Origin of the sequence: Pseudomonas sp. 18175 (genome assembly GCF_050432925.1) — a bacterium.
GTDB lineage: Bacteria > Pseudomonadota > Gammaproteobacteria > Pseudomonadales > Pseudomonadaceae > Aquipseudomonas.
The window spans coordinates 1-57,671 of the sequence record NZ_JBKFTO010000017.1 but is presented as its reverse complement, the minus strand read 5'-3'; the positions used below and the strand labels follow the sequence as shown (position 1 = coordinate 57,671).

40 protein-coding genes and 2 pseudogenes (1 of these 42 running past the window's edge) are annotated in these 57,671 nt (G+C 60.7%); 17 read left to right on the top strand and 25 right to left on the bottom strand.

All coding sequences use genetic code 11. The features are described from left to right. The 9 genes from xylB to ACLD1Y_RS21745 all read right to left on the bottom strand — a co-directional run. A protein-coding gene (gene xylB, locus ACLD1Y_RS21785; protein ID WP_429479875.1) for a xylulokinase crosses the window boundary here: on the bottom strand, positions 1-176 show its 5' end (the start). It extends 1,306 nt beyond the left edge of the window; the window shows 176 of its 1,482 coding nt (coding positions 1-176); it begins with the start codon at positions 174-176; its stop codon lies beyond the left edge, outside the window. A 142-nt stretch (positions 177-318) separates the two neighbouring features. After that, on the bottom strand, positions 319-1,794 hold the full coding sequence (locus ACLD1Y_RS21780; protein ID WP_429479874.1) for a mannitol dehydrogenase family protein: 1,476 nt from the start codon (positions 1,792-1,794) through the stop codon (positions 319-321). 16 nt (positions 1,795-1,810) lie between these two features. Beyond that, the gene (locus ACLD1Y_RS21775; RefSeq protein WP_429479873.1) at positions 1,811-2,914 is read right to left on the bottom strand and encodes an ABC transporter ATP-binding protein; all 1,104 of its coding nucleotides are present in this window, start codon (positions 2,912-2,914) and stop codon (positions 1,811-1,813) included. 22 nt (positions 2,915-2,936) lie between these two features. Then, complete coding sequence (locus ACLD1Y_RS21770; protein ID WP_429479872.1) at positions 2,937-3,767, bottom strand: carbohydrate ABC transporter permease; 831 nt, start codon at positions 3,765-3,767, stop codon at positions 2,937-2,939. Positions 3,768-3,777: 10 nt separating this feature from the next. Continuing rightward, positions 3,778-4,668: a carbohydrate ABC transporter permease gene (locus ACLD1Y_RS21765; protein WP_429479871.1), complete on the bottom strand. Its 891-nt coding sequence runs from the start codon at positions 4,666-4,668 to the stop codon at positions 3,778-3,780. A gap of 153 nt (positions 4,669-4,821) precedes the next feature. Beyond that, positions 4,822-6,105 carry an ABC transporter substrate-binding protein gene (locus ACLD1Y_RS21760; RefSeq protein WP_429479941.1) on the bottom strand — a complete coding sequence of 428 codons (1,284 nt, stop codon included), beginning with the start codon at positions 6,103-6,105 and terminating at the stop codon, positions 4,822-4,824. Positions 6,106-6,498: 393 nt separating this feature from the next. Next, positions 6,499-11,874 (bottom strand): hypothetical protein, encoded by a 5,376-nt coding sequence (locus ACLD1Y_RS21755; RefSeq protein WP_429479870.1) that lies wholly within the window; start codon positions 11,872-11,874, stop codon positions 6,499-6,501. Between the two features lie 166 nt (positions 11,875-12,040). After that, a complete protein-coding gene (locus ACLD1Y_RS21750) occupies positions 12,041-12,946 on the bottom strand; it encodes a helix-turn-helix domain-containing protein (RefSeq protein ID WP_429479869.1) in 906 nt (301 codons plus the stop codon). A gap of 73 nt (positions 12,947-13,019) precedes the next feature. Beyond that, positions 13,020-14,309 carry a glycosyltransferase gene (locus ACLD1Y_RS21745; protein ID WP_429479868.1) on the bottom strand — a complete coding sequence of 430 codons (1,290 nt, stop codon included), beginning with the start codon at positions 14,307-14,309 and terminating at the stop codon, positions 13,020-13,022. A 158-nt stretch (positions 14,310-14,467) separates the two neighbouring features. Between ACLD1Y_RS21745 and tpx the strand changes: the two genes are divergently transcribed. The 8 genes and pseudogenes from tpx to ACLD1Y_RS21705 all read left to right on the top strand — a co-directional run. Beyond that, the gene (tpx, locus tag ACLD1Y_RS21740; protein ID WP_429479867.1) at positions 14,468-14,968 is read left to right on the top strand and encodes a thiol peroxidase; all 501 of its coding nucleotides are present in this window, start codon (positions 14,468-14,470) and stop codon (positions 14,966-14,968) included. Positions 14,969-15,200: 232 nt separating this feature from the next. After that, positions 15,201-16,505: an MdtA/MuxA family multidrug efflux RND transporter periplasmic adaptor subunit gene (locus ACLD1Y_RS21735; protein ID WP_429479866.1), complete on the top strand. Its 1,305-nt coding sequence runs from the start codon at positions 15,201-15,203 to the stop codon at positions 16,503-16,505. Then, positions 16,502-19,603 (top strand): MdtB/MuxB family multidrug efflux RND transporter permease subunit, encoded by a 3,102-nt coding sequence (locus ACLD1Y_RS21730; protein ID WP_429479865.1) that lies wholly within the window; start codon positions 16,502-16,504, stop codon positions 19,601-19,603. The genes ACLD1Y_RS21735 and ACLD1Y_RS21730 overlap by 4 nt, the downstream gene beginning before the upstream one ends. Beyond that, the gene (locus ACLD1Y_RS21725) at positions 19,600-22,707 is read left to right on the top strand and encodes an efflux RND transporter permease subunit (protein WP_429479864.1); all 3,108 of its coding nucleotides are present in this window, start codon (positions 19,600-19,602) and stop codon (positions 22,705-22,707) included. The genes ACLD1Y_RS21730 and ACLD1Y_RS21725 overlap by 4 nt, the downstream gene beginning before the upstream one ends. Then, positions 22,704-24,155: an efflux transporter outer membrane subunit gene (locus ACLD1Y_RS21720; RefSeq protein WP_429479863.1), complete on the top strand. Its 1,452-nt coding sequence runs from the start codon at positions 22,704-22,706 to the stop codon at positions 24,153-24,155. Before ACLD1Y_RS21725 ends, ACLD1Y_RS21720 begins: the two co-directional genes overlap by 4 nt. Before the next feature lie 299 nt (positions 24,156-24,454). Beyond that, positions 24,455-26,551, top strand: a complete 2,097-nt coding sequence (locus ACLD1Y_RS21715) for a putative bifunctional diguanylate cyclase/phosphodiesterase (RefSeq protein ID WP_429479862.1) — start codon at positions 24,455-24,457, stop codon at positions 26,549-26,551. Positions 26,552-26,605: 54 nt separating this feature from the next. Further along, positions 26,606-27,313 (top strand): annotated as a pseudogene (locus ACLD1Y_RS21710) (SDR family oxidoreductase); the annotation flags it as partial. Next, positions 27,311-27,520, top strand: a pseudogene (locus tag ACLD1Y_RS21705) (PLP-dependent aminotransferase family protein); the annotation flags it as partial. The pseudogenes ACLD1Y_RS21710 and ACLD1Y_RS21705, both read left to right, overlap by 3 nt. Positions 27,521-27,634: 114 nt before the next feature. Here the strand turns inward: ACLD1Y_RS21705 and mapR are convergent. The 3 genes from mapR to ACLD1Y_RS21690 all read right to left on the bottom strand — a co-directional run bounded on the left by mapR (position 27,635) and on the right by ACLD1Y_RS21690 (position 31,056). Beyond that, positions 27,635-29,044 carry a GntR family transcriptional regulator MpaR gene (mapR, locus tag ACLD1Y_RS21700; protein WP_429479861.1) on the bottom strand — a complete coding sequence of 470 codons (1,410 nt, stop codon included), beginning with the start codon at positions 29,042-29,044 and terminating at the stop codon, positions 27,635-27,637. 178 nt (positions 29,045-29,222) lie between these two features. Then, entirely contained in the window at positions 29,223-30,632 is a 1,410-nt protein-coding gene (gene ccoG, locus ACLD1Y_RS21695; protein WP_429479860.1) for a cytochrome c oxidase accessory protein CcoG, read from the bottom strand. Positions 30,633-30,816: 184 nt separating this feature from the next. Continuing rightward, positions 30,817-31,056: a DUF3203 family protein gene (locus tag ACLD1Y_RS21690; protein WP_429479859.1), complete on the bottom strand. Its 240-nt coding sequence runs from the start codon at positions 31,054-31,056 to the stop codon at positions 30,817-30,819. Between the two features lie 119 nt (positions 31,057-31,175). Here ACLD1Y_RS21690 and ACLD1Y_RS21685 point away from each other — a divergent pair, with 119 nt between their 5' ends. Next, complete coding sequence (locus ACLD1Y_RS21685) at positions 31,176-31,670, top strand: MgtC/SapB family protein (protein ID WP_429479858.1); 495 nt, start codon at positions 31,176-31,178, stop codon at positions 31,668-31,670. 7 nt (positions 31,671-31,677) lie between these two features. Here ACLD1Y_RS21685 and ACLD1Y_RS21680 read toward each other — a convergent pair whose 3' ends face one another. Continuing rightward, positions 31,678-32,682 (bottom strand): M10 family metallopeptidase C-terminal domain-containing protein, encoded by a 1,005-nt coding sequence (locus ACLD1Y_RS21680; RefSeq protein ID WP_429479857.1) that lies wholly within the window; start codon positions 32,680-32,682, stop codon positions 31,678-31,680. A gap of 136 nt (positions 32,683-32,818) precedes the next feature. Beyond that, complete coding sequence (locus ACLD1Y_RS21675; RefSeq protein WP_429479856.1) at positions 32,819-33,004, bottom strand: hypothetical protein; 186 nt, start codon at positions 33,002-33,004, stop codon at positions 32,819-32,821. A 203-nt stretch (positions 33,005-33,207) separates the two neighbouring features. On the opposite strand from ACLD1Y_RS21675, the gene ACLD1Y_RS21670 reads away from it, so the two are divergent. The 4 genes from ACLD1Y_RS21670 to ACLD1Y_RS21655 all read left to right on the top strand — a co-directional run bounded on the left by ACLD1Y_RS21670 (position 33,208) and on the right by ACLD1Y_RS21655 (position 42,154). After that, complete coding sequence (locus tag ACLD1Y_RS21670; protein ID WP_429479855.1) at positions 33,208-35,196, top strand: alpha-1,4-glucan--maltose-1-phosphate maltosyltransferase; 1,989 nt, start codon at positions 33,208-33,210, stop codon at positions 35,194-35,196. 158 nt (positions 35,197-35,354) lie between these two features. Then, positions 35,355-38,702 (top strand): maltose alpha-D-glucosyltransferase, encoded by a 3,348-nt coding sequence (treS, locus tag ACLD1Y_RS21665; RefSeq protein ID WP_429479854.1) that lies wholly within the window; start codon positions 35,355-35,357, stop codon positions 38,700-38,702. Next, a complete protein-coding gene (gene glgB / locus ACLD1Y_RS21660) occupies positions 38,699-40,936 on the top strand; it encodes a 1,4-alpha-glucan branching protein GlgB (RefSeq protein ID WP_429479853.1) in 2,238 nt (745 codons plus the stop codon). Before treS ends, glgB begins: the two co-directional genes overlap by 4 nt. 51 nt (positions 40,937-40,987) lie before the next feature. Further along, on the top strand, positions 40,988-42,154 hold the full coding sequence (locus ACLD1Y_RS21655; protein ID WP_429479852.1) for a GGDEF domain-containing protein: 1,167 nt from the start codon (positions 40,988-40,990) through the stop codon (positions 42,152-42,154). 3 nt (positions 42,155-42,157) lie between these two features. Here ACLD1Y_RS21655 and ACLD1Y_RS21650 read toward each other — a convergent pair whose 3' ends face one another. The 3 genes from ACLD1Y_RS21650 to ACLD1Y_RS21640 form a co-directional block, all read right to left on the bottom strand. After that, entirely contained in the window at positions 42,158-44,344 is a 2,187-nt protein-coding gene (locus ACLD1Y_RS21650) for a GAF domain-containing protein (RefSeq protein WP_429479851.1), read from the bottom strand. 150 nt (positions 44,345-44,494) lie between these two features. Beyond that, positions 44,495-45,346, bottom strand: coding sequence for a CAP domain-containing protein (locus ACLD1Y_RS21645; RefSeq protein WP_429479850.1), 852 nt, complete (start codon positions 45,344-45,346; stop codon positions 44,495-44,497). Positions 45,347-45,427: 81 nt separating this feature from the next. Then, complete coding sequence (locus ACLD1Y_RS21640; protein ID WP_429479849.1) at positions 45,428-46,642, bottom strand: MFS transporter; 1,215 nt, start codon at positions 46,640-46,642, stop codon at positions 45,428-45,430. A 113-nt stretch (positions 46,643-46,755) separates the two neighbouring features. Here ACLD1Y_RS21640 and ACLD1Y_RS21635 point away from each other — a divergent pair, with 113 nt between their 5' ends. Next, entirely contained in the window at positions 46,756-47,664 is a 909-nt protein-coding gene (locus ACLD1Y_RS21635) for a LysR family transcriptional regulator (RefSeq protein ID WP_429479848.1), read from the top strand. Positions 47,665-47,685: 21 nt separating this feature from the next. Next, on the top strand, positions 47,686-48,363 hold the full coding sequence (locus ACLD1Y_RS21630; protein WP_429479847.1) for a GNAT family N-acetyltransferase: 678 nt from the start codon (positions 47,686-47,688) through the stop codon (positions 48,361-48,363). 92 nt (positions 48,364-48,455) lie between these two features. On the opposite strand, the gene ACLD1Y_RS21625 is transcribed toward ACLD1Y_RS21630, so the two are convergent. From ACLD1Y_RS21625 to ACLD1Y_RS21610, 4 genes are all read right to left on the bottom strand, one after another. Beyond that, complete coding sequence (locus ACLD1Y_RS21625) at positions 48,456-48,845, bottom strand: hypothetical protein (RefSeq protein WP_429479846.1); 390 nt, start codon at positions 48,843-48,845, stop codon at positions 48,456-48,458. Between the two features lie 127 nt (positions 48,846-48,972). Beyond that, positions 48,973-50,229 (bottom strand): 3-phosphoshikimate 1-carboxyvinyltransferase, encoded by a 1,257-nt coding sequence (aroA, locus tag ACLD1Y_RS21620; protein WP_429479845.1) that lies wholly within the window; start codon positions 50,227-50,229, stop codon positions 48,973-48,975. A 91-nt stretch (positions 50,230-50,320) separates the two neighbouring features. Beyond that, the gene (locus tag ACLD1Y_RS21615) at positions 50,321-50,875 is read right to left on the bottom strand and encodes a UPF0149 family protein (protein ID WP_429479844.1); all 555 of its coding nucleotides are present in this window, start codon (positions 50,873-50,875) and stop codon (positions 50,321-50,323) included. Positions 50,876-50,949: 74 nt separating this feature from the next. Further along, positions 50,950-52,206 carry a chloride channel protein gene (locus tag ACLD1Y_RS21610; RefSeq protein ID WP_429479843.1) on the bottom strand — a complete coding sequence of 419 codons (1,257 nt, stop codon included), beginning with the start codon at positions 52,204-52,206 and terminating at the stop codon, positions 50,950-50,952. Positions 52,207-52,398: 192 nt separating this feature from the next. Here ACLD1Y_RS21610 and ACLD1Y_RS21605 point away from each other — a divergent pair, with 192 nt between their 5' ends. Both ACLD1Y_RS21605 and nudC read left to right on the top strand, forming a co-directional pair. Next, positions 52,399-53,211 carry a crotonase/enoyl-CoA hydratase family protein gene (locus ACLD1Y_RS21605; protein WP_429479842.1) on the top strand — a complete coding sequence of 271 codons (813 nt, stop codon included), beginning with the start codon at positions 52,399-52,401 and terminating at the stop codon, positions 53,209-53,211. A 5-nt stretch (positions 53,212-53,216) separates the two neighbouring features. After that, complete coding sequence (nudC, locus tag ACLD1Y_RS21600) at positions 53,217-54,050, top strand: NAD(+) diphosphatase (protein WP_429479841.1); 834 nt, start codon at positions 53,217-53,219, stop codon at positions 54,048-54,050. On the opposite strand, the gene ACLD1Y_RS21595 is transcribed toward nudC, so the two are convergent. From ACLD1Y_RS21595 to ACLD1Y_RS21580, 4 genes are all read right to left on the bottom strand, one after another. Further along, positions 54,018-54,797, bottom strand: a complete 780-nt coding sequence (locus ACLD1Y_RS21595; RefSeq protein WP_185709114.1) for a TSUP family transporter — start codon at positions 54,795-54,797, stop codon at positions 54,018-54,020. The two genes, nudC and ACLD1Y_RS21595, sit on opposite strands and share 33 nt — an antisense overlap. Before the next feature lie 174 nt (positions 54,798-54,971). Continuing rightward, positions 54,972-55,691: a phosphatidylcholine synthase gene (gene pcsA, locus ACLD1Y_RS21590; RefSeq protein WP_429479840.1), complete on the bottom strand. Its 720-nt coding sequence runs from the start codon at positions 55,689-55,691 to the stop codon at positions 54,972-54,974. A 149-nt stretch (positions 55,692-55,840) separates the two neighbouring features. Beyond that, a complete protein-coding gene (locus ACLD1Y_RS21585; protein ID WP_429479839.1) occupies positions 55,841-56,755 on the bottom strand; it encodes a class I SAM-dependent methyltransferase in 915 nt (304 codons plus the stop codon). Positions 56,756-57,074: 319 nt separating this feature from the next. Further along, positions 57,075-57,563 carry a DUF1289 domain-containing protein gene (locus ACLD1Y_RS21580; RefSeq protein WP_429479838.1) on the bottom strand — a complete coding sequence of 163 codons (489 nt, stop codon included), beginning with the start codon at positions 57,561-57,563 and terminating at the stop codon, positions 57,075-57,077. Positions 57,564-57,671: the final 108 nt, after the last annotated feature.

Genomic DNA, 57,671 nt, shown 5'->3' with positions numbered 1-57,671 from the left:
GTGAACGCGTCGAGCCATTGCTGGGTGTCTTGCTCGCGCCGGCCGTTGGCGCCGCTGATCAGGGTGTGGGCGGCGGCGCCCAGGCCCAGCACCTTGCCGCTGGTGGCGTCGAGGACGATGGCCTTGGTGCCTTGGGTGCCGCAGTCGATGCCGAGGAACAGGTTTTGCTGGGTCATGGTGGCGTGCTCAGCAGTACTATTTTTATGGATTGGTAACCCGATCAAAATGTGGGAGCGGGCTTGCTCGCGAAGGCGGTGGGTCAGTGAAGTAAGTATCAACTGAAACACCGCATTCGCGAGCAAGCCCGCTCCCACATTTCTAATTCGGTTTCTTCAGGAGTTGCTTAAGTGTTGCAGTCACGCCATTGTCGCGCAAACTGGCATAACCCTTCTCAAACGCTGCCACAAACTCAGGCGAATTGGGAATAGCCGTGCCAAAAATCTCCTCCACGCCCAGCAACCGCTTGCTGATCAAGGCATCATCACTCACCAGCTCCTGGCAAAATTCTGCCCGCGGGTCCGGGATCATGTAGCTCACGCCGTTCTCGTCCACACCCTTCAAATACAACGCCCACGCCGCTACCACCAGGGCTGCCCGCTCAGTCTCGCGCCCATCGGCGATCAAGCGGTTGAGAGTCGGCACGGTGAACTTGGGAAACTTCGACGACCCATCGGAACACACCCGTTCCAACTGGTCGGCAATCGCCTGGTTGGAGAAGCGGTCCACCAGCGTCTGCTTGTACTGCGTGAGGTCGATGCCCGGCACCGGCGCCAGGTTCGGCGTGACGTCCAGGTCCATATAGGCCCGCATATACGCGACAAATACCGGGTCGTTCATGGTCTCGTGCACAAACCGATAACCCTTGAGGAACCCCAGGTAAGTCAGGGCCAGGTGGCTGCCGTTAAGCAGGCCGATCTTCATCTCTTCATAGGGGGTGACGTCATCGGTGAACTGCACACCGACCTGCTCCCAGGCCGGGCGGCCGTTGACGAACTTGTCTTCCAGCACCCACTGCACAAAGGGTTCGCACACCACCGGCCAGGCATCGTCGATGCCGTGCTCATCGTGCAGTTGCAGGCGGTGGGCGGTGCTGGTCATCGGCGTGATACGGTCGACCATGGCGTTGGGGAAGCTCACATTGGCCTTGATCCAGTCATGCAGCTCGGCGTTGTGCAGGGCGGCGAACGCCAGCAGGGCCTTGCGCGTGACGGCGCCGTTGTGCGGCAGGTTATCGCAGGACATCACCGTGAACGCCGGAACGCCAGCGGCGCGGCGCTGGGTGAGCGCGGCGCAGATAAAACCGAACACGGTCTTGGGTGCCTTGGGGTGCGCCAGGTCGTGTTGGATCTGCGGCAGGTGGGCCATAAACTCACCGTTGCTGTCATCGATGCAGTAGCCGCCTTCGGTGATGGTCAGCGAGACAATGCGGATCTGGGGGCTGGCGAGCTTGTCGATCAAGGCCTGGGCGCCGTCTTCGGCCAGCAGCATGTCGCTGAAGGCGCCGATCACGCGCACTTCGGTGTCGTCGGTGTCGCCCAGTTCATACAGGGTGAACAGGTAGTCCTGGCCGGCCAGGTCATCGCGGGCCTTGCGGTCCTCGTTACGCAGGCCGACGCCGCAGATGCTCCAGTCCAAGCCCACGCCGGTGTTCATCAGTGCATCGGTGTAATACGCCTGGTGCGCACGGTGGAAACCACCGACGCCGATATGGGCGATGCCCTGCGAGGTAGAGGTATACGTCGGCAGTTGTACTTCGGGCGCCAACTGAGTGAGGTTCTGTTTATTCAGTTTCATCACAACTCTCGCAAAATCAGGCGGCAGCGCGCAGTGGACGGGCCACGGCAACGCCGTCGGTATCGAACAGATGGCAGTGCGCCGGGTCCAGGTGCAATTGCAGCGTCTCGCCATATTGGCTGGCCATGTCGCCACGAATCCGCATGGTCAAAGGCTCGCCGTTGGCGGTAATGACGTGACAGAATGTGTCGCTGCCCAGGCGCTCGCCGACGTCGGCGGTGACGGTCAGGGTGGTCTGGCCGGGGCTGGCGATTTCCAGGTGTTCCGGGCGAATGCCCAGGGTCACCGCGCTGCCCACGCTTAACGTTGCACCGCTCAACGGCAGGCTGATCAAGGTGCCGGCATCCAGTTGCACTTCACAGCTTTGGCTGTCAACGCGTGTGACCTTGCCCTTGAGGAAGCCCATCTTCGGCGTCCCGAGGAAACCCGCCACAAACAGGTTGGCCGGCTGGTGGTACAGCTCCAGGGGCGAGCCGACCTGTTCGATGCGCCCGCTGTTCAACACCACCACTTTGTCGGCCAGGGTCATGGCTTCAACTTGGTCGTGGGTCACGTAGATCATGGTGGCTTGCAGCTCTTTGTGCAGGCGCGCCAGCTCAAGGCGCATCTGCACGCGCAGGGCGGCGTCGAGGTTGGACAGCGGTTCGTCGAACAGGAAGATTTTCGGGTTGCGCACAATCGCCCGGCCAATGGCCACGCGCTGACGCTGGCCGCCGGAAAGCTGCTTGGGCTTGCGTTCCAGCAACGGGCCCAATTCGAGGATGCGCGCGGCTTCGTCGACTTTGCTCTGCACCAGCTTCTTGTCCACGCCCGCCAAATCCAGGGCAAACGACATGTTCTTGCGCACACTCATGTGCGGGTACAGGGCGTAGGTCTGGAACACCATCGCCAGGTCGCGCTTGGCCGGGGTCACTTCGGTGATGTCGCGGCCATCCAGTTCAATGGTGCCTTCGCTCACTTCTTCAAGGCCGGCGATCAGGCGCAGCAGGGTGGATTTACCGCAGCCCGACGGGCCGACGAACACCACGAATTCCTTGTCGTTCACTTCAAGGTCGATGCCCTTGATGATCGAGAAACCTTCGAAGCCTTTTTGCAGATTCTTGATTTTCAGGTTGGCCATGATGGGCCTCCGCTTGGAATTATTATTTAACGGCGCCGAAGGACAAACCGCGCACCAGCTGTTTCTGGCTGATCCAGCCAAAAATCAGGATCGGCGCGCAGGCCAGTGTCGACACGGCGGACAACTTGGCCCAGAACAACCCTTCGGGGCTGGAGTAGGAGGCGATCAACGCAGTCAGTGGCGCGGCGCTCGATGAGGTCAGGTTCAACGACCAGAACGCTTCGTTCCAGCACAGGATCAGCGACAGCAGCACGGTAGAAGCCAAACCACCTTTGGCAATCGGCAGCAGCACGCGGACCATTTCCTGCCACAGGGTGGCGCCATCCAGGCGGGCGGCTTCGAGGATGTCCTTGGGGATGTCCTTGAAGTAGGTGTAAACCATCCATACCACGATCGGCAGGTTGATCAGGGTGTAGATAATGATCAGCGCGATACGCGTATCCAGCAGGCCAAAGCTCTTGGCCAGCAGGTAGATCGGCATCAGCACGCCCACCGGTGGCAGCATCTTGGTGGACAGCATCCACAGCAGCGTGCCCTTGGTGCGCTGGGTTTCGTAGAACGCCATGGAGTAGGCGGCCGGCACCGAGATCAGCAGGCACAGGGCGGTGGCGCTGAAGGAAATCACCACCGAGTTCCAGGCGTAGGCAAAGTAATTGCTGCGTTCGTTGATGTGCAGGTAGTTCTCCAGCGTCGGCGTGAAGATGAACTGCGGCGGCGTGGCGAACGCGTCGATTTCGGTCTTGAAGCTGGTCAGCACCATCCAGAAGATCGGGAAGAAGATCAAGATCGCGATGGCCCAAGCCAAGGTGCCGAGCAACAGGCTTTGCAGGCGGCGGGTTTGTTGAAGCGTCATGGCGCGGCCCTCAAGGCTTGTCAGTCAGGTTTTTGCCGATCATCCGCACCAGGATGATCGCCGCGATATTGGCGATGACCACGGCAATCAAGCCGCCAGCCGAGGCCATACCCACGTCAAACTGCACCAGCGCCTGGTTGTAGATCAGGTACGCCAAGTTGGTCGACGCGTAGCCGGGGCCACCGTTGGTGGTGGTGAAGATTTCGGCGAACACCGACAGCAAAAAGATCGTCTCGATCATCACCACCACGGCAATCGGGCGGGCCAAATGGGGCAGGGTGAGGTGCCAGAAAATCGCGATGGCGCCGGCACCGTCCAGGCGCGCGGCTTCCTTTTGTTCCTGGTCGAGGGACTGCATGGCAGTCATCAACAGCAAAATGGCGAAGGGCAGCCATTGCCACGAGACAATGATGATGATCGACAGCAACGGGTAGTGCGCCAGCCAGTCCACGGGCTCGGCGCCGAAAAACTTCCATACGGCGGCGAGGATCCCCGACACTGGGTGGAAAATCAGGTTCTTCCAGATCAGCGCACCCACCGTGGGCATGATGAAGAACGGCGAGATCAACAACACCCGCACCAGGCCGCGACCGAAGAACTCACTGGCTTCGAGCAAGGCGCTGATCAACACGCCGAATACCACACTGATCAGCAGCACGCTGCCCACCAGCAACAGCGTGTTGGTGGCGCCGGGCAAGAAGCCCGAGTCGGTGATGAAGTAGGTGAAGTTCTCCAGCCCCACGAATTGGTTTTCGCCGGGGTAGAGCAGGTTGTAGCGGATCAAGGAGAAGTACAGCGTCATGCCCAGCGGCACGATCATCCACAGCAGCAGCAAGGCCACCGAGGGGCTGACAAGGAACCAGCCGGGGTTGGCCAGGCGGTTTTTGGGTGGTGTATTCATGGTATTCAAGGCCAGTACAGAGCAAGAATCGGAGTGCGGTCAGTGTGGGAGGGGGCTTGCCCCCGATAGCGGTGGGTCAGCTACACATTTGGTGGCTGACAGGCCCTCATCGGGAGCAAGCCCCCTCCCACATTTGACTGTGGTGAACCAGGGTTACTTGGGATAACCGGCCCGCTTCATTTCCCGCTCGGTGCTGGTCTGCGCGGCGGTCAAGGCTTGATCCACCGTCTGTTGACCGGTCAATGCGGCCGAGAACAGCTTGCCCACCGAGGTCCCAATCGCCTGGAACTCAGGAATGGTCACCAACTGAATGCCGACATACGGCACCGACTTGAGCGTCGGCTTGGTCGGGTCCGCCACTTTGAGCGATTCCAGCGTCACCTTGGCAAACGGTGCGGCCTTCATGTACTCGTCGCTATAGGTGGATTTGCGCGTGCCTGGCGGGACGTTGGCCACGCCGTCGGTCTTGGCCACCAGCGCGCCATATTCCTTGGACGTTGCCCAACTGGTGAACACCTTGGCGGCGTCCTTGGCCTTGGAACTGGTGGGGATCGCCAGGCTCCAGGAGTACAGCCACGAGGTGCCCTTGTCGGTCTTCTCGTGCGGGGCAAAGGTGAAGCCTACGTGGTCAGCCACTTTGCTTTGGGTCTTGTCGGTGACAAACGAGCCGGCCACGCTGGCATCCACCCAGATAGCGCATTTACCGCTGTTGAACAGTGCCAAGTTCTCGTTGAAACCGTTGCTGGAGGCACCCGGCGGGCCGGATTTCTTCATGTTGTCGACGTAGAAGCTCAGCGCGTCCTTCCATTCCTGGCCATTGAATTCCGGTTGCCACTTCTCATCGAACCAGCGCGCACCGTAGCCGTTGGCCAAGGTGGTGATCAGCGCCATGTTCTCACCCCAACCGGCTTTGCCACGCAGGCACAGGCCGTACTGCTCTTTGCTCTTGTCGGTGAGTTTGCTGGCGAACTCGCCGATCTGCGTCCAGGTCGGGTGCTCAGGCATGGTCAGCCCGGCGTCCTTGAACAAGTCGGTGCGGTAATAGGTGATCGAGCTTTCGGCGTAGAACGGCAGGGCGTACAACGAGCCCTTGACGGACAAACCGTCACGCACCGAAGGGAATACATCATCGAGGTCGTAGGACGCTGGCAGATCCTTCATCGGCTCCAGCCAACCCTTGGCGCCCCACAGTGCGGCTTCGTACATGCCGATGGTCAACACATCGAACTGCCCGCCTTGGGTAGCAATGTCGGTGGTCAGGCGTTGGCGCAGCACGTTTTCTTCGAGCACCACCCAGTTCAGCTTGATCTCCGGATGCTCGGCCTCGAAGGTTTTCGAGAGCTTCTGCATACGGATCATGTCGCTGTTGTTGACGGTGGCAATGGTCAGGGTCTGCGCGCCAAGGCTGACGGCGCTGAGGGTCATGCAGGTCATCATGCAGGTAGAGACAAGCAGGGCTTTTGCTGTGAACTTCATCGCGCACTCCATTTCCGCGCCCAGGGGCTACAGAAGGACAGTTATTGTTGTTGTGTCTTCCTACAAGGAGTCAGGAAGAGTGTGCGGTTGATTACAGCCTTGAAATGGCGGTGTGACAAATCCTTGGGCGCACTGGGACTGATACTTTTTTGCACTCACTTAGAGTGTTTCACCGTAGGCGCTTGCTCGCGTCGGGTGCTACCTATGACGCGGCATACTAGGACCAACATGCTTCGGCCGACTCCAAACGTATATTTATCGTGACTGCTGATCTTGCAGGTGAGGAGCAGGGCTGCAGAAACAGAGCGTAGCGCGAGTGCGCTACGCTCTGGTCGGTTGTCGATACCGGTTATGTTAATTTCCAATCGGTTGGGATAGTTTTTTTACATCCTCAATCGACCAGTTTTGCTTCTTGAGATTGTCCGGGTTGAAAGTCGACGTCCCATATATCGGCTTTGACGGAGTGCCATAGTGGAGGTGACTGGTCCCAATCGGGCCGGTTTTCAGGAGCTTGCGCATCCCTGCCTTCATTTTGTTTTTAGAGTCGAAAATGGCAAGGCCGAAGTTCGGCTCGTAGAAGAACCATATGGGTTTTTTTATTTTGGCTGGGTCGATCCTTACGCCTGCAGTCATTGCGTGTCCGTCTTCACTGACTAACCAAGCAGTTGTCTCCTTTGCCTCACTCATTTTTTTAACGATGCCGTCAAATGGGACAAGGGCTCCGCCATTGCCATGAAGCGTGTTATTGAACATCATCGTATTTTCGAGTTTCTCAATATTGTTTAGAAACTTTGCATTCTCGACGACGCTCGGTTTTGCTGCGGCAATAGCCAAATTATCAAGCAATGTATTTTCGGAGCCCTCCATTATCGCCATAGCCATTGCGGTAGAAAGCCCGGCACACTCGCCAGGGGAGTAGATGCGTGTTAGGGCAAGATGAAACGACTGGGGCATTGGGCGAACGGTCGCGCCAACTGAATTCATCTCGCGCATGAAAGCTTCGGACACCCGTTGAAAGTGATCCAGTTCTATTATTTCTATTTGTCGAAACAGACTGCCTATCTGTTCAGCATTGAAATTGGAATGGGCAATCAGTTTTCGGATGGATGCCGCTCCCATATTGGGAGTGTAACCTTCTATGTTGCCAAGAGTGAGGGCGTCGTATCCTTTTTGATAGTTCGCTTCTTTACGAGCCTCAATCACTTTATTCTCAAATGTTTTCATCAGGGCTTGTTCGGCCTCTATTTCTGCGGGCAGCTTCCCAAATAATGGGTTCTTGTTGAGCCCTTCCGGCACGAACCCTTCCAGCACCGCGCCCTCAGCCTCTAAAGTCCTGGCGTTATAGGCATACCATCCGTCGTCTTTATACATCGCGCTAACCTTGATTGGGTTTCGGGCGCCAGCGCTCGAGATGAATCCGTCAGCCACATTTTCCGGCGTCGTAACTTCGCCACCAAAGCCTTGCAGGCGGCGGGCCGTATTAATGGACTCAGAGGTGCTGGCGGCGCTCATATCCCTGAGCGCAATACTTTCAGTCTCTTTAGCCCCAAACTTCTCGATAAACCCCTCAGCGACCTTGGCAGCCCCCCAAGACGCCGCAGTTTTTGCCAGCCCCCACAACTTGCCCGCGCCCTCTGTGGCGATCATGATCGCAGCATCAATGGCAAGGTCTACTGCCGCCTTCGCAAACTGACCGTGATAAAGGTCTTCCAAGCTGCTGGTGCCCGGCAAGGAATGCCAAAGTGCCTTGAAGAAATCACTGGGTTCTGTCGCTGTTTCAAGCGTATTGCTGGACCAATTGCGATGAAGGTTCACAAACTCGGCTTTGTTCAGGTAGGTCGAGTCGATCATAGCGTTGGCCAGTTTCGATAGCCTGCCACTCACGTAGTTGGGGGATAACGCGTCATTTTCTTTGTGGGCCGGGAAGGAGACTTCCAGCGGCCACGGTTCATTGTTGTCATCCAGAAGGCGTCGCTCGGTACTGCGCAATACTACGTCCGATTTAACCCCGGTTTTGGGTTCAGTGCCGCTTTTGAAAGCCTCGGCGTCGATGTCGAGGCTGACTTTCTGGCCCCGTGGCGTGGCGGGGTCAATGTCGGCAATCCTTACAATCTGGCCCCACGTTGGGTAGACCGCAAAATCTCTTCTCACCCCGTTGTAGACCGACGTGATCACCATGCCACTGCCAGCGCCTTCAACATTTAAAAACTCGACGTCGCCATAGAGCAGGCTCTTGTGTTCCTCTACCGGTAGCTTTTTGAGCATGTCCTCGAACAGAGTCCTGGTATGACGTCTGCGCAGGTTGAAATCTTCTTTTATGGCTTTGTCGAATTCTTCGTTGATAACCGGAAAGCCAGGCTCTTTGGCTTTTTTACGCAGGCTGTCGAAGTCCACATGACTGCCTTCCTGCATCCAGCTTTCATCCAGCCTGCCTGCTTCATAGATTTCTACGAGGCTATAGTGGTCACCGCTGATTACACCCGCGAATTCGTTTTCCAGCATAAATCGTTTTTCATAATCAATATCCGGCCCCAACTTCTCTTTTAGCACCTTAAGCGCCATGTCCCTTCTGTTGGGCGCTTCGGCCGTACTCAGCCAACGCACAGCCTCGGCCGTACGATTGGTCTGTGCCTGGAGTTTTTGTTGGCTGTCTTTCAACTGTTGCAGGGTGTAGGTGTTCTTATTGACCTTATTATTGAGGGCGGCCCAATCCAGCAACGGGTTCATCTGTGCGTAGCTTTTTATCTGCGCTTCCAGTGCTGAAATGGGTTGGATGTTGTAATTACCCATCACTTGCTGGTAAGTCATGCTCGCGGTGGCGCCAGGGGCCTTCCATTCAATTTGGTTAACCGCCGCCGTAAAGTTGAACCACTCGGGGGAGCCGAGGGTTACTTTTTTCGGTACATCCTTGACCAGCAGGTGCGGCCCCGCCCCTGACAACAGCAAGTGCGAAACCACAGGTGCAAGGTGGGAAGGAATGTTTTTGTTGGCAGTCAGGTGTTGGTTAAACCGATCATGGATAAAGAGCGTGCTGCGCCCGGCATTGTCGTTGCCCGCTAAGTCTGTACCGGCCAGGGTCTTATGTTGCGTTCCGGCCGTTGGATCAAGCTCCAGCACCAATGCGGTCAAAAGCCATTGCTTCAGGCTGGTTGGGGTTGAAGCGCCCTGCATTTTGGTTTGCAACTGGGTGGCCAGTTCAATCGCTTTGTCGCTGGTAAGCAGTTGTTCCAGCGCTTTTTCGGGAGCGTTACTGAGATCAGTAACGTTGCTTGCGAGGTAATTGAGGAGAGTGTTATTGGCGCCAATGACGCTCTTCACGAATTCGGCCACTTTGCTGCGCTGGGTGTTACTCAACGGCAGTTGCGTTGACAGGAAACCCCATAGATTGCCCAAAGGCGGAGGCTGTGGGACCTGGGCCTGCAAGGCTGCCAGCAAGTTGTCGTTGTCTGCTTTCGACTGTATTGGGTACCAGCCATTGTGCGAGAGGAACGCGGCGACGGTCGTCACGCTCTTGGGGTGGTGAGTTGAGTCCGGGTCTACCACAAAGCGGCTAAGGTTGCTTTTTGCACTCCAGTTTTTCATCAAGCGGATCAACTGATAGCGGTCGTTGCTATCACCCAGTGCGGTTTTCTGTCGGTCCAGCCTACTCACGGTTTTTTGTGGTTCGTCCGACTGTGTGGGGAACTGTTGGGTACGCCCCATCAACGCCATCTGTTGGTTGAATACTGTGCTGCCGGGAGCATCGCTGAGGCCATATAAATTGGCTATCCATGGGTATGGCAGGCCACTGATAGCGGTATGCGGCAATGGGATGGTTTGTCCCGCTTTCGCGAATTGACTCGCGGCGTTCAACACGTGTGTGAGCGCATCAAAGTATTTGGGGTGTTTTTGCGCAAAGTCGGTGTCGGTGAAGCGCTGGTCAACGCCCTTGACCTTGCCGATCAGCGCATTGTCAGTGGGGTCATAGCGCAGGGAGGTCAGGTCAATATTCTGTTCGCGTGCCCACGCGGTAAAACCACGGCCCTTGAGGGCTTTGTTGAGGTAGTCCAGACAGTGGCCCGGCAGGCTCATGGGGGGGATCGGCTGGATGATTTTCGAGGTGATCTGGTCCGGATGGGTTTGCAGCTCAAGCATTGCACTTTGCACAGTGGTTGCCATTTCACTCTCGGCGCGTGCAAAGACCTCATCCGGGTTTTTTTGAATGTCCACTGGCGTTGGGAGGTTGGCTTTGACAGCGGCGCCCAGCGTTTCAAGTGGCGAGAGCGTCAGTGGCGTACCGATCAGTTGTCGTATCACCGCTTGTTGACGCTGCCTTACGGCGATGGAATCCGGATCGGTGGGTGCTGCACCGACCAGCGCTTTGAATCCTTGGTTTTGATTCATCTCGTCGATACGCCCCAGGGTGGACGCGAGTTGGCGAGTAACGTCCAGCGCTTGGTGAGGACTTGGCTCGTTGTAAAAATCCAGGACTTTATACAGGGGTGCGGACGTGCTGTCGGGGTAAGTCACATCATCCCTGGAGCCGGCGGCCATCAGTTGCACCGCCTCTTTTATCTCGTTCCAGACCTCGTACCAGCCGGACACATCGTTCAAGGTGAACGTGGTGTTGACGCCCTTCACTGTCCCCATCATTTCACCGCTGACGGGGTTGATGCGCATGCTGGTGGGATCGACGTTGTTCTCTTGGGTAAAGGTGCTGGATGTTTTGCCGTTCAGCGCTTTCAACAGATATTCGCCCGTCTGAACGTAGCTTGAATATTTAGGCAGGTCTTCCAGGTTGACCGATGTTTGGTAGTCACTGGTTTCTGGCAGCAGTTTCATCATCCCGCGGCTGGCCAACTGTGCCATTGCCTGATCGGCTTGCTGAACCTTCTGCTCCACTGTCGAGGGTGCAATTTTTTCCAGAATAGGGAGCAACGCTGACGACGGTAAAGCTGCGATGCGTTGGCGCGCCTCGCTTTGTTTTTGTTTGATCGGCGCGTCGAGCGGGTCTGAGCTGCTTAAGGTGTCAAAACTTCCATCGCGCAAGAGTTGGCCGGCGGTTGAAAGCATGCTGTTGCGATCAAGGCCAACCACTGAAAGCGCATAGTATCCGGCGATGTTGTAAGCCGAAGCATGTTCGCGACCATAGAACGAGACTGCCGGATAAGCCTTGCTTTTCAACTTTTTTGCAGCTGCTAAAACGGCAGCCGAAACGGCTGACCACTCGGGGTGGTCGTGTGCGAAAAAACGGGCATGGCGTCCGTCTTTTGCGTTCTCGTATAGACCTCCAGTCTCGCTAATGAGCAGCTGTGTAATATCAATCAACTTGGCCTCGGCAAACGACTTAAAAGGCTCCGATTCCAGCGTGTCTGCAAGCTCAGACCAGGCCTGGCCAAAGGTGGACGTCGGCGGGACGGCGAGCTTGTCGGGCGCGTCGATAGTTTGGCTATTCTCGGAGGCGAGTTGACGACGGACCAAGGCAATACCAAGACTTACCGCTAGCTGCCCGTCACCCTGCTTAACCAAGGCGTCGGCGAACTGGCGAGCCGACGCTTTGAAAGGGTCAGGCTCAACGACTGGGTTCTGTAAGTCTCGACGTGTGCGCAACAAGACAGGACGGAGTTTGGACGCGCTGGGTGGCTGGCTTCCGACCGTTTCCAGATTCGGCGGTGTGTTGGTTTTTTGTGGGGTATGTGTGGTGTAGCTGGGTGTGGCGGTGTGAACGAAGTGCTGCGGAACATTGATCATGGCGACGCCCCTTTTACCTGCGTGTCGGAAAGAACCATCTTTCGAATGAAACCGTGAAAGTGGCGACGCTGAGTGGCATAGGGGGAGATGCCGTTCCTTTAGCGATGGGTAAGGGCGCAGGCGTTTTACCGATATTTTTATTCAATGTGTTTGAGGGCAGCAGAAGTCAAGTCAGGTTCTGCTCCGTGAGCCGCTGCACCACCAGACGCCGGTAGTGGGAAGGTGTCATGCCCTTGAGCTGCTGGAAACGCCGGTTGAAGTTCGAGATGTTGTTAAATCCCGACTCAAAACACACATCCGTCACCGCTTTATCACCGTCCGCCAGCAACTCGCACGACTTGCTGATCCGCAGCCGATTGACGAACTCGATAAACGTGCGCCCCGTGGCTTGTTTAAATACCCGCGAGAAATACGTCGGCTTCATGCCCAGGTAGTCCGCCACCTCTTCCAGAGGCAGTTCCCGCGCGTAGTGGGCAAAGATGTAGTCCACCGCACGGTTGGTGCGGTCGATGCTGTGCTCATCGGCCAACTGCGGCGTGGTCACGCCCGACAGCAGTTGGTAGTCCTCACAGGCGCTCAACACTTCCAGCAGGATAAAAAAGTGCCCCAGGCGCGCCATGCCCTGGGCGTCCTCGATGCGCTGCATCAGGGTCATGGCCTGGGCGATGGTCTTTTTGCAGCGGAATTCGATGCCGTATTGCGCCCGTTCCAGTAGTGGGGCCAGGGTCTTGAGTTCGGTGAAGACCTGGCTGCCGCCCTCGAACAGGTCATCGGTGAAGTTCACCAGCATGTCGCGCTTGGGCACCACCTCGTCCTCTTCGACCTGGCTGATCCAGTTGTGGGGCAGGTTGGGCCCGGTGAGAAACAGGCTTTCCGGGTAGAAGTTGCCGATGTAGTCGCCGATAAACACCTTGCCGGAACTGGCCACGATCAGGTGCAGTTCGTATTCCTTGTGGAAATGCCAGCGCACCAGCGGGCAGGGGAAACCGTGCTGGCGATAGATGATGGACAGGCCGTTGTGGTCGTCCATCAGCTCGTAGGAAGGATCGGTGATGCGCGCTGCTCGGGTCATGTTGCCGTCGCTTTATTGTTGGGGTGCGAGCCGAATAATGCCCCTATGTGCGCGACGCTGCCAGCACCGCTGTTTACACGTTGCGGTTTTTCGCCTCGATCCACTGGGACATGTACTGGGTACTTTTATGCGCGTGATGGCGCAGCATGCTGCCGGTGAAGTTGTCGCGGCGGTGGTCGGCCAGGTTAGCGCGGCATTGCTCAAGGCATGCCAGCAGTGCCGGGCCGTGCAGGTCTTGGGCGTAACGGCGGGCGAGCAACTGGCGGCCGTCTTCCTGGGCCTGGGTCCAGCGCTCGCGGTCTTGATACAGCGCCACGGCGGCTGCGGCCAAGCGCTCGGCGCTTTGCTCGATGGCACCCGGCCACGGCTGTTCATCACCCATGGCCTCCGCGCCAATCGGCGTGGTGATGTTTGGCGTACCGCAGAGCATGGCATCGGCCAGCTTGCCCTTGATCCCGGCGCCAAACCGCAGAGGGGCCAGGCAGATGCGTGCGGCGCTCATCACTTGCAGCGCATCTTCGGCCCAGTTCATCACATGGAAACCTTGCGCCGGGTTATGCAGTGCGGTGGCCTTGGGCGGTGTGTAGGCGCCGTAGATGTGCAACTGGGCGCCCGGTAATTGTTGGCGAATCAGTGGCCACAGGCTGTTCTTCATCCATAGCACCGCATCCCAGTTGGGCGCGTGGCGGAAGTTGCCGATGCTGAGGAAATGCGCACGGTCTTCATACGGGGTGAATGCTTCGGTTGGCGGCGCCATCATCAAAGGGCACCAGTGGAGCAGGGCGGCGGGCACCTTGAATTGCTCGGTGAGCAGGCGGATCTCCACGTCGGAGATCATCAGGCTGATGTCACAGCGGTAAATCGCGGCGATCTCGCGCTTGGCCAGGTCGGTGCCGGCCATCAATTGGAATTCTTCTGCCAGTGCCGGTGCGAACAAGGCAGTGAAGTCGTCGCTGTCGGGATGGGCCTTGAGCCTGTCTTTGAGGCGCTGGTGACGGGCGTCGCGCAGGCTTTGCAGGTCAGAGGTTTCCAGCACGCGCAGGGCGTTGGGGCAGCATTTCTCGACGCGCCAGCCGAACTGTTCTTCCATCATGAAGCGGTCGAACAGCACGATGTCCGGGGCCAGTTCGCGAATAAAGTCGTCGAAACTGCTGTTATTAAGCTCGATGGCACATTCGGCGATGCCCAAAGCTTGAAGGTCGGCCTTGTGCTCGCCGAGGGCGGCGGGGCTGCTAAAGGTGATTTCCCAATTTTGCGTAAGAAAAGTCTCCAGTATCTGCATCATGTGTCCGCCGGCGGCCGAGGAGCGAGGCTCGGGCCAGACGTATCCAATGACCAGAACTCGGGTGGCAGGCTGATTCATCAACAACAGTTTCCTTGGAGAGGTTGCGCAAAGCGCGCAATTAAACCACAACGGGGCGGGATGACAATTTGTGTCTGGCGGTAGGTAGTCACACCACTTTGTGGTTAACTTCCGCCTCTCGAATTCGTTTCAATAAACCCAGCATAAGGATTCCGTTCATGGCTCAAGTCACCCTCCGTGGTAACCCTGTCCAGGTTGAAGGCGAACTGCCACAAACCGGCACCCAGGCTCCTGAGTTCACCCTGACCGCCGGCGACCTGTCGGACGCAACCCTGGCCACTTTCGCCGGCAAGCGCAAAGTGCTGAACATCTTCCCAAGTGTCGACACTCCGACCTGCGCGACTTCGGTGCGCAAGTTCAACGCCCAGGCCAACGAGCTGAACAACGCCGTTGTACTGTGCATCTCCACCGACCTGCCGTTCGCCCAAGCCCGTTTCTGCGGCGCCGAAGGCTTGGAAAACGTGAAGAACCTGTCGGACTTCCGCAGCGCCGCTTTCGCTGTTGACTACGGCGTAGCTATCGCTGACGGCCCACTCAAAGGCCTGACCGCCCGTGCCGTGGTGGTACTGGACGAAAACGACAACGTGCTGCACAGCGAACTGGTCAGCGAGATCGGCCAAGAGCCGAACTACGAAGCCGCCCTGGCTGTTTTGAAGTAATTGATTCGGCGCGTTACTGTCGCTTGGCAGTAACACGTGTGCTACATGATTGCGGCCTGGCCTAGTCCAGGCCGTTTTCATTTAAGGGTCAAACGCTTAGCTGAATTAGCCAATGGACTAAAGTCAGTCGTTAAAAGTTGTAAGCCCAAGGTAAATAGCCGGTAAAGGCGCTTTTCTAAATGCGCCACAGTGCTTATCTTTCAGCCTCCCAAAGAAGAAGCTCTCGCGCCCAATGGTTGATCAATCCATGCAATCGTCCCCCCGTAAGTCCCGCCGCTGGCTGTTTGGCCTGCTTGTGCTGCTGGTTATCGCCGGCCTGTGCTGGAAATTCTGGCCTGCCAGCCACAAGGACAGCGCCGAGCAGAAACCCGCTGGGCGTGCCGGCAAGTCGGGGATGATGCGCCCGGGCTTCGGCGGTTCCACAGGCCCTATTCCGGTGCGCGTGGCGCCGGCGGTACAAGGGGAATTCCCGGTGTACTACAAGGCCTTGGGCACTGTAACCGCGCTCAACACCATCAATGTGCGCAGCCGGGTGGGCGGCGAGTTGGTAAAGATCGCCTTTGAAGAAGGGCAAATGGTCAAGGCTGGCGACCTGTTGGCCGAGATCGACCCGCGCAGCTATCAGAACGCCTTGCTTCAAGCTCAGGGGACGCTGCTGCAAAACCAGGCGCAGTTGAAAAACGCCCAGGTTGACGTCGAGCGTTATCGCGGCCTTTACGCCCAGGATAGTATCGCCAAGCAGACCCTGGACACCGCCGAAGCGCTGGTCTTGCAATACCAGGGCACGGTCAAGACCAACCAGGGCGCGGTGGACGACGCCAAGCTCAACCTCGAATTCACCAAGATCCGCGCACCGATTGGTGGCCGCGTGGGCTTGCGCCAGGTCGACGTGGGCAACCTGGTGGCGGCCAACGACACCACCTTCATCGCCGTGATTACCCAGACCCAGCCGATCAACGTGGTCTTCACCCTGCCGGAAAACACCCTCGACACCGTTCTTAGCCGCTACCACGCCGGTAATAAGCTGCCGGTGGAAGCCTGGGACCGTGGCGACGTGAAAAAACAGGCGGTCGGCGTGCTGCAAAGTCTCGACAACCAGATCGACGTGACCACCGGCACCCTGAAATTCAAAGGTCGTTTCGATAACAAGGACCAGGCCTTGTTCCCCAACCAGTTCGTCAACGTGCACTTGCTGGCCGACACCCTGCACAACGTGGTGTTGGCGCCGTCCGCCGCGATCCAGTTCGGCAACACGGGCACCTTTGTCTACAAGCTCGATGGCGACAAGAAGGTCAAGGTCCAGCCCCTGGTGGTCGGTGACACCGATGGTGACAACACCGTGATCAAGGAAGGCCTGGTCGCCGGCGACCGTGTGGTGCTGGAAGGCACCGACCGCTTGAAGGACGGCAGCGAGATCGAAGTGGTCAACGACAGCAGTGAAGTCCTGACCACCCCGACTGAACACCTGCAAGGCAAGCCCGCCGCCAAAGGGGAGACCGGCGCCAGCGCCGGCAAGGCGCAAAAGGTCGGTTCATGAACCTGTCGCGGCTGTTTATCCTTCGCCCGGTCGCCACCACGCTGAGCATGCTGGCCATTGTCCTGGCCGGCATCATCGCCTATCGCTTGCTGCCGGTGTCGGCCTTGCCCCAGGTGGACTACCCGACTATCCGGGTGATGACCCTCTACCCTGGTGCCAGCCCGGACGTGATGACCAGCGCAGTCACCGCGCCACTGGAGCGCCAGTTCGGGCAAATGCCCGGCCTGACGCAGATGGCGTCTACCAGCTCAGGCGGCGCCTCGGTGCTCACCCTGCGTTTCAACCTCGATATCAATATGGACGTCGCCGAGCAGCAGGTGCAGGCCGCGATCAACGCCGCCACCAACCTGCTGCCCAAGGACCTGCCGGCGCCGCCGGTGTACAACAAGGTCAACCCGGCGGATACCCCGGTGCTGACCCTGGCCATCACCTCCAAGACCATGTTGCTGCCCAAGCTCAATGACCTGGTCGACACGCGCATGGCGCAGAAAATCGCCCAGATCAGCGGCGTCGGCATGGTCAGCATCGCCGGTGGCCAGCGCCAGGCCGTGCGCATCAAGGTCAACCCCGAGGCCCTCGCCGCCAACGGCTTGAACCTGTCGGACGTGCGCACCCTGATCGCCGCCTCCAACGTCAACCAGCCCAAGGGCAACTTTGACGGCCCCACCCGCGTGTCGATGCTCGACGCCAATGACCAGTTGGTCTCGCCCCAGCAATACGCCGAATTGATCCTGGCCTACAACAACGGCGCACCGCTGCGCCTCAAGGATGTGGCCCAGATCGTCGACGGTGCCGAGAACGAACGCCTCGCTGCCTGGGCCAATGAAAACCAGGCCGTGTTGCTGAACATTCAGCGCCAGCCGGGCGCCAACGTGATCGAAGTGGTCGACCGCATCAAGGCGCTGCTACCCAGCATCACCGACAACCTGCCGGCCGGCCTGGACGTAACGGTGCTCACCGACCGTACCCAGACCATCCGCGCCTCGGTTACCGATGTGCAACACGAATTGCTGATCGCCATTGCCCTGGTGGTGATGGTGACCTTCCTGTTCCTGCGCCGGGTCAGCGCTACGATCATCCCGTCCATCGCCGTGCCGCTGTCGCTGGTGGGCACCTTTGGCGTGATGTACCTGGCGGGGTTCTCCATCAACAACCTGACGCTGATGGCCCTGACCATCGCCACCGGTTTTGTGGTGGACGATGCCATCGTGATGCTGGAGAACATCTCCCGCTATATCGAGGAGGGCGAGACGCCGATGGCGGCCGCGCTCAAGGGCGCCAAGCAGATTGGTTTCACCCTGGTGTCCTTGACCCTGTCGCTGATCGCGGTACTGATCCCGCTGCTGTTCATGGCCGATGTGGTAGGGCGCCTGTTTCGTGAATTCGCCATCACCCTGGCGGTGGCGATCCTGATCTCCCTCGTGGTGTCCCTGACCCTCACGCCGATGATGTGCGCGCGGTTGCTCAAGCGTGAACCCAAGGAAGAGGAACAAGGCCGTTTCTACAAGGCCAGCGGTGCCTGGATCGATTGGTTGATCGAAGCCTACGGGCGCAAGTTGCAGTGGGTGCTCAAGCACCAGCCGCTGACCCTGCTGGTGGCCATCGCCACCCTGGGCCTGACCGTGTTCCTGTACCTGGTGGTGCCCAAGGGCTTTTTCCCGGTGCAGGACACCGGAGTTATCCAAGGCATTTCCGAGGCGCCGCAGTCCATCTCCTTTGCCGCCATGAGCCAGCGTCAGCAGGAGTTGGCCAAGATCATCCTGGCCGACCCCGCCGTGGAGAGCCTGTCTTCCTATATTGGTGTGGATGGCGATAACGCCACCCTCAATAGCGGCCGCTTGCTGATCAACCTCAAACCCCATGGCGAGCGCGACTTGAGCGCGGCCCAGGTAATCACCCGCCTGCAACCGGAAATCGACAAGCTGGTGGGCATCCGTCTGTTTATGCAACCGGTGCAGGATTTAACCATCGAAGACCGCGTAAGCCGCACCCAGTACCAGTTCAGCATGTCCTCGCCGGACGCCGATCTGCTGGCGCTGTGGAGCGACAAACTGGTGCATGCCCTCAGCCAGTTGCCGGAACTCACCGATGTGGCCAGCGACCTGCAGGACAAAGGCCTGCAAGTGTTCCTGGTGATCGACCGCGATGCAGCCTCGCGCCTGGGGGTGAGTGTGTCGACCATCACCGACGCGCTGTACGATGCCTTCGGCCAGCGGCAGATCTCCACCATCTACACCCAGGCCAGCCAATACCGCGTGGTGTTGCAGGCCCAGTCCGGGGAAACCCTCGGCCCGGCGGCCCTGAACCAGATCCACGTGAAAACCACCGATGGCGGCCAGGTACGCCTGTCCAGCCTCGCCCGTGTCGAACAACGCCAGGCCCAATTGGCGATTGCCCATATCGGCCAGTTCCCGGCGGTGATGATGTCGTTCAACCTGGCCCCCGGCGTGGCGCTGGGCAAAGGCGTGGACCTGATCAACCAGACCCAGAAAGACATCGGCATGCCGGTGGGGGTGCAGACCCAGTTCCAAGGCGCCGCCCAGGCATTCGAGGCGTCGCTGTCGAGCACCTTGCTGCTGATTCTGGCGGCGGTGGTGACCATGTACATCGTGCTGGGGGTGCTCTACGAGAGCTACATCCACCCGATCACCATTCTGTCCACCTTGCCATCCGCTGCCGTGGGGGCCTTGCTGGCCTTGCTGATCAGCGGCAATGACCTGGGGATGATCGCGATCATCGGCATCATCTTGCTGATCGGTATCGTGAAAAAGAACGCGATCATGATGATCGACTTTGCCCTCGACGCCGAACGCAACCAAGGCCTGGACCCGCAGACCGCGATTTATCAGGCGGCGCTGCTGCGTTTCCGGCCAATCCTGATGACCACCCTGGCCGCGTTGTTCGGTGCGGTGCCGTTGATGCTGGCCACCGGTTCTGGCGCTGAGCTGCGCCAACCCTTGGGCCTGGTGATGGTCGGCGGTTTGCTGGTGAGCCAGGTCTTGACCCTGTTCACCACGCCGGTGATCTACCTGTACTTCGACCGCCTTGGCCGCCGCTGGCGCAAAGAGCCGCAAAGCCTGGAGCCGGTTGAGTCATGAACCTGTCCGGACCTTTCATTCGCCGGCCGGTAGCCACCATGCTGCTGAGCCTGGCGATCATGTTGCTGGGCGGCGTGAGCTTCAACCTGTTGCCGGTATCGCCACTGCCGCAGATCGACTTCCCGGTGATCGTGGTATCGGCCAGCCTGCCCGGCGCCAGCCCCGAGGTGATGGCGTCTACGGTGGCCACGCCGCTGGAGCGCTCGTTCGGTGCGATTGCTGGCATTACCACCATGAGCAGTTCGTCGAGCCAGGGCTCGACGCGGGTGATCCTGGCGTTCGACTCCGACCGCGACATCAACGGCGCGGCGCGGGAAGTGCAGGCGGCGATCAACGCCTCGCGCAACCTGTTGCCCAGCGGCATGCGCAGCATGCCCACCTACAAGAAGATCAACCCGTCCCAGGCGCCGATCATGGTGCTGTCGCTGACTTCGGATGTGCTGCAAAAGGGCCAGCTGTATGACCTGGCCTCGACCATCCTGTCCCAAAGCCTGTCCCAAGTGCCGGGGGTGGGCGAGGTGCAGATTGGCGGCAGCTCCCTGCCGGCGGTACGGATTGAACTGGAACCCAAGGCCCTCGACCAATACGGCGTGGCCCTGGACGATGTGCGTAACACCATTGCCAACGCCAACCAGCGCCGACCGAAAGGCTCGCTGGAAGACAGTGAGCGCAACTGGCAGATCCAGGCCAACGACCAGTTGGAAAAAGCCAAGGACTACGAGCCGCTGCTGATTCGCTACCAGAACGGCGCAGCGCTGCGCCTGGGGGATGTGGCCAAGATCAGCGACGGTGTAGAAGACCGCTACAACAGTGGTTTCTTCAACAATGAGCCCGCGGTGCTGCTGGTGATCAACCGCCAGTCTGGTGCCAACATCATCGAGACCGTCAGGCAGATCAAGGCACAGTTACCAGCGTTGCAGGCGGTGCTGCCGTCCAGCGTCAAGCTCAACCTGGCGATGGACCGCTCGCCGGTGATCACCGCGACCCTGCATGAAGCCGAGATGACCTTGCTGATTGCCGTAGCCCTGGTGATCCTGGTGGTGTACCTGTTCCTCGGCAACTTCCGCGCCTCGCTGATCCCGACGCTGGCCGTGCCGGTGTCGCTGGTGGGGACGTTCGCGGTGATGTACCTGTTTGGCTTTTCGCTGAACAACTTCTCGCTGATGGCGTTGATCTTGGCTACCGGCTTGGTGGTCGACGACGCCATCGTGGTGCTGGAGAACATTTCCCGCCACATCGACGACGGCGTGCCGCCGATGAGGGCGGCGTACCTGGGGGCCCAGGAAGTCGGCTTTACCTTGCTGTCGATGAACGTGTCGCTGGTGGCGGTGTTCCTGTCCATCCTGTTTATGGGCGGGATCGTCACCAACCTGTTTCGCGAGTTTTCCATCACCTTGTCAGCGGCGATCATAGTTTCGCTGGTGGTCTCGCTGACCTTGACCCCCATGCTCTGCGCCCGCTGGCTCAAGCCCCACATCAAAGGCCGGATGACCGGTTTGCAGCGCTGGAGCCAGACCCTCAACGACCGCATGGTATCCCGCTACGCCACCAGCCTGGACTGGGTGCTGCGCCATCGCCGCCTGACGCTGCTCAGCCTGTTGATCACGGTGGGTGTGAACATCGCACTCTACGTGGTCGTGCCGAAAACCTTCATGCCGCAACAGGACACCGGCCAGTTGATCGGTTTTGTGCGCGGCGACGATGGCCTGTCGTTCAATGTGATGCAGCCGAAGATGGAGACGTTTCGCGTCGCCGTGCTCAAGGACCCGGCGGTACAGAGCGTGGCCGGCTTTATCGGCGGCAACAACGGCACCAACAACGCCGTGATGCTGGTGCGCCTCAAGCCTATCAGCGAGCGCAAGGTTTCGGCCCAGGCGGTGATCGAGCGGCTGCGCAAGGACGTGCCGCTGGTACCGGGTGGGCGCTTGTTCCTGATGGCCGACCAGGATCTGCAATTTGGCGGCAGCCGCGACCAGACCAGCGCGCAATATTCCTACATCCTGCAAAGTGGCGACTTGGCCGCGTTGCGCCTGTGGTATCCCAAGGTCGTTGCGGCTTTGCGCGAACTGCCAGAGCTCACGGCCATCGATGCCCGTGAAGGCCGCGGTGCGGCGCAGGTCACGCTGGTGGTTGACCGCGACCAGGCCAAGCGCCTGGGCATCGACATGAGCATGGTCACCGCGGTGCTCAACAACGCCTACAGCCAGCGGCAGATTTCCACCATCTATGACAGCCTCAACCAGTACCAGGTGGTGATGGAGGTCAACCCCAAATACGCCCAGGACCCCATCACCCTCAACCAGATGCAGGTGATCACCGCCGATGGCGCGCGGGTGCCACTGTCGACCATCGCCCATTATGAGAACAGTTTGGCCGATGACCGGGTCAGCCATGAAGGCCAGTTCGCTTCGGAAAACATCGCCTTCGACATGGCGCCCGGCGTCACGGTGGAGCAGGGCACGGCCGCCATCGAGCGGGCGATTGCCAAGGTGGGGCTGCCGGAAGATGTGATCGCCAAGATGGCCGGCACCGCCGACGCGTTCGCGGCGACCCAGAAGGGCCAGCCGTTCATGATTCTCGGCGCGTTGGTGGCGGTGTACCTGGTGTTGGGTATTTTGTATGAAAGCTATATCCACCCGCTGACCATCCTCTCCACCTTGCCCTCGGCGGGTGTGGGCGCGTTGCTGTCGATCTACCTGACGGGTGGCGAGTTCAGCCTGATTTCGTTGCTTGGCTTATTCCTGCTGATTGGTGTGGTCAAGAAAAATGCCATCTTGATGATCGACTTGGCCTTGCAGCTGGAACGTAACGACGGCATGGGCCCACTGGAGTCGATTCGCAGTGCGTGCCTGCTGCGCTTGCGGCCGATCTTGATGACTACCCTGGCGGCTATCCTGGGTGCCTTGCCCTTGCTGCTGGGCACGGGCGATGGTGCCGAAATGCGTCGCCCCCTGGGCCTGACCATCATCGGCGGCCTGGTGTTCAGCCAGATCCTGACCCTTTACACCACCCCGGTGGTTTACCTTTATCTCGACCGCGCGCGCCATCGCTTCAATGCTTGGCGCGGCGTGCGGACCGATGCTGCCCTGGACACTGCGCTATGACCGATTCAACAAACATCAAGGGTGGGAAGCTGTTGATGCTGCTGCTGTGCGGCACATTGCTCAGTGCCTGTGCCATTGGCCCAGACTATAAGCGCCCGTCAGTCGCCGAGCCGGTGCAATTCAAGCAAGCCCAAGGCTGGCGCCAGGCTGCTCCCAGCGATTCCCTGGCCCGTGGCGCCTGGTGGGAACTGTACGGTGACCCGCAGCTCAATGACCTGGTCGTACGCCTGAACACCTCCAACCAGACCGTGGCCCAGGCCGAAGCGCGTTTTCGCCAAGCCCAGTCTCAGGTACGCAGTGCGCGCGGCGCATTCTTCCCCACGGTGGACCTGAGCGCGGGCAAGACCCGCGCCAGCCAAGGCACTGGCAGCAGCAACGCGAGCCTCAGCAGCTCCAGCAGCGGTATCCGCGACACCCTGAACGCACAACTGGGCGTGAGCTGGGAGGCGGACATCTGGGGCAAGTTGCGCCGTGGCCTGGAAGCCAATGAAGCCAGCGCCCAAGCCAGTTCGGCAGACCTGGCGGCGATGCGCCTGAGCCAGCAATCGGAACTGGTGCAGGACTACCTGCAGCTGCGGGTCATGGACGAACAGACCCGCCTGCTGCAAGCCACCCTCGACGCCTACCAGCGCTCGCTGACCATGACCGAAAACCAGTACCGCGCCGGTGTTTCGGGCAAGGATGCCGTGGCCCAGGCGCAAACCCAGCTCAAATCCACCCAGGCCAGCCTGATCGACTTGATCTGGCAGCGCGCCCAGTTGGAAAACGCGATTGCCGTGCTGATCGGCGAAGCCCCGGCCAACTTCAACCTGGCGGTGAGCAAGAGCATTCCTGCATTGCCGCAGATTCCGGTCAGCGTGCCGTCGCAATGGCTGGAACGTCGCCCGGACATCGCCTCGGCTGAGCGCTCGGTGATCGCCGCCAACGCCAATATTGGTGTCGCCAAGGCCGCGTATTACCCGGACTTGAGCCTGAGCCTGGCCGGCGGTTATTCCAGCAGCACCTATGCCGACTGGATCAGCCTGCCAAACCGTTTCTGGTCGGTGGGGCCGAAACTGGCGATGACGCTATTCGACGGCGGCCAGCGCTCTGCGGAAGTTGACCGCAGCGTGGCCAGCTACGACGAGACCGTGGCTAAGTACCGCCAGACCGTGCTGGATGGGTTCCGCGAAGTGGAAAACTACATGGTGCAACTCAAGGTGCTGGAAGACGAGGCGGTGGTCAGCAACGAAGCGCTGGACGCTGCGCGTGAATCCCTGCGCCTCACGGAGAACCAATACAAGGCCGGGCTGATCGCCTACCTGGATGTGGTCACCGTGCAAGCCACGGCGCTGAGCAATGAGCGTACGGTGTTGACGCTATTGCAGACCCGGCTGGTGGCGAGTGTGCAGTTGATTGCAGCGCTGGGCGGCGGCTGGGACGGGCAGACGCCTGTAAGCACGGACTGAATACGGACTGAATGTGTACGGGCCAGTTGTGGTGGGCAAGCCCGCTCACCACAACAACCCTGATCACCACAACAATCCCTGCCACCCCAATAATCCTGCTCACCACAGAGGCAATCACACTCCCACATTCGGATCCAATAGGCTTCGGTTAGCCTGGTTTTCAAGCCATTGAATTGACGTCAAAAAGCCAGTGATGGCTATACGCTAATAAATCAACTGTACAAGAATTATTCTCGCTACAATCGCCCGCTTTGCCACCTGGCACGGGCTTTTCAGGCCCGTCAGTCTCGAGAAGTCCCATGCTCATCGGTAGCTATTCTCCCTCTCTGGTCGTGATCTCCCTGTTCGTTGCGATCCTTGCTTCCTATACGGCGCTGGACCTCTCGGGCCGCATCGCGACGGCCAAGGGTCGCACGGTGTATTTGTGGATTGCCGGTGGGGCCATTGCCATGGGCATCGGCGTCTGGTCGATGCATTTCATCGGCATGCTGGCGCTGCGTCTGCCGTTTGCCTTGGGTTTTGACTTCGCTATCACGGCGCTGTCGTTGTTGATTGCCGTATTGTCCAGCGGCTTTGCGTTATGGCTGATCAGCCAGCCGCAGTTACCCGCCTGGCAGTTGGCATTTGGCGCACTGGTGATGGGGGCGGGTATTGCCGCCATGCATTACACCGGCATGGCCGCGATGCGCATGACACCGGGTATCGACTATGACCCGACGCTATTCGGCGCCTCGCTGCTGATAGCGGTTGCCGCATCGGGGGCCGCGCTGTGGATCGCCTACAATCTGCGGCGTAAAACGCCGTACGTGCGCCTGCTGCGCGGCGGGGCCGCGGTGGTGATGGGGTTTGCCATCGTAGGCATGCATTACACCGGCATGGCGGCAGCACGTTTTGCCGACGAGAGTTTCTGTGGTGCCGCCCTGAACGGTCTGAGCGGCAAAGGCCTGGATAACCTGGTGCTGGTCACCACACTGGCGGTACTGGGCTTTGCGCTGCTCACCTCGCTGCTCGATGCCCGACTGGAGGCGCGCACCGCCGTGCTGGCCGACTCCCTCAGCCAAGCCAACCAGGAACTGACCCACCTGGCCCTGCACGACATGCTCACCGGCCTGCCCAATCGCACCTTACTGGCCGACCGTATCCAGCAATCGATGCAATCGGTCAAGGAGCACGGTGGCTGCTTTGCCCTGATGTTTATCGACTTGGACGGCTTCAAGCCGGTCAACGATGCCTTCGGCCATCACATGGGCGACCAACTGCTGCGCGAAGTAGGCCTGCGCCTGCGTGAAGACCTGCGCAGCCAGGACACCCTTGCCCGCATCGGCGGCGATGAGTTTGTGTTATTGGTGCAACTGAACCAGCCCGACGATGCCCTGCGCTTGGCCGAACGCCAGGTCGGCCTGATCAACCGCGTCTTCAAGGTCGCCGAGCATGAGCTGAATATTTCCGCCAGTGTCGGTATCGCGATGTTTCCTGGTAACGGTGGCAACCCTCAGGAACTGCTGATGAACGCCGACGCCGCGATGTACCACGCCAAGGGCATGGGCAAGAACGGCTACAGTTTCTTTGACGTGTCGATGAACACCAACGCGCGCAAGCAATTGCAGTTATTGCAGGACCTGCGCAATGCCATCGAACACCAGCAATTTCGCCTGTACTACCAGCCTAAGTTCGATGCAGTCAGTGGTATCCCGGTGGGCGCCGAAGCCTTGCTGCGCTGGGAGCATCCCCAACAGGGCCTGTTGCTGCCCGCGACATTTATCGAGTTGGCGGAAAAGACTGGCCTGATCATTCCCATCGGTGATTGGGTGTTGAATGAAGCCTGCCGCCAAATGAGCCTGTGGTATGCCCAGGGTTACGAAGACTGGCGCATTGCCGTGAACTTGTCGGCGTTGCAGTTCTGTCACGCCGGGCTGGTCAAGAGCGTGGCCACCGCCCTGGAGCGCCACCGCTTACCAGCCAACAGCCTGACCCTGGAAATCACCGAGACCACCGCCATGAGCGACGCCGATGCGAGCATGACGGTGTTGCAGCAACTCTCGGAAATGGGCGTGGACCTGTCCATCGATGACTTCGGCACCGGCTATTCCAGCCTGATGTACCTCAAGCGCCTGCCGGCCAACGAACTCAAGATCGACCGCGGCTTTGTACGCGACCTGGAGCACGACAGTGACGACGCCGCCATCGTCTCGGCCATTGTCGCCCTCGGCCAGGCGTTGGGTTTGCGCATCGTGGCCGAAGGCGTGGAGACCGACGTACAGCAGAACTTCCTCACCCGTCTGGGCTGCAACTCCCTGCAAGGCTATCTGCTGGGCCATCCGTTGCCGGCCGACACGTTCATGGCTGATATCCAGCGCGCCGAAGACGCCGTGACGCCTGACAAAAGCCGTGCGTGACGGTTATTCTTGGGTGCAGCCATAAACATCAGGTTGAATCAGGAGACCGCACGCATGGACAAAGTCGTCATCATCACCGGTGGCAGCCGTGGGATTGGCGCCGAGACGGCATTGCTGGCCGCACGCCAGGGCTATCGCATCTGCATCAACTACCAGTCCGACGATGAGGCCGCCCACCGCGTACTTGAACAGGTCCGCGCCTTGGGCGCCCAGGCCATTGCCGTGCGCGCGGACGTGAGCATCGAAGATGAAGTGATCGGCCTGTTCAACCGGGTTGACGCCGAACTGGGCCGTGTCACGGCGCTGGTCAACAATGCCGGCACCGTGGGGCACAAGTCGCGGGTGGACGAAATGTCCGAGTTCCGCATCCTCAAGATCATGAAGACCAACGTGCTGGGGCCGATCCTGTGCGCCAAGCATGCGGTGCTGCGCATGTCGCCCAAGCATGGCGGGCAGGGTGGCAGCATTGTCAACGTGTCGTCGGTGGCGGCGCGCTTGGGTTCGCCGGGTGAGTACGTCGACTATGCGGCGTCCAAAGGTGCCCTGGATACGTTTACGTTGGGCCTCTCCAAAGAAGTGGCGGGCGAGGGCATTCGTGTAAATGCGGTGCGGCCTGGCTATATCTTCACCGACTTCCATGCCCTGAGTGGCGACCCGGATCGGGTCAGCAAGCTGGAATCGGGCATCCCCATGGCCCGTGGCGGGCGGCCGGATGAGGTGGCGGAGGCGATTATCTGGTTGTTGTCGGATAAGGCCTCGTATNTCCTATGGCTGGAGTTACCGGAGCAAACCGACTCATTGAAGTTGTTCCAGATGGCCCTGGCCCAGGGCATCAGCATTGCGCCGGGGCCGATTTTTTCGGCGACCCAGCGCTTCAGGAACTGTATTCGCTTGAACTATGGCAGCCCTTGGACCGAGGCGTCGGAGAAGGCGATGGAGACGTTGGGGCGGATTGTGCGGTCGTTCTAAGCGTGGGGTGCCTGTTCTGGCCCCTTCGCGAGCAAGCCCGCTCCCACACTTGGAATGCATTCCAAGTGTGGGAGCGGGCTTGCTCGCGAAGGGGCCAGAACAGGCACCCCACGCTTAGAACGACCGCACAATCCGCCCCAACGTCTCCATCGCCTTCTCCGACGCCTCGGTCCAAGGGCTGCCATAGTTCAAGCGAATACAGTTCCTGAAGCGCTGGGTCGCCGAAAAAATCGGCCCCGGCGCAATGCTGATGCCCTGGGCCAGGGCCATCTGGAACAACTTCAATGAGTCGGTTTGCTCCGGTAACTCCAGCCATAGGAAATACCCACCGGCTGGTTGGCTGACCCGGGTTTGGGCCGGGAAGTAGCGGGCAATCGCCGCCAGCATCGCGCTTTGCTGTTCTTCCAGGGCATAGCGCAATTTGCGCAAGTGCCGGTCGTAGCCGCCATGTTGCAGGTAATCGGCAATCGCCGCCTGGGCCGGCATCGACGGGCACAGCGAGGTCATCAGCTTCAAGCGCTCGACTTTTTGCGCAAAACGCCCGGCCGCCACCCAGCCAACGCGATAGCCGGGGGCCAGGCTTTTTGCAAATGAACCGCAATGCATCACCAGGCCTTCGGTGTCGAAGGCCTTGGCCGGTTTGGGGGCGTGCTGGCCGTAGTACAACTCGGCGTATACGTCATCTTCGATCAGCGGCACCTGGTGCGTGCGCAGCAGTTCCACCAGCGCCTGTTTCTTTGCTTCCGGCACGGTGGCGCCCATGGGGTTCTGGAAGCTGGTCATGGTCCAGCAGGCCTTGATCGGGTAGCGCTCCAGGGTTTGCGCAAGGGCGGCCAGGTCGATGCCATCGCGCGGGTGCACGGGAATTTCCACCGCCTTGAGTTTCAGGCGTTCCAGCACTTGGAGGCAGGCGTAGAACGCCGGGGCTTCGATGGCCACCAGGTCGCCCGGCTCGGTGACGGCTTGCAGGCACAGGTTCAGCGCTTCGAGCGCGCCGTTGGTGATCAGCAGTTCTTCCATGGGCAACATCAGCCCGCCGACCATGTAGCGCAGGGCGATTTGCCGGCGCAGTTGCGGGTTGCCCGGCGACATGTCGGTGACCACCAGGCGTGGGTCCATCGCGCGGCCGGCGCTGGCCAGGGAGCGCGCCAGGCGCGGCAGCGGGAACAGCATGGGGCTGGGGAATGCCGAGCCGAAGGGCACGGTGTTGGGGTCTTTGATGGAGTCGAGCACCGAGAACACCAACTCGCTCACATCGACTTCGGTGGACTCGTGCACCTGCTCGCTCACCACCGGCTCGGAAAACGGGCTGGGTGCGTGGGTGTTGACGAAGTACCCGGAACGCGGCCGCGCACGGATCAGGCCACGGCGCTCCAGCAGGTAATACGCCTGGAACACCGTGGACGGGCTGACGCCGTAGGTCTGGCTGGCATACCGCACTGACGGCACGCGCTGGCCAGGGCCGAGGACGCCGGAGCGGATGAGTTCTGCGATGTCTTCGGCGAATTTTTCGTAGCGTTTCATGGGGGCCTTGAACAAATTTTCAGGATGTACGTAGAGCAAAATGTGGGAGCGGGCTTGTGTGGGAGCGGGCTTGCTCGCGAAAGCGGTGTATCAGTCTACTGATTCACCACTGACCCACCGCATTCGCGAGCAAGCCCGCTCCCACAGTGGATCTTCGGTGTTCTTGACACTGCAATTCTCAGCGATTGAGCGGCGCCACAAAACGACTATCCGCCGCGCTATACACCCACGGCTCATCCACATCCGTCACCTTGAAGCGCAACGTCTGCGAGCTGCTCGCCGGCTTGTCCGCCAGCAGCGCCACCGACACCGGCACATCGCTGATTTCCCCCGGCGCCAAACTGAGTTCGGTCTTGCCTTGCAACTGGAAGCCCTCGGCGTCCACCAGTTCCAGGCGGTAGTCCTGGCGCTGCTGGGTTTTGTTGATGACTTTCAGGCTGTAGATGTTCTCGATCAAGCCCTGGGCGTTCTCGCGGAATAGGCCCCGGTCCTTGGTCACATCCAGGGACACCATCGGCCGTTGCACCAACGCCACCACCAAGGCCGCAATCATCACCAGCAGCACGGCACTGTAGCCGATCAGGCGCGGCCGTAGCAGGTGGGTCTTGCCGCCTTGCAGTTGATGCTCGCTGGTATAGCTCACCAGGCCACGGGCATAGCCCATCTTGTCCATGATCGAGTCACAGGCGTCGATGCACGCCGCGCAGCCGATGCATTCCATTTGCAGGCCATCGCGGATGTCGATGCCGGTGGGGCACACCTGCACGCACAGCTGGCAGTCGATGCAATCGCCCAGGCCAACGTCGGCGGGCTTGACCTCGCGTTTGCGCGGGCCACGCTGCTCGCCACGCGCCGCATCGTAGGAAATGGTCAGGGTGTCTTTGTCGAACATCACGCTCTGGAACCGCGCATACGGGCACATATGCATGCACACCGCTTCGCGCAGCCAACCGGCGTTGAGGTAGGTGGCGGCGGTGAAAAACACGACCCAGAACAGGCTCACGCCGCCCGTTTGCCAAGTGAGCAGTTCGCCAACCAGCGGGCGGATCGGGGTGAAGTAACCGACAAACGTCAGCCCGGTGAGCACGCTGATACCCAGCCACAAGGTGTGCTTGGCTGAGCGCCGCGCCAGTTTGTTCAGGTTCCAGGGCGCAGCGTGCAGTTTGATGCGCTGGTTGCGTTCGCCCTCGGTGACTTTTTCGCACCACATGAATAACCACGTGAACGAGCTTTGCGGGCAGGTGTAACCGCACCACACGCGGCCGGCGAATACGGTGATCGCAAATAGCCCGAACGCACAGATGATCAACAGTGCCGACAGCAGGATGAAATCCTGGGGCCAGAAGGTAGCGCCGAAAATGTGGAATTTGCTTTCGGCCAGATCCCACAACACGGCCTGGCGCCCGCCCCAGTTCAGCCATACGGTGCCGAAAAAGGCCAGGAACAAAAAGCCTGCACCGGCCACGCGCAAGGTGCGGAACAGGCCGGTGAAACTGCGGGTATGGATCAGGTTGTCGCTGGATTTGGCCTTCACCTTCTTTGGGTGTATGGGCTCAAAAATTTCCACGGTTGGGATTCGTTCGCTCATGGTCGTTCGCTCATCAGCCTCCATCAGGCCGATGAACTATGCGCGGAGGGCTGTTTGCATAACAGACTCAGGCATGACGATAAAAAGCGGATCAGATGCCTGTGTAAGCACCTGCTGCGACAATGTGCTGCACCCTATGGCGCTTGGGGTGCAGCCTAAAGTGGAAGGCGCTGATACAGATCAACTAAATCAACGAACCAGGTTCCTCGGCCTTCACATGGTTACGCCCATCCGTGGCCCCTTCGACGGTGAGCGCGTCGGCCTCGGCCTCGGTGATGTAGATGCGCTGGCCTGCCAATTCCACGAAGGACATGGCTTTGTCATTGTCGGTCAGTACGTTGACCCGCGTAGCGGGCAGACTTTGCTCCTGCCCATCCTCATCGAGCTTGAAGTAGCACAGGTGGTTTTCGATACGTACGGTCATGCCGATCTCCTTTTCACGGGCTGTGAACGTTAGGGCCTGGCACGCGGCGCCAGTTCCAGGCAACTGACTGGCGGTCGGCGCTGTCCATCCTTTACCAACAATTACAAAGGACAGCACCCATGGATGCCTGGTGGCACGAAGTGTGGCAAACCCTGCAAGCCGAATTCGCCGACGTGGGCGATGCCCGGCAACTGACCCAGATCACCGTGCGCCTGCTGATCGCCGCCGTGCTCGGGGGCATCCTGGGGTTTGAGCGCGAGAGCAAGGGCAAGGCGGCCGGCGTGCGTACCCACATGCTGGTGGCGTTGGGCGCGGCGTTGTTCGTGATGGTGCCGCAGATGTCCGGCAACCAGGCCGATGCCATGAGCCGGGTAGTGCAGGGGGTGATAGCGGGGATTGGCTTTCTGGGCGCCGGTACCATCATCAAGGGTAAGGACGATGAAGAGGGCCACGTAAAAGGCCTGACCACCGCCGCCGGCCTGTGGATGACCGCTGCGATTGGGGTCTCGGCCGGGTTGGGCCGCGAATCGACAGCGGTGCTGAGTACTTTGTTGGCGTTGGCGGTGTTCAGCGTGATGCCGAAAATGGTCAAGCTCTTCGAACAGCCGCGTTGACGCCAGGTCACGTCACAAGGTCAGTTTCCTTGAGTCGCCCCTCTATCCTGGCCACAAACGCAGGCTGGCCTTTGTTGCCGGAAATTACCAATACGCTCGCATTGTGGTCGGGTGAATAGTTGAGCTGTATTTCGCCGCTGGCTCCCGATAGCTGGTTCACCCATTGCAATGCCTTATTGAGTTGCTTGCTGATGCCTGAAACGTCCAGCTTGTCGCGGCCATGTACGAAATTCTTGATTTCGCTGGGTGCGTCTAGCGTCGACTCGCTGGTGTGGTTGTAGCGAAAGATCGCCGGGCTCGGTACGTTTTGCGATTCATCCCGGCGCCTGTCCCAGTCATCGGGATGCAGGTACTTCAACGGCTCGTTCGCATTTTTTGCCAGGGTGGCGATGTCGTAGAGGCACGTGGCCCGTTGCGCCACGACGTTCAAGTGCTGCTGGATGTCGGTCAGGTAATGATGTTTTTGATCAATCGAAGCGCGAATTAAATTGAAGCGGCTGCTGGCGGGGGCTGATGACAGGCGGTATTTCAGATTGAACAGTTCGGCCTCAACGTATTTGCGATACGCATCGACCTGCTCCTCCTCGTGAGGGGTGAGCACAGCATCGAGTGCCTCTTGGTTCAGGTGGGTGGTGATTTCGGTGAGGGTTTTTGAGCAAGCCTGTGCATTGGGATGGGATAAAAGGGCGTTGATTTTATCGGCAGTCAATACGTGCGTGAGCGTGTTGCGCAGGTCCGTAGAGGTTTGGGCGCTTGGATCGCGGATCAGGGCAGCGATGCTGTCTTTACCCACTCGGCTTGCCAGGCTGTCGAGGTCTTGCTCCAGCAGGGCAAAATCCGGCGCAGGCTCCGGCAGCTTGGCTTTTCTTGGCGGGTCCGCTTGAGGCCGCAACAGGGCATTCAGAGCCTCCGGGGATATGGCCTCGAGGGAGGGGGTGACGTTCGGCGTGGCGCCGTTCAGGCTGGTGTGCAAAGCGGGCGAGCGGTGCTGTGTGGTGGGGATGGTCGACATGACGCTTCCTCTTAAGCTGTTTAGGCGGAGGACGTGTATCAACGTCCTGAAATTGACACTTGCGCGGGTCAATATCAGCACTATTGGCGGCGGCATGGCTTGCGAGCATCCCCTCTATTTCTGTAGGAAACATCCATTATCGCGCAAGGGTTTGGGGCGAGGATCCTGCGATCACCGGCGGCATCGTACTCGGAGGTTCCTGCACAGGGGGTGGTTCGTTCTCAGGCGGTTCTTGCTCCGGAACGGGCGGTGGTTCAACGGGCGGTAGCGTTGGGTCGTCGATATTCGGGTCGGGCGTTTCAGCCGGGATCGGGATATTCATCGGTGTGGCCTCCTTTGTGCTTTGCTCTATCGGTGGACAGCTGCCAGGGCGAATTGATTCCCCGCCCAATGGCGGCACATCCACCTGAACTTTTAACGCGGGCTCGGGCTCGGACCTATGACGGCCTGCTCAGGGAGAGCGCGGCCGTATCAGAATTCGGATCAAGCAAAGAGCGTCCACAGGGCGTAAGGGGAAGATGCTCGATGACTGCTGAAACACTGACCCAAGATCAATCCTTGTTACCGCTATCCCAGGCCTTGTTGCTGCCCAGGATCGCTATCGAAAGCACCATGCCCGTGATCGACGGCGGCGAATTTGCCGTCAAGGCCGTGATTGGCCAGCGGGTGAATGTGACCAGCAAAGTGTTTGCCGACGGCCATGACAAGCTTGCGGTGCTGATCCGCTGGCGCGCCTTGCACGATGAAAGCTGGCACAGCGTGGTGATGAGCGATGTGGGCAATAATGGCTGGGAGGGCGCGTTTACCGTCGCCGCCCTTGGCCCCCACGAATACTGCATCGAAGCCTGGATCGATACCTTCGCCAGCTTCTGCTACGAACTGCGCAAGAAGCACGAGGCCGGGGTGCCGGTCAGCCTGGAGTTGCAGGAAGGCCGCAGCCTGGTGCTGCAAGCCGCCGAGCGCAGTGACAACGAACTGCGCGACCGCCTGATGTTGCTGCACCACGAACTCTCCGGCCTGCTGGAAACCGAGCAAGTCGCGCTGTTCTTGCACGAAGACAGTGCACACCTGATGACCCAGGCCGACCACCGTGCCTACCTGAGCATCAGCACCGTTTACCCGATTGATGTTGAACGCGAAGCGGCGCTGTTTGCCAGTTGGTATGAGCTGTTTCCCCGCTCGATCACCGACGACCCGGCGCGCCACGGGACCTTCAACGACGTGCATGCGCGCTTGCCGATGATCCATGACATGGGCTTTGACGTGCTGTACTTCCCGCCGATCCACCCCATCGGCCGCAGCCACCGCAAAGGCCCTAACAATTCCCTGACCGCCGGGCCCGATGATCCGGGCAGCCCGTATGCCATCGGCAGCGAAGACGGCGGCCACGAGGCGATCCACCCGCAGTTGGGCAGTCGCGATGACTTCCGCCGCCTGGTGCAGGCCGCCGCCGACCACGGCCTGGAAATCGCCCTCGACTTCGCCATCCAATGCTCCCAGGACCACCCGTGGCTCAAGCAGCATCCAGGCTGGTTCAACTGGCGCCCGGACGGCACGATCAAATACGCGGAAAACCCGCCGAAAAAATACCAGGACATCGTCAACGTCGACTTCTATGCAGCCGACGCCATCCCCAGCCTGTGGACCGAACTGCGGGATATCGTGGTGGGTTGGGTGGAAGAGGGGGTGAAGACCTTTCGTGTCGACAATCCCCACACCAAGCCGTTGCCGTTCTGGCAATGGTTGATCAGCGACGTGCGTTCCAAACACCCCGAGGTGATCTTCCTGGCCGAAGCCTTTACCACACCCGCGATGATGGCGCGGTTGGGCAAGGTTGGGTATTCACAGAGCTACACCTATTTCACCTGGCGCAATACCAAGGCCGAGTTGAGTGAATACTTCACCCAGCTCAACGAATCGCCGTTGCGCGAGTGCTTCCGCCCGAACTTCTTCGTCAATACGCCAGATATCAACCCGGCTTTCTTGCACGAATCCGGGCGCCCCGGTTTTTTGATCCGCGCCGCACTGGCCACCATGGGCTCGGGCCTTTGGGGCATGTATTCGGGGTACGAGTTGTGCGAGGCCGCGCCGGTGCCGGGCAAGGAGGAGTACCTGGATTCAGAGAAGTACCAAATCCGCGTCCGCGACTTCACCGCGCCAGGCAACATCATCGCCGAGATCGCCCAGCTCAACCGCATCCGCCGGCAAAACCCGGCATTGCAGAGCCACCTCGGTTTGAAGCTCTACAACGTGTGGAACGACAACATCCTGTACTTCGGCAAGCGCAGTGAGGATGGCAGCAACTTTATTCTCGTTGCGGTGAGCCTTGACCCTTACAACGCCCAGGAAGCCAATTTTGAACTGCCGCTGTGGGAATTGGGCCTGCCGGACGATGCCCAGACCCAGGGTGAAGACCTGATGAATGGCCATCGCTGGACCTGGTATGGCAAGACCCAGTGGATGCGGCTGGAGCCCCATACCCCGTTTGGGATTTGGCGCATTACCACCTCTTAAGTCCTTGTGGAGATCAAAAATGTGGGAGCGGGCTTGCTCGCGAATGCGGCGTGTCAGCCAGCGAATTCATTGACTGATTCACCGCATTCGCGAGCAAGCCCGCTCCCACATCTCGACCGGGTCCGGCCTGCAAAAAATAGTGTATTCAGGAGTTTCCAATGGCGAAGAAACCCGCCCCAGCCACCTTCATCAAAGACCCGCTCTGGTACAAGGACGCGGTGATCTACCAGGTACACGTCAAATCCTATTTCGACTCAAATAACGACGGTATCGGCGACTTCCCCGGCCTGATCGCCAAACTCGACTACATTGCCGACCTGGGCGTGAATACCATCTGGCTGCTGCCGTTCTACCCCTCGCCACGCCGCGATGACGGCTACGACATCGCCGAGTACCGCGGCGTGCACAGCGACTATGGCACCCTGGCCGATGCCAAGCGCTTTATCGCCGAGGCCCATAAGCGCGGCTTGCGGGTGATTACCGAGTTGGTGATCAACCACACCTCCGACCAGCATCCTTGGTTCCAGCGCGCACGCAAGGCCAAGCCGGGTTCGGCGGCGCGGGATTTTTACGTGTGGTCCGATGACGACCAGAAATACGACGGCACGCGCATCATCTTTCTCGACACCGAGAAGTCCAACTGGACTTGGGACCCGGTCGCCGGCCAGTACTTCTGGCACCGCTTCTATTCCCACCAGCCGGACCTGAATTTCGACAACCCGCAAGTCATGAAGGCCGTGCTGTCGGTGATGCGCTACTGGCTAGACATGGGCATCGACGGGCTGCGCCTGGACGCCATCCCTTACTTGATTGAGCGCGACGGCACCAACAACGAAAACCTCGCTGAAACCCACGATGTCCTCAAACAGATCCGCGCCGAAATCGACGCCCATTACCCTGACCGCATGCTACTGGCCGAAGCCAACCAATGGCCGGAAGACACCCAACTTTATTTCGGTGACAAAAAAGGCGATGACGGCGACGAATGCCATATGGCCTTCCACTTCCCGCTGATGCCACGCATGTACATGGCGCTGGCCCAGGAAGACCGCTTTCCGATCACCGATATCCTGCGCCAGACCCCGGAGATTCCCGCCAATTGCCAATGGGCGATCTTCCTGCGCAACCACGATGAACTGACCCTGGAAATGGTCACCGACAAGGAGCGCGACTACCTGTGGAATTACTACGCCGCCGACCGTCGCGCGCGCATCAACCTGGGGATTCGTCGGCGCTTGGCGCCGCTGATGGAGCGCGACCGTCGCCGAGTCGAGCTGCTCAACAGCCTGTTGCTGTCGATGCCCGGCACACCGACCCTGTATTACGGCGATGAAATCGGCATGGGCGATAACATCTACCTGGGCGACCGCGATGGCGTGCGCACGCCGATGCAGTGGTCCATCGACCGCAACGGCGGCTTCTCCCGCGCCGACCCGGCCAGCCTGGTGCTGCCGCCAATCATGGACCCGCAATACGGCTATCAGTCGGTCAATGTCGAGACCCAGGCCCAAGACCCTCACTCCTTGCTCAACTGGACCCGGCGCATGTTGGCGGTGCGCAAGCAGTCCAAGGCGTTTGGCCGTGGCAGCTTGAAGATGCTCTCGCCGAGCAACCGCCGCATCCTCGCCTATACCCGTGAATTCACTGGAGAGGACGGGCGTACGGAAATCATCCTGTGCGTGGCCAACGTTTCGCGCAGTGCCCAGGCCGCCGAGCTGGACCTGTCGGCATTTGCCGGCATGGTGCCGGTGGAGATGCTCGGCGGGAATGCCTTCCCGCCCATCGGCCAGCTGAATTTCCTGCTGACCCTGGCGCCGTACGGCTTCTATTGGTTTGTATTGGCGGCGCAAAACCAGATGCCCAGCTGGCATGTGGAACCGGCGCAAAGCATGCCGGACTTCACCACACTGGTACTGAAAAAACGCATGGAAGAACTCTTGGAAGCACCCTGCCGCGCGAGCCTTGAGCACACTTCGTTGCCGGCCTGGCTGCCCAAACGCCGCTGGTTCGCGGGCAAGGACACGGCCATCGACAGCGTGCACATTTCCTACGGTGTGCGCTTTGGCGACCCGCAGCACCCGGTTTTGCTCAGTGAGATCGACGTGACCAGCGGCGGTCAGGTCAGCCGTTACCAGCTGCCGTTTGGCTTCCTGGGTGAAGATCAGTTCACCAGTGCCTTGCCCCAGCAGTTGGCGCTGGCCAGGGTACGCCGTGCACGCCAAGTGGGCTTGGTGACGGATGCGTTTAGCCTGGAGCATTTCATTCGTGCGGTGATTCAGGGTTTGCAAGCCGGTACGGTAGTGAACAGCAGTGACGGCGACCTACGGTTTGAAGCCACGCCGCACCTGGCCAGGCTGCAACTGACAGACGAGTCCGAAGTGCGCTACCTCTCGGCCGAACAGTCCAACAGCTCAGTGGTGGTGGGCGAAAGCCTGGTGCTCAAGCTGATCCGCAAAGTCGCCAGCGGCGTTCACCCAGAGTTGGAGATGAGCGCCTACCTCACGGCCGCCGGCTACCCGAATATCTCGCCCTTGCTGGGCTCGGTGATTCGCCGCGATGGGGCAGGGCAAGACAACCTGTTGATGATTGCCCAGGGATACCTGAGCAACCAGGGCGATGCCTGGGCCTGGACGCAAAACAGCCTGGAGCGGGCGATTCGCGATGAACTGGCGGTGGCCATGTCCGAACAGGAGCAGCATTACAACGCTCTGGGCGAGTTGCAGGATTTCGCCGGGCTATTGGGTCAGCGCTTGGGTGAGATGCATGGGGTGCTGGGGGCAAAAACCACTGACAAGGATTTCAACCCCGAGGTCACTACCGCCAAGGATACCCAAGCCTGGGCCAAGGACGTGGGCGCGCAGCTTGAACGAGCGCTGCACTTGCTCGAACTTGCGCAAACCCAGTTGAACCCTGCCGACCAGGCGCTGGTCAGTGAGTTGCTGGCACAGAAAAAAGCCATTGCCGCTCACACCAAGGCGTTGGCCAAAGCCACCTTGGGCGGGCTGCGTATCCGGGTCCATGGCGATTTGCACTTGGGCCAGGTGCTGGTGGTGAAAGGCGATGCCTATTTGATCGACTTTGAAGGCGAACCGGCGCGCCCGTTGCATGAGCGGCGGGGCAAGCACAGCCCGTATAAAGATGTCAGCGGAGTGCTGCGTTCTTTCGACTACGCGGCAGCGATGGCGCTGAACGGGCAGGGGGTGGATCAATCGCCCGAAGCCGACCAGGCGCGCAAGCGCGTGACCGATCGTTATCTCAAGGAAGCGCGCCAGGCATTTATCCAGGCTTATCAGTCAGCTACGTCTACACTGGCGCATGACTGGCAGGAAGCCAACGGCCAGGATGCTGCGCTGACGTTGTTCAGCCTGGAGAAGGCCGCGTATGAAGTGGCCTACGAAGCAGAGAATCGCCCAACCTGGCTACCGGTGCCCCTGCAAGGGTTGCACGGTTTGCTCAGTGGGCTTGCACCTATGTCGAATACTGCACGCGGTGGGGAGACGTCATGAGCTTTACACATAAAGAACCGCTGCAGCCAAAGTTGACTGCACTGCCGGCATCCAAGGATGTCGAGGCGCTGGTACGCGCCGAACACCATGACCCGTTTTCGATTCTCGGGCCCCATGACGATGAACAGGGCGGCCAGTTTATCCGCGCCTTTTTGCCGGAAGCCTTGAGCGTTCAAGTGCTGGCGCGGGATAACGGCGAACCGATTGGCAGCCTGGAGGCGACCCAGGTGCCGGGTTTGTTTGTCGGGCACTTCACTCATCGCCAGCCTTACTTGCTCAAGATCCAGTGGGCCGGTGGCGAGCAGATCACCGAAGACCCCTACAGTTTCAACCAGCTATTGCTGGGGGAAATGGACCTGTACCTGTTTGCCGAAGGCAATCACCGTGACCTGAGCAGTTGTCTCGGGGCGCAGGTGACCAGCGTCGATGGCGTGCAGGGTGTACGTTTTGCCGTGTGGGCACCGAACGCACGGCGTGTGTCGGTGGTGGGCGACTTCAATATCTGGGACGGTCGCCGTCACCCGATGCGCCTGCGCCATCCGTCCGGCGTGTGGGAAATCTTTATCCCACGCCTGCAACCGGGCGCGGCCTACAAGTACGAGATTCTTGGCGCCAACGGCATCCTGCCTCTGAAGGCCGACCCGATGGCGTTGGCGACTCAGCTGCCGCCTGACACCGCTTCCAAGGTTGCCGAACCGTTGCAGGTTGACTGGCAAGACCACGAATGGATGCAGGCGCGGGTCGAGAAGCAAAAGACCAGTGCGCCGCTGTCGATCTACGAATTGCACGTCGGCTCGTGGCAGTGTGAATTGGACGAGGTGGGCGAAGTCGCGCGCCAATACAACTGGCGCGAACTGGCCGAACGCCTGATTCCCTACGTGCAGCAACTGGGTTTCACCCATATCGAGCTGATGCCGATCATGGAGCACCCCTTTGGCGGCTCCTGGGGTTACCAGGCACTGTCGCAATTTGCGCCGACGGCACGGTTTGGCTCACCGGAAGATTTTGCCTACTTCATCAACGCCCTGCATCGCGCCGATATCGGGGTGATCCTGGATTGGGTGCCGGCGCATTTTCCCACCGATACCCACGGGCTGGCCCAATTCGACGGCACCGCGTTGTACGAATATGCCAACCCGCTGGAAGGCTTCCACCAGGACTGGGACACCCTGATCTACAACCTCGGCCGTACCGAAGTGCACGGCTTTATGCTGGCCTCTGCGTTGCACTGGCTTAAACACTTCCATATCGATGGCCTGCGGGTCGATGCGGTGGCGTCGATGCTCTACCGCGATTACTCGCGCAAGGCCGGCGAATGGGTGCCCAACCGCCACGGCGGCCGCGAGAACCTGGAAGCCATCGACTTTTTGCGCCACTTGAACGATGTGGTGGCCCAGGAAGCGCCGGGCGCACTGGTGATCGCCGAGGAGTCCACCGCTTGGCCCGGTGTGAGCCAGCCTACCCAACAGGGCGGCCTGGGGTTCAATTACAAGTGGAACATGGGCTGGATGCATGACTCGCTGCACTACATCCAGCAAGACCCGGTGTACCGCGCCCACCATCACAATGAGCTGAGTTTCGGGCTGGTGTACGCCTGGTCTGAGCGCTTTATCTTGCCGATCTCCCACGATGAAGTGGTGCACGGTAAACATTCGCTGATCGACAAGATGCCCGGCGACCGTTGGCAGAAGTTCGCCAACCTGCGGGCCTATCTGGCGTTCATGTGGATGCACCCGGGTAAGAAACTGCTGTTTATGGGGTGCGAATTCGGCCAGTGGCGCGAGTGGAACCACGACCAGCAACTGGATTGGTACTTGTTGCAGTACGCCGAACACAAAGGCGTACAGAAACTGGTGGGCGACTTGAACCGCCTGTACCGCGAGGAGCCGGCGTTGCATGAACAAGACGACGCGCCCCAAGGCTTCCAGTGGCTGATAGGCGACGATGCGATCAACAGCGTCTACGCTTGGCTGCGCTGGAGCAAGGACGGTAAGCCGGTGCTCGTAGTCGCCAACTTCACCCCGGTTCCGCGCGAAGCCTATGCGGTCGGCGTGCCGTTTGCCGGGCGCTGGAGCGAAGTGATCAACAGTGATGCGGACACCTATGCCGGGTCCAACTACGGCAATGGCGGTGGGGTGTTCACCCAGGATGAGCCGCGTCACGGGCAGCCGGTGTCGCTGTCGTTGAATCTGCCGCCGCTAGGAGTGCTGATTCTGCGCCCAGAAGCGCCTTAAAGGCTCTACCGTGCTGGATTCTGTTGTCCGCGCTACTGGCAGGGTGCCACAATGGCGCCATTGTCGTGGCAGCAGAATCAGGCGGATTTCATGAATGGCCTTGGGCGTGGGCAGGACCAGGATTGTTTTATCGAAGAACAAGTGCGAACCGACCGTTTGCACCAGTTGTTTCGCCAGTCATTTGCGGCGATTTTCGGCAGCTACCTGGGTGCCGTCATGTTGTGCTGGCTGTGCTGGGACCGCTTCGATCACCAGGTCATCCTGATCTGGCTGGTGTCGTTGGCGGCTTCCACCTTGCTGCGGCTCAAGATGTTCATGGAGTGGTTTCGATGCCCCAACGTTGAGCGCACCCCGGATCGTTGGGAGCGGCGCTACTGGGTTTCGCTGATGCTGTCTGCCGGGATCTGGGGGTTCGGTGCATTGGCGGTGATGCCCACCGACGATCGGTTGTCCCAGGCACTGGTCATGCTGTTTACCGTGGGCATGTCGGTGAGCGCGGTGTCATGCTATTCGGCCTATCGCTACATGACGCTGGGCTCCATGGGCCTGGTGTTGCTGCCGTGCACGGTGTGGCTGCTGTTCCAGCCTTCGTCGATGCAAGTGGGCGTGGCCATTGCGGTACTGGTGTTCTCCACCTTTGTGGTCAGTGCCACGCGCAAACTGTCGGATGCCCTGGAAAAAGCCTTTCGCCTGACTCGGCAAATGGAACGGGCCCACAATATCTCCACCCGCGCCGCCCAGACCGATGAACTCACCGGGCTGATGAACCGCCGCGCGTTCTTCGAACATGCCCAGTTGTTGTACGACCAGTGCCGTCATAACCAGCAGCCGCTGTGCGCGTTGATGATGGACATGGACCACTTCAAAGACATCAACGACACCTACGGCCACCAGGCCGGGGACCAAGTGTTGCGCCAGATTGGCGGGGTGATCAGCGCTTCGTTCCGCCAGGCCGATGTGTATGGCCGCCTTGGGGGCGAGGAGTTTGCGGTGTTGCTGCCTAACACTTCGCTGGAAACGGCGCGGGATATCGCCGAGCAACTGATCAAGGCCATCTCCGGTATGGCCGCCGAACCGGTGCATGGCCTGACCGCCAGCCTGGGCGTGGCGTCTACCCGCAGCCAGGACCAGGACCTGCATGGCCTGATGAACACCGCCGACAAGGCGCTGTACCGCGCCAAGGCCCAGGGCCGCAACCAGGTGGCGGTGGCGGAGTAGGGCTCAGTCCCTGAGCATTGCCTTGGCCAGTGCCCGCGCGACCTGATCGGCGGAATAGGGCTTGGCCAGGAATTCAAACCCTTCATAGCCGCTGTCGGCCAGTTCTTCGCTGTAGCCGGAGGTGAGCACCACCGGCAAATCCGGGCGCCGCTCGCGCAACACCTTGGCCATGGCCACGCCGGTGATGCCTGGCATCACCACATCGGAAAACACCCCATCGAACGCCAGCGCCTGCGGGCCTGCCAGCGCCAATGCCTGTTCGGCGTCGGTGGCCCAAGTGGTCTGGTAGCCCAGGTCCTGCAGGATCTGGTTGGCGAAACGGCCGACTTCCAGGTTGTCTTCCACGATAAGGATATGGCGCAGCGCGGTGTCCTGGAGCAGGCCGTGGTCTTCCTGGGGCAGGTTTTGTTGCGCGGTATCGGCCGCCACTTGCGGCAGGTACAGGGTAAACACCGTGCCCTGTCCCAACGTGCTGGCCACATCGACGTTACCGCCGGACTGCTTGGCAAACCCGAACACTTGGGACAGCCCAAGCCCTGTGCCTTTGCCGACGGCCTTGGTGGTAAAGAACGGCTCGAAGATACGCTCCAAGGCGTCGCTCGCAATGCCGCTGCCGGTATCGGCCAGGGCGACGGTGACGAAGGGCTGCCGTAATTGGGCATCGCCACGGATGTGGGGCAGGGTCGCGACCGTGGCCACACGCAGGGTCAAGGTGCCTTGGCCGTCCATTGCGTCGCGGGCATTGAGGGCGATATTGATCAGTGCAGTTTCGAACTGGCTGGCGTCTACACGCACATGGCAGGGGCGCTCGGGCAACTCGACGTGCACGCGGATCCGTGCGCCAGTCACGCTTTCGAGCATCTCGCCGATGGCGCGCACCTGCAGGCCCACGTCGAAGACTTGCGGGTTGAGCGGTTGGCGGCGGGCGAAGGCGAGCAATTGGCTGGTGAGTTTGCTGGCGCGCTCGACCGTGTCGGACACCGCACCCATATAGCGCTGGCGGCGTTCTTCGGACAAGCCGGGCTGGCGCAGGAAGTCTACCGAGGAGCGAATGATGGTCAGCAGGTTGTTGAAATCGTGGGCCACGCCGCCGGTCAATTGGCCGATGGCTTCCAGTTTTTGTGACTGGCGCAACGCGGCTTCGGCCTGGGTGAGGGCATAGGTGCGCTCTTGAACCCGTTGTTCCAGGGTCGCGTTCAACTCGGTGAAGGCCGCCAGGCCTTCACGCACGGCGGCGTCGGCGCGTACACGCTCGATATGCGCCCAGGAGCGCTCGGTGACTTCTCCCACCAATGCCAGGTCGTAGGGCGACCAAACCCGGGCGCTCTTGTGATGCACGGCCATCAACGCGGTGAGGCGGCCATTCTTGATCAGCGGGAAGCACACCGTCGCCAGGGCGCCCAGGGCTTGATAGCTGGCGGCTTCTTCGGGTGCAAACTCGGCGCGATTGTCTTGCACCACCAGCGGCTGGCCAGCGCGCAATTGCCGCACGGCGCGTGCCCCGAAGGCCGCCAGGCTGTAGCGTCCCACAATGCTCGGCGAGCCGGGCGCGGCCCAGTTGCCGCGAATGGTAAAACCGTCTTCGTCGGCGTCCATGTCGGCGTAGGCGCAGTTCGACACCTTCAAGTGCTCGGCCAGCACACGCGTGGTGCTGGTCATGATGGCCTCGGCATCGGTGGCGTTGGCCACGGCGCTGCCCACAGCGTCGAGCACGGCCAGCCGGCGCGTCAGGAATACGGTGGCGGTGGTTTCGGTGACGGTATCCAGCATGCCCACGACTTTGCCCTGGGGGTCGCGGATCGGGCTGTAGCAAAAGGTGAAATACGCTTGTTCCAGGCCTGCGCCGCGTTCGATCAGGAGCGGGAAGTCTTCGATAAAGGTGGCATGCCCTTCAAAGGCCGCATTGGCGATGGGGCTGACTTCGCTCCACACCTCACTCCACACCTCATTGAACGGACGACCCAAGGCGTAGGGTTTGTCCCCCAATATCGGGATGAACGCGTCGTTGTAGAGCATGGTTAAATGCGGCCCCCACGCGATGGACTGGGGGAAGCTTGAGGCAAAGCAAAGCGCCACGGTGGTCTTGAGTACGTCCGGCCATTGTTCCAGCGGCCCCAGGGGCGTGCTGGCCCAATCATGCTGGCGAACCCGCTCAGCCATGTCGCTGCTGCTTTGCAGCCAATTCATCATTGGGAGAACACCTTGTTTGCCACGGTCTTGTCAGCCGCCGAATGGGCAGGCTATCAAGCTACAGACCGGGATGGCCGCTGGCAGTTCAGCGGAATTATCCATGAGATGGCAATTTGATGCTCTATTCAAATGCACAGCCTTGCGCAGCGACTATTGGGCGCCGAAAACCCCCGTCCAATAGATCCCGGCATCGCTTTTCGGGTCCATGGCATAGGCCGCGCCCAGTTCGCGAAATTGTGGGTTCATGAGGTTGGCGCAATGGCCGGGGCTGGCGAGCCAGCCGTCGACGACTTTGCGCGGAGTGTCGAGGCCGGCGGCAATGTTTTCGCCGATGTTCTTCGCGATGTACCCGGCCAGTTCGGCGCGGTCACCGGGGGTGCGGCCGTCGTGGTCTAAGTGGTCGAAGAAGTTGCCGTTGGCCATGTTGCGTGTGTGGCTATTGGCAGCGCCGGCCAGGTCTTCGTTCCACGACAACGGCGTGGTGGCGGTGAACGCCTGTGTACCGCACTGGCGCGGTTGTTCGCGGGCGGCGTTGATCAGGTTGAGCAGTTGCTTGCCTTCGGTCTGCCAGTCGCCCAGGCCGCTGGACAGCAGGGGGCGGGCGAGCACGATGCGCCAGTCCTGGCCGCTGTTGCTCACGCCGATATCGACAAATTGCGGGTCCAGCACCACCCGGCAGAAACTCTCGCGCACTGCCTTCATGGCCGCTTGCGCATCCTTGGGGCCCGACAGGCTGATGGCCTGCACGTTGACCATCGGGTAGGCCGCACGGGCCAACGACTGCTGCAAGTCGCCCACATTCGTGGCCGGCAGCACCAGCCGCGTATCGCTGGCCAGCGGCGGCAGTTCCTGGGAGCCCAGGTTAGCGCAGCGTTGGACCTGGCTGCGGTATTCGTTGATTTGTTGTACCAACTGACTTTCTTCATTCGCCATCGCGCTGGCGCAGAACACCGTAGTGGCGGCCAGCGTCGTCAGGCTCATCATCAATGACAGCACGCGCATGGACGTTACCCTTGAGCTTGAAAGTGCCCATGATGCGCGATGTAACCCAGTCTTGCGCAACGCCTTTTTTGTTTTTTTGCCTCAACGGGGTTTCTGTTGACGGTTTAGGGCGGCGATTGGGCGATAGGCCATCGCGCTGGCGATGAGGATTAGCGCCACTGCCACGGCAAAGGTCGTGTGCAGGCCAGTTGCCACAGATTGCGCCGAGGCGTGGCTGACATCTGGCGTGGCCCAGGCGAATACCGCGCCAAGGGCCGACGCGCCGCCAATCAGGCCAAGATTTCGCGACAGGTTCAACAACCCTGAGACGCTGCCACGGTGTGCGGGCTCCACGTCGCTCATCACCGCCGTGTTGTTGGCGGCCTGGAACAGGCTGTAGCCGCAGGTCAAGACCACCAGAGCGCCCAGGTACGCCAACAGGCCCGAGGTAAACGACAGCAACAGTGCGCCACACAACAGTAATCCCAGCCCGGCCATGATCACGCGCTGGTTGCCGAGGCGGTCGGTGAGGCGGCCTGCGGGTATGCCGGTAACGGCCGCCACGCAGGGCCCGACCGCCATGGCCAGGCCCATCCAGGCCGCATCGAGCCCCAGGCCACGGGACAGGTAGAACGGCCCGACCACAAAAGTGGCCATGATCACGGCGGCAATCAGGGCACTCATCGCCAAACCGGAGCGCAACGGTCCGTCTTTCAAGGCGGCGCGCAGGCCCAGGCCAGTAGCCACCGCCGTGCGCGGACGGTCTGTGGGCAAGTAGCGATAGGCGAACACAGCCGCCAGCAACCCCAGCGGCACACCGACTAGGAATAAGGCGCGCCAGCCCCATACGGCCAGCAAAACGCCGCCCACGCTGGGGCCCATGGCGGTGCCAACCGCTGACATTGTGCCGAGCAAGCCCATTACGCGGCCGGTGTGCGCCTTGCTGACCGTGTCGCCGACCATGCCTAGCGCCATGGCCATCATCACCGCCGCCCCCAGGCCTTGCAGGCTGCGTGCGCCGACCAGCCAATGAAGTGTGGGCGCGACGCCGCATAGCCCGCAGGCCACGGCGAACAGTAGTAGGCCTGCGAGCAACAATCGACGGCGCCCCCAGCGGTCTCCCAAGCGACCGGCAGTCACAATCACTGCGGTGATCGCCAGCAGATACGCCAGCACCACCCATTGCACGGCATTGAAGGAGGCAGCAAACGCCTGTGCCAGGCTGGGCAGGCCGACGTTGGCGATGCTGGTACCGAGGGAGGCCAGCAACATGGACAGGCACAGGCTCACGAGGGCACCGCGTGAAGAGGAGGGCATGGGCGATTCCTTGGGTGAGGGCGACTGTCACAAATCTACGGCGTCACCTAACATGGCGGAAGACGCACACTATGCAGTTAATACCTGCACCAAACGCCTGATTAGGAGCGGTGATGCCCGACCTCAATTTGCTGATGACCCTGGACGTGTTGCTCACCGAAGGCAGCGTCGCCCGTGCCGCCCAGCGCCTGGGCCTGAGCCCGTCGGCCATGAGCCGGGCGCTGGCACGCCTGCGTGAAACCACGGGCGATCCGCTGCTGGTGCGCGCTGGTCGCGGGCTGGTGCCCACACCACGGGCGATGGAACTGCGCGAACCGGTCAGCCGCCTGGTGCAAGAAGCCCACGCCGTGTTGCGGCCTGCTCGGGCACTGGACATGGCTCGGGTTGAACGCACCTTCACCCTGCGCGCCAGCGAGGAGTTCGTTGAACACATCGGCCCTGCTTTACTGGCGCGTATTGCCCAGGACGCGCCCGGTGTGCGCCTGCGTTTTGTGAATAAAACCGATAAAGACAGCGCGCTGTTGCGCGACGCCAGGGTCGACCTGGATACCGGCGTTGTCGACGCCGACGCCAGCCCCGAGTTGCTGACCCAAGCGCTGTTCCGTGATCGCCTGGTCGGTGTGGTGCGCAGTGGCCACCCCCTCAGCAAGGGCGACGTCAGCGTGCAGCGGTATGCGCAAGGCCAGCACGTCTACGTCTCACGGCGTGGCCGCGATCGTGGCCAGATTGACGATGCCCTAGAGGCCCAAGGCCTCACCCGGCAGATCAGTACCCTCGTCACCGGGTTCTCCAGTGCCATCGCCTTGGCCCGCCATACCGACTTGATCGCCAGCGTGCCGGAACGCTACACCGCCCATCAACGGGACGGCCTCTACTGCTTCGCGCTGCCGCTGGCCTTGCCCACCTTTACCGTGGCGATGCTCTGGCATCCAAGGCTCGATGCCGACCTGGCCCATCGTTGGCTGCGCGGATGTTTGCGTGAGGTCTGCGCGCTGCAACAGGTACAATCGCCGCTGCCTTGACGCGAAACCCCAGGAATTTGCATGTTCAGCCTTACCCGTTACACCACGCCATGCCCCGAGCCCATCAATGCCCAGATCCTGCAGATGGTGGTGGACAACCTCACCGACATCAGCAGCATCGCGTTGCCGCCGAGCAACCTGCTGTACAACATCTACCAGTACGCCATTGGCTTCGAGGTGCACCTGTACCTTGACGCGTTGAAGGGCGAAAAGGGGATTGCCGTCGAGCTGATCGTGGCGACGGAGGCGCAGGATCCCGAGAAGGTCATTGGTTTTGTGCTGTGCCTGCCCGTGCAGGATGATCCAGAGGCGTGTGGTGTGGTGTTCATGGCGGTGCAAGCCGGTTACCGGCGCCAGGGTGTGGCGCGGGCAATGATGCAGGACATACTGGGCCGTTATCCCCATGCGGAGTTGGCGTGCGCGGTGGAGAAGGTTGCGGCCTTTGAGTCCATGGGCTTTCAGGTGCGCGGCGCACGGGGTACCCAGGTGCTGATGAACACCCGGGATTACGGCACGGACGGGTTGATGGGCGTGCTGGATGTGGCGCCGATCTATGCGTCGCTGGAGGTGCGACAGATTCATACGTACCTGCTGCAAAAACATGGCAAGCGGGCCATGGTGGATGCGGAGAAGCAGCGGGATCGGCATTTGGATCAACTGGCGCGCAAGGTTCAGTTGTTTCTACAGAGTCGCAGCTGACATACGCCGGCTTCTCGTATGAGGTGAGCCGGCTTGCCTATGGTGAGCGGGCTTGCCCGCGAAAGCGGTGGGGGGTTGTTTGAGGCTGAAACTCAACCCTCTCGAAACAGGTCGTGAGCATCCAGCAAGCGGTAGGCGATCTCGGGGCGTTTTTCCATGCCGCGGCGAATCGCGGCGGGGATGGATTGCCGGGTCTTGCGGCACATACCGGGTAGCTCATCGATCTCGATATGAATGCCGCGCATGCTCTTGACCTCGGTGTGCCCTGGCGCGACATGCACGCGGATGCCCAATTGCTGGTACATCAGCTGTTGCATGCGCTCCAGGTCTTGCAGGCTCTTGAGGTTCTCGAGGCGTTCGAGCAGCTTTTTTTCTTCCTGGCGCGTGAGCTGCAGGATGCGCTGGTCGGCGCCTGGTGTTTCCAGCAGTTGCTCGCGATCACAGACACAGGCGCCGGGTGGGCAGGGTTGGCGAATGGTCATTTACCCTCCCTGCTTGGCTTTACTGTAGGAGCGAGCTTGCTCGCGAAGATCACAAGGGCGCTGCGTTTCGTCAGGATGCACGCGTAATCGTTGACGTTCTTCGCGAGCAAGCTCGCTCCTACAGGGGTTAATAGGTGAGTTGAACCCCAAGACTGCCCAGGGCCTTCCAATACTCAGGATAGGTCTTGGCCACGCAGTCCGGGTCTTGAATGCGGATCCCCGACACCTTCAAGCCGGCCAGGGCAAAGCACATGGCGATGCGGTGGTCGGCGTGGGTGTCGATAAGGGCATCGCACGAGGTGCCAGCCAGGGCAGGATCGCTGGCCACCAGCAGGTCATCGCCTTCGATGGTGGCCAGGCCTGGGCGGATTTCGTTGAGGCCGTCATGCAGCGCCTGCACGCGGTCGCATTCCTTGACCCGCAGGTTGGCCAGTTCGGTGAAGCGCACCGGGGTGTTGTTGAAGGCTGCCAGTACCGCCAGGGTTGGAATGGCGTCCTGCATCTGCGAGCCGACAACCGTGGCTTGCATGTTGGGGAACTGGGCGATCACGTCCTGGGCCTTGGCGTCTGGCTGGGTGAAGTCTTGGGCGGCGACGCCGATGTCGATGCGGCCACCGGTGAGTACTTCGGCCGCCCACAGGTAAGTGGCGGCAGAAGCATCCGGTTCGATCAGGTAGTCATGGGCGCTATAGCCGGTTGGGGCCACGCGCCACGTGGTGTCGTTGACGGCTTCGACCTGGGCACCAAAGGCGCGCATGCAGTCCAGGGTCAGGTCCACGTAGCCACGGGCGCCGATGTCCTTGCCGGTCAACGCCACTTCAATCGGTGCTTGGCCGCAGGCCGCCAGCATCAGCAGGGCCGAGACGTATTGGCTGGACAAGCCGCCGTCGATCTCGAACCGTTTGGCCTGAACCTTGCCCACGCCGTGCACGGTGACCGGTGGGCAACCGGTGGGGCTGTCAACCTGAATACCGTTCTGGGACAGGGTGGTCAGCAGCGGGCCAATTGGGCGTTTTTGCATGTAATCGTCGCCGGTCAGCACCACGGTGCCTTCAACGGTGGCCACGGCGGCGGTGAGGAAACGCATCGCGGTGCCGGCATTGCCGAGGAACAGTGGTTGCGCAGGCAATTGCAGCTTGCCATGGCCGGTGACGACAAAGGTGGTGTCGTCCGGCTCGTCGATGGTCACGCCCATCTGGCGCAGGGCCACCGACATATGGCGGGTGTCATCGCTCTTGAGCGCGCCACTCAAGCGGCTGGTGCCCTTGGCCAAGGCCGCCAGCAACAGGGCGCGGTTGGTAATGGATTTGGAGCCGGGGGGCGCGACCTTGCCATTGAGGGGGGCGTTGGGCGGTGTAACGGTCACGGTTTTCTGCGAACTCAAGGTACAAGGCTCCTGATTCAAGGCAAGGTGGTACGGAGTGGCCGACGGGCGGACCCGAATAATCGGCCAAAGCAGCGGTGCTTGTCGAGGCTTAGCGCTGGCTCAGCCAGTAATCATGCAGCGTGCGGGCGGCAGGTTCGATCTGGCTGACGCGCTGCTGGTGCGCCTGCACATCCAGGTCGGCGGGCAGCTCGAAGTTGTCCTGCTCGGCGCACCAGGAGATTTTCTCCAGTTCACCGGCCTGTGCTGCTGGCAACTCAGGCCAGTTGCCGATGGCCGCGCCACGGATATAGCCAAAGCACCATTCTTCGGCGAGGGTCACGGTGTTTCCCTGGTGTTCGGTGTCGTCGAAGCGCGCCTTGAAAGCTGCGGCATCAGTGGCCAGTTGCTCAGCCAGGGTGTTGATGTGGCGTACGCACAGTTCCAGGAAGCTCTGCGCCTCGTCCATGTTCTCCCACTCCGGGTTCTGCCCACCCCAGATGGCCGGGAACCACTCGGCCACATCCACCTGCACCGGGCTGGACACCAGCGCCGTGAAGTAGCCGTCGAGTTCGGCCAGGTTCAGCACCGAATGGTCGTCGCCGTACTTTTGCAGGGTGTCTTCGATAAATTCGAATTCGGCCGGGGTGAGGGGTTGGGCGTGCATGGGCATATCCTTTAAACGTCGAGCGCCGCAGGTGGGGCGGCTTAAAGCGCAAAGGATGGCGGGTGCGACAGGTTTTATCCAGCGTTTTCCCAGCGTACACACAGCTTGCTCACGCACATCGAGCCCACCACGGCGAGGATGATCGGCACCAGGAAGTCATGCTCGATACGGGTGAATTCCGCCACCAGCACAATCGCGGTCAGCGGCATGCTCATGCTGGCCGCCAGAAACGCCGCCGCGCCGATGATCGCAAACGCGCCCAACGGCACGCCCGGCCACACCAGGCTCCAGGCGCCACCGAGGATAATCGCCAGCAGCGCGCCATTGGCCAGGCCAGGTGTCAACAGCCCACCTTCGGCCCCGGCGCGCAAGCTGCTGGTGGTGATCAGTACCTTGACCAGCAACAACAGGGCGGCCAGGCCAAGGGTGAGCTCATTGTCGAAACCCAGTTGCGCCGGGCCTTTGCCATTGCCAAGAATCTGCGGCAGCCACATGGCCAGGGTGCCGATGAGTGTGAAGTTGATCAGCGCCAGCACCGGCAGGCGCCAGCCTCTTGCAGCATTCCCACGTGCCTTGCCGGTGAGGCGCGTGAAACCATACGCCGCCAAGCCGAACACCGGGCCGCACACCACGTCCCAGGCGATCAGCGCTGGGCTCAGCACAAAGTGGGGGATCACGTATTGCGACTCCGCCCCCAGCCCGATCCACGCTACCGATGCGCCAATCGCCGAGGTTGCCAGCGCAATCACCGCCGCCGGCCAACTGAACGCGCCCACCAGCACCTCCAGCACAAACACCGCGCCCCCCAGTGGCACGTTGTATACCGCGGCCAAGCCCGCGCCAGCGCCACAGGCAACGATCAGGCGATGCATCGGCGGTTCGAGTCGCGCCCGCTGGGATAACCAGGTGGCGGCCAGCGCCCCGACTTCCCGTGGCGCGACTTCACGCCCGAGGGGCGAGCCCAGGGCCACGGTGATGATCTGCAACAGGGCGTGGGCGAGGGTGGTCTTGGGCGGCATGATCGGCATTTTGTCCGACACCGCTTGCTTGACGCTCACCAATGGCCGGCCGTAGCGATAAATCGCCCACCAGCCCATGCCCGCGACCAGACCGCAGATCACCAAGACGCTCAGGCGGCGCTGGGGCGACGCCGCCGTCACCCCCCATAAAAAGGTTTCATGGCTGACCAGGCTATCGAGGCTGTAGCCGTAGGCCAAATGCTGGATGCCATGCAGCAGCAACGCCAGCAGCATTCCACCAAGGCCCGCGCCAATGCCGGTCAGCACGACCACCAGGGCCAGGATCAAGGATGAGCGAAACGTGGTCGGCATAGGCAACTCCAGGCAATGGCCCTGATTGTATAGCCGATACATCGCGCTTCCCGGCGCAAATGTAATGGCGCTGCATCAACCTTGCGCCCACAACATTCCATTACCTTTGCCAGTCCCGTTTTTGGCCGATGCGCCGTGGCGCACCCTTGTTATAGTTCGGGCCTTATCACTCGCCAGTCAGGGATCACTGCCATGTCCGAATACCAAGCTTTCGTCGTCGAACTCATCGGCAACGTTGCCCATGTGCAGATCAATCGCCCGGAAAAGATCAACGCGATGAACGCCGCGTTCTGGACCGAGATCATTGACATTTTCCAATGGGTCGAGGACACCGACGCCGTGCGCGCCGTGGTGCTCAGCGGCGCCGGCAAGCATTTCTCCTCCGGTATCGACCTGATGATGCTGGCCTCGGTGGCCAATGATTTTGGCAAGGATGTGGGCCGCAACGCGCGCCTGCTACGGCGCAAGATCCTTGAGCTGCAAGCCTCGTTCAATGCCGTCGACAACTGCCGCAAGCCGGTGCTGGCGGCGATCCAAGGGTATTGCATCGGTGGCGCCATCGACCTGATCAGCGCCTGCGACATGCGCTACGCCGCCGAAGGGGCGCAGTTTTCCATCAAGGAGATCGACATCGGCATGGCTGCCGACGTCGGCACCCTGCAACGTCTGCCACGCATTATTGGCGACGGCATGCTGCGTGAACTGGCCTACACCGGCCGCCAGTTCGGTGCCGAAGAGGCGCGCAGTATCGGCCTGGTCAACCGGGTGTATGCCGATCAAGAGAGCCTGTTGGCCGGCGTGCTGGAAATCGCCCATGAGATCGCCGCCAAGTCGCCGATTGCAGTCACCGGCACCAAGGCCATGATCAGCTACATGCGTGACCATACAGTCAAAGATGGTCTGGAATACGTTGCCACCTGGAACGCGGCTATGTTGCAATCCAACGACCTGCGCGTGGCCATCGCGGCCCATATGAGTAAGCAGAAACCCGAATTCGTGGATTGACTGACATGACCCCAGGCTGGATTACCACAACGCTGTTGGACAACGACACCCCCGGCGGCTGGGCCGTCGCCCGCAGTCGCGACGGCTTTTTACATGACACCAATGGCCCGCTGTTCCCCCGGGAATGGCTCAAGCGCCAGGACCTGTCGGTATTTGCCGAGCACGGCATCGGCCACCTTGATGGTGAGCCGGTGTACCTGCTTGAGCTGAACACGCCTGCCGAAGTGCCGGGTTGCAGCTGGCAGGGCCTGCGGGCCTTTATGCTGCAAGGCGACCACACCCTGTACAAAGTGCTGGGCTACGCCGCGCAGATCGGCACCTGGGCGCGGGAACACCGGTTTTGTGGCAGTTGCGGCCAGGCCATGGTTCAGGTGCCACGGGAGCGGGCGATGTATTGCCAGGCCTGCGACCTGCGCAGCTACCCACGGATTTCGCCGAGCATGATCGTGCTGGTCACCCGTGGCGACGAGATTCTGTTGGCGCGTTCGCCGCGGTTTGTGACGGGGGTCTATAGCACGCTGGCGGGGTTTGCCGAGCCGGGTGAGTCGGCCGAAGACTGCCTGATCCGCGAAGTTCGCGAGGAAGTGCAGGTGGAGGTCAAGAACATCCAGTACATGGGCAGCCAGTGCTGGCCGTTCCCCCATTCGATGATGCTGGGCTTCCATGCCGAGTACGCCGGTGGCGATATCGTGCCCCAGGCCGACGAGATCGAGGACGCGCAGTGGTTCAACGTGCACAACCTGCCGCCGTTGCCGGCGTCGCGCTCGATTGCGCGTTACCTCATCGACCTGTATCTGGCGCGGCGTTTAGGCCACGCTGAACCAGTGCTGCCAGGCTAGGCGCACGGTCAGGCCCAGCACCACGGTGATAAACACCGGGCGAATGAATTTGGCGCCGCCGCTGATCGCGCTGCGTGCGCCAAAGAACGCGCCGAACATCACGCAAATGCCCATGGTCAGGCCGACGATCCAGTCCACCGTGCCGTTGAAGATAAACACCGACAGTGCTGCCGCGTTGCTGACAAAGTTCATGCTGCGCGCCACGCCACTGGCCTTCACCAGATCCACGGGGTACATCAACATCGTGCTGACGGTCCAGAACGCGCCGGTGCCGGGGCCGGCCACGCCGTCGTAGAAGCCCAGGCCAAAGCCCTGGGTGGACTGCCATTTCTTCTTGATCGGTGCATCCGCATCCAATGGCGCCTTGGGCGTGCCGCCGAACAACAGGTACAGGCCGCAGCCGAACACGATCACCGGGAGCATTTTGTTCAGGGTTTCGGCGGGCAGGTAGTGGGCCACCACGGCGCCGGTCAGCGCGCCGATAAAAGTGCCGACGATGGCATGCACCCACTGGCGCGGGTGGAACAGCTTGCGGCGGTAGAAGGTGAAGCTGGCGGTGGCCGAGCCGAAGGTGGAACTGAGCTTGTTGGTGCCCAATACCAAGTGTGGTGGCATGCCGGCGGTGAGCAGGGCCGGGGTGGTAAGCAGGCCGCCGCCGCCAGCGATGGCGTCGATGAAACCGGCGATAAAGGCGACAAATGCCAGGATGGCGAGGGTGGTGAGGTCAACGCTGAGTTCGAAGGGCATGGGCAGGGCTTATGGTTGGCAGGGCGCTAAGCGAAAGGCGCCATCTTACTGCCAGAAGTATGGAGATCCAAATGTGGGAGCGGGCTTGCTCGCGAAAGCAGTGTGTCAGTCACAACATCTGTAACTGAACCACCGCTTTCGCGAGCAAGCCCGCTCCCACATTTTTAACCGCGATCAGCCGTGACGCTTGTCCAGCCACTCTAACGCCGTACGCCAGATACAAATCCCCAGGAAATACGCCGACATCACCGACCACAACCCAAATGTCCACGGGTTGGTATTCGGGTAATCCACCACCATCAAAAAGCTGCACAGCAACCAGATCGTGGTCACCGCAATATTGATCGGCATAAAACGCTTGACCCGGAACGGGTGCAAAAACTTCATCGGCGTCACCGTCAGCAGCGCCAAGCCGATCACGGTCAACAACGTGATCCAGGCCTCTGGCTGGATGATGTAGACGCACAACGCCACCACGTTCCACGCCGCAGGGAAGCCGACAAAGTAGTTGTCCTTGCTCTTCATGTTCACGTTGCAGAAGCAGAACAGCGACGACACCAGGATCACCGACACCGTAAACAGGTGGGTAAAGTCCGGCAGGTCGATATAGCGGTAGATAAACAGCGCCGGGATGAACACGTAGGTCAGGTAGTCGATCACCAGGTCCAACACCGAGCCGTCAAAGCTGGGCAGTACCGTGCTGACATTGACCCGTCGCGCCAGGGAGCCGTCGACACCATCCACCACCAGTGCCAGGCCCAGCCACAGCAGGCAGGCTTTTGGTGAGTTTTCCAGCAGCGCCAGGGTGGCCAGGAAGGCCAGCACCACGCCGGTGGCGGTGAAGCCGTGGGCGCCCCAGGCTTTGAGTCTGGCTACATGCAGGGTCGATATCACGGGCGGTTCTCCAAAAGGTGAAACGGGGCAGCCGACAGCGTAACGCCGTCGAGTCTGGCCAGGGAATGCAGGTATCGACCGGGAAGGGGGTAAGAAGGTTCACCACCCCGGCGTATCACTTAGCGTAGCAAGCGTGGGACGTTTCGGCATCAGCCCTGGCGGAACACCAGGGCCTTCAAGCCACTTTGGGCATCGATATCAGGAAATTCCGGTGGGTTTTCCAGGCGTTCGACAAAGCGCAGGCCGGGAGCCTCCTGGGTTACGCCGTCGATCAGGAAACTTTCGCCAAAGGCCGGGTCGTTCATGCACGCCAGTACCGTACCCTGTGCCGTGAGCAAATCCGGCAGGCGGCGCAGTACGCGCTGGTAGTCCTTGGTCAGCAGGAAACTGCCTTTCTGGAACGACGGCGGGTCGATGATCACCAGGTCATAGGGGCCGCTGTTGGTGACTTTGGCCCAGGACTTGAACAGGTCGTGGCCCAAAAAGGTGACATTGCCCAGGTCATGACCATTGAGGCGATGGTTGTCGCGGCCTCGGCTGAGAGCGCCACGGGCCATGTCCAGGTTCACCACATGGTCGGCGCCGCCTTCAATGGCCGCTACGGAAAAACCGCAGGTGTAGGCAAACAGGTTCAGCACGCGTTGGCCCTGAGCTTGTTCGCGTACCCAGTTGCGGCCGTAGCGCATGTCGAGGAACAGGCCGCTGTTCTGCTTTTTACCCAGGTCGATCAAGTAGCGCAGGCCGCCTTCGGTGATGGTCAGCTCATCGACCGGGTTGCCCACCAGCCATTCGGTGGTGCTTTGCGGCAGGTAGCGGTGTTGCAGGGCGACGGTGTAGGCGCTGAATTGGGTGTGCAGCAGCTGTTTCAAGGCGTCCAGCTGTGCCGGCTCGGGCTCCTTGAACAACGCCACCAGCAGCACGCCTTGCAGCCAGTCCACCGTCAGTTGCTCCAGGCCCGGCCAGCAGCGCCCACGGCCGTGGAACAGGCGGCGGGTTTCGCTGGGTGGGGTGGCCAGGGCGGTGAGCAGGTGGGCGTGCAGGGTGGCGAGTGCGTCTGGGTTCATCGTTAAACGTCGGTCATTGAGCGGGCGGCATTTTAAACACAATTGCGCTCCCTATGTGGGAGGGGGCTTGTGTGGGAGCGGGCTTGCTCGCGAAAGCAGTGTGTCAGACTAGGATGAGCCGACTGGCACACCGCCTTCGCGAGCAAGCCCGCTCCCACATTGGATCTTTTGTGCTTTTTAGACAGTGGCAATCNCCCCCCCCCCCCCCCCCCCCCCCCCCCCCCCCCCCCCCCCCCCCCCCCCCCCCCCCCCCCCCCCCCCCCCCCCCCCCCCCCCCCCCCCCCCCCCCCCCGCTCCCACATTGGATCTTTTGTGCTTTTTAGACAGTGGCAATCAGTGCAGGGCCAAATGCGTCCTTCAGGAATCCCGGTGCGATATAGCGCTCGTAATGCGCCTCGGACAGCAGGAAGAACTCCCGGTCAATCGCATCCCGCAAGTCGGCAAGATGGCGCTCACGAAACTCCGGCAATAACGCCAGCCCGTAGGCATCCAGCTTGGAAATCACCCGCGCGCCCCTGGCGATCAGTTGATACGCCCAGCAATACGGCGACTGGTGCGGCATGAAGCGGATCTTGCGATTTTCCAGTTGCTGGCGCAGCAGGTGCGCATCAAACACCTCGAGCTTGCTGGCCATCACTTGTACCAGCAGTTGCTCCAGGCGTAGCCATACCGCCTGCTTTTCCTCGGCGTTGTAGCCATTCCACTGGATGACTTCGTGGTGATAGCGCTTGCAGCCCCGGCAGACCAGGTCGCCGTAAACGGTGGAACACAGGCCGACGCATGGGGTTTTGATGGTTTGGTTGGGCATAGGTCAGTGAAACCGGATTAATGTGTGGCTTGCTGTGGCGAGGGAGCTTGCTCCCGCTGGGCCGCGAAGCGGCCCCAAAAGCTTGGGAGCGCTGCGCACTCCAGCGGG

Coding starts and splice junctions, on each gene's coding strand:
- ACLD1Y_RS21780 (WP_429479874.1), bottom strand. CDS start 1,794: ATGAAACTGAATAAACAGAACCTCACTCAGTTGGCGCCCGAAGTACAA.
- ACLD1Y_RS21775 (WP_429479873.1), bottom strand. CDS start 2,914: ATGGCCAACCTGAAAATCAAGAATCTGCAAAAAGGCTTCGAAGGTTTC.
- ACLD1Y_RS21770 (WP_429479872.1), bottom strand. CDS start 3,767: ATGACGCTTCAACAAACCCGCCGCCTGCAAAGCCTGTTGCTCGGCACC.
- ACLD1Y_RS21765 (WP_429479871.1), bottom strand. CDS start 4,668: ATGAATACACCACCCAAAAACCGCCTGGCCAACCCCGGCTGGTTCCTT.
- ACLD1Y_RS21760 (WP_429479941.1), bottom strand. CDS start 6,105: ATGATGACCTGCATGACCCTCAGCGCCGTCAGCCTTGGCGCGCAGACC.
- ACLD1Y_RS21755 (WP_429479870.1), bottom strand. CDS start 11,874: ATGATCAATGTTCCGCAGCACTTCGTTCACACCGCCACACCCAGCTAC.
- ACLD1Y_RS21750 (WP_429479869.1), bottom strand. CDS start 12,946: ATGACCCGAGCAGCGCGCATCACCGATCCTTCCTACGAGCTGATGGAC.
- ACLD1Y_RS21745 (WP_429479868.1), bottom strand. CDS start 14,309: ATGAATCAGCCTGCCACCCGAGTTCTGGTCATTGGATACGTCTGGCCC.
- tpx (WP_429479867.1), top strand. CDS start 14,468: ATGGCTCAAGTCACCCTCCGTGGTAACCCTGTCCAGGTTGAAGGCGAA.
- ACLD1Y_RS21735 (WP_429479866.1), top strand. CDS start 15,201: ATGGTTGATCAATCCATGCAATCGTCCCCCCGTAAGTCCCGCCGCTGG.
- ACLD1Y_RS21730 (WP_429479865.1), top strand. CDS start 16,502: ATGAACCTGTCGCGGCTGTTTATCCTTCGCCCGGTCGCCACCACGCTG.
- ACLD1Y_RS21725 (WP_429479864.1), top strand. CDS start 19,600: ATGAACCTGTCCGGACCTTTCATTCGCCGGCCGGTAGCCACCATGCTG.
- ACLD1Y_RS21720 (WP_429479863.1), top strand. CDS start 22,704: ATGACCGATTCAACAAACATCAAGGGTGGGAAGCTGTTGATGCTGCTG.
- ACLD1Y_RS21715 (WP_429479862.1), top strand. CDS start 24,455: ATGCTCATCGGTAGCTATTCTCCCTCTCTGGTCGTGATCTCCCTGTTC.
- mapR (WP_429479861.1), bottom strand. CDS start 29,044: ATGAAACGCTACGAAAAATTCGCCGAAGACATCGCAGAACTCATCCGC.
- ccoG (WP_429479860.1), bottom strand. CDS start 30,632: ATGAGCGAACGAATCCCAACCGTGGAAATTTTTGAGCCCATACACCCA.
- ACLD1Y_RS21690 (WP_429479859.1), bottom strand. CDS start 31,056: ATGACCGTACGTATCGAAAACCACCTGTGCTACTTCAAGCTCGATGAG.
- ACLD1Y_RS21685 (WP_429479858.1), top strand. CDS start 31,176: ATGGATGCCTGGTGGCACGAAGTGTGGCAAACCCTGCAAGCCGAATTC.
- ACLD1Y_RS21680 (WP_429479857.1), bottom strand. CDS start 32,682: ATGTCGACCATCCCCACCACACAGCACCGCTCGCCCGCTTTGCACACC.
- ACLD1Y_RS21675 (WP_429479856.1), bottom strand. CDS start 33,004: ATGAATATCCCGATCCCGGCTGAAACGCCCGACCCGAATATCGACGAC.
- ACLD1Y_RS21670 (WP_429479855.1), top strand. CDS start 33,208: ATGACTGCTGAAACACTGACCCAAGATCAATCCTTGTTACCGCTATCC.
- treS (WP_429479854.1), top strand. CDS start 35,355: ATGGCGAAGAAACCCGCCCCAGCCACCTTCATCAAAGACCCGCTCTGG.
- glgB (WP_429479853.1), top strand. CDS start 38,699: ATGAGCTTTACACATAAAGAACCGCTGCAGCCAAAGTTGACTGCACTG.
- ACLD1Y_RS21655 (WP_429479852.1), top strand. CDS start 40,988: ATGGCGCCATTGTCGTGGCAGCAGAATCAGGCGGATTTCATGAATGGC.
- ACLD1Y_RS21650 (WP_429479851.1), bottom strand. CDS start 44,344: ATGATGAATTGGCTGCAAAGCAGCAGCGACATGGCTGAGCGGGTTCGC.
- ACLD1Y_RS21645 (WP_429479850.1), bottom strand. CDS start 45,346: ATGCGCGTGCTGTCATTGATGATGAGCCTGACGACGCTGGCCGCCACT.
- ACLD1Y_RS21640 (WP_429479849.1), bottom strand. CDS start 46,642: ATGCCCTCCTCTTCACGCGGTGCCCTCGTGAGCCTGTGCCTGTCCATG.
- ACLD1Y_RS21635 (WP_429479848.1), top strand. CDS start 46,756: ATGCCCGACCTCAATTTGCTGATGACCCTGGACGTGTTGCTCACCGAA.
- ACLD1Y_RS21630 (WP_429479847.1), top strand. CDS start 47,686: ATGTTCAGCCTTACCCGTTACACCACGCCATGCCCCGAGCCCATCAAT.
- ACLD1Y_RS21625 (WP_429479846.1), bottom strand. CDS start 48,845: ATGACCATTCGCCAACCCTGCCCACCCGGCGCCTGTGTCTGTGATCGC.
- ACLD1Y_RS21615 (WP_429479844.1), bottom strand. CDS start 50,875: ATGCACGCCCAACCCCTCACCCCGGCCGAATTCGAATTTATCGAAGAC.
- ACLD1Y_RS21610 (WP_429479843.1), bottom strand. CDS start 52,206: ATGCCGACCACGTTTCGCTCATCCTTGATCCTGGCCCTGGTGGTCGTG.
- ACLD1Y_RS21605 (WP_429479842.1), top strand. CDS start 52,399: ATGTCCGAATACCAAGCTTTCGTCGTCGAACTCATCGGCAACGTTGCC.
- nudC (WP_429479841.1), top strand. CDS start 53,217: ATGACCCCAGGCTGGATTACCACAACGCTGTTGGACAACGACACCCCC.
- ACLD1Y_RS21595 (WP_185709114.1), bottom strand. CDS start 54,797: ATGCCCTTCGAACTCAGCGTTGACCTCACCACCCTCGCCATCCTGGCA.
- ACLD1Y_RS21585 (WP_429479839.1), bottom strand. CDS start 56,755: ATGAACCCAGACGCACTCGCCACCCTGCACGCCCACCTGCTCACCGCC.
- ACLD1Y_RS21580 (WP_429479838.1), bottom strand. CDS start 57,563: ATGCCCAACCAAACCATCAAAACCCCATGCGTCGGCCTGTGTTCCACC.